41 protein-coding genes and 2 tRNA genes (1 of these 43 running past the window's edge) are annotated in these 57671 nt (G+C 46.7%); 31 read left to right on the top strand and 12 right to left on the bottom strand.

From position 1 onward, the window contains the following. From ADIS_RS06835 to ADIS_RS06780, 12 genes are all read left to right on the top strand, one after another. Window positions 1–399, top strand: the 3' portion of a protein-coding gene (locus ADIS_RS06835) for an RNA polymerase sigma-70 factor (protein WP_035805001.1). 189 nt of this gene lie to the left of the window's left edge; 399 of the gene's 588 nt are visible here — the last part of the coding sequence; its start codon lies beyond the left edge, outside the window; its stop codon occupies window positions 397–399. 118 nt (window positions 400–517) lie between these two features. Next, a complete protein-coding gene (locus ADIS_RS06830; RefSeq protein ID WP_010853652.1) occupies window positions 518–1522 on the top strand; it encodes a FecR family protein in 1005 nt (334 codons plus the stop codon). 102 nt (window positions 1523–1624) lie between these two features. Continuing rightward, window positions 1625–5086: a SusC/RagA family TonB-linked outer membrane protein gene (locus ADIS_RS06825; RefSeq protein WP_010853651.1), complete on the top strand. Its 3462-nt coding sequence runs from the start codon at window positions 1625–1627 to the stop codon at window positions 5084–5086. A 12-nt stretch (window positions 5087–5098) separates the two neighbouring features. Then, window positions 5099–6811, top strand: coding sequence for a RagB/SusD family nutrient uptake outer membrane protein (locus tag ADIS_RS06820; protein WP_010853650.1), 1713 nt, complete (start codon window positions 5099–5101; stop codon window positions 6809–6811). A 174-nt stretch (window positions 6812–6985) separates the two neighbouring features. Continuing rightward, the gene (locus tag ADIS_RS06815) at window positions 6986–9427 is read left to right on the top strand and encodes a hypothetical protein (protein ID WP_010853649.1); all 2442 of its coding nucleotides are present in this window, start codon (window positions 6986–6988) and stop codon (window positions 9425–9427) included. A gap of 44 nt (window positions 9428–9471) precedes the next feature. After that, window positions 9472–10458: a metallophosphoesterase family protein gene (locus ADIS_RS06810; RefSeq protein WP_155907222.1), complete on the top strand. Its 987-nt coding sequence runs from the start codon at window positions 9472–9474 to the stop codon at window positions 10456–10458. 1 nt (window position 10459) lies between these two features. After that, window positions 10460–12601 carry a glycoside hydrolase family 172 protein gene (locus tag ADIS_RS06805; RefSeq protein WP_081634880.1) on the top strand — a complete coding sequence of 714 codons (2142 nt, stop codon included), beginning with the start codon at window positions 10460–10462 and terminating at the stop codon, window positions 12599–12601. Between the two features lie 267 nt (window positions 12602–12868). After that, entirely contained in the window at window positions 12869–14287 is a 1419-nt protein-coding gene (locus ADIS_RS06800; RefSeq protein ID WP_010853646.1) for a Gfo/Idh/MocA family oxidoreductase, read from the top strand. Between the two features lie 174 nt (window positions 14288–14461). Further along, complete coding sequence (locus tag ADIS_RS06795) at window positions 14462–16204, top strand: FAD-dependent oxidoreductase (protein WP_010853645.1); 1743 nt, start codon at window positions 14462–14464, stop codon at window positions 16202–16204. Between the two features lie 63 nt (window positions 16205–16267). Continuing rightward, window positions 16268–17950 (top strand): FAD-dependent oxidoreductase, encoded by a 1683-nt coding sequence (locus tag ADIS_RS06790; protein WP_010853644.1) that lies wholly within the window; start codon window positions 16268–16270, stop codon window positions 17948–17950. Next, a complete protein-coding gene (locus ADIS_RS06785; protein WP_238325398.1) occupies window positions 17951–19747 on the top strand; it encodes an arylsulfatase in 1797 nt (598 codons plus the stop codon). Between the two features lie 180 nt (window positions 19748–19927). Continuing rightward, window positions 19928–21931: an FAD-dependent oxidoreductase gene (locus ADIS_RS06780; RefSeq protein WP_010853642.1), complete on the top strand. Its 2004-nt coding sequence runs from the start codon at window positions 19928–19930 to the stop codon at window positions 21929–21931. Between the two features lie 104 nt (window positions 21932–22035). On the opposite strand, the gene ADIS_RS06775 is transcribed toward ADIS_RS06780, so the two are convergent. The 5 genes from ADIS_RS06775 to ADIS_RS06755 form a co-directional block, all read right to left on the bottom strand. Next, the gene (locus tag ADIS_RS06775) at window positions 22036–22470 is read right to left on the bottom strand and encodes a hypothetical protein (RefSeq protein WP_010853641.1); all 435 of its coding nucleotides are present in this window, start codon (window positions 22468–22470) and stop codon (window positions 22036–22038) included. A 223-nt stretch (window positions 22471–22693) separates the two neighbouring features. After that, on the bottom strand, window positions 22694–23038 hold the full coding sequence (locus ADIS_RS06770) for a high-potential iron-sulfur protein (protein WP_010853640.1): 345 nt from the start codon (window positions 23036–23038) through the stop codon (window positions 22694–22696). A gap of 50 nt (window positions 23039–23088) precedes the next feature. Continuing rightward, window positions 23089–25146, bottom strand: coding sequence for a PVC-type heme-binding CxxCH protein (locus ADIS_RS06765; RefSeq protein WP_010853639.1), 2058 nt, complete (start codon window positions 25144–25146; stop codon window positions 23089–23091). A gap of 198 nt (window positions 25147–25344) precedes the next feature. Further along, on the bottom strand, window positions 25345–27741 hold the full coding sequence (locus ADIS_RS22240) for an alpha/beta hydrolase family protein (protein ID WP_155907220.1): 2397 nt from the start codon (window positions 27739–27741) through the stop codon (window positions 25345–25347). Window positions 27742–27744: 3 nt separating this feature from the next. Then, window positions 27745–30114 carry an alpha/beta fold hydrolase gene (locus ADIS_RS06755; protein WP_155907218.1) on the bottom strand — a complete coding sequence of 790 codons (2370 nt, stop codon included), beginning with the start codon at window positions 30112–30114 and terminating at the stop codon, window positions 27745–27747. A gap of 169 nt (window positions 30115–30283) precedes the next feature. On the opposite strand from ADIS_RS06755, the gene ADIS_RS06750 reads away from it, so the two are divergent. Both ADIS_RS06750 and ADIS_RS06745 read left to right on the top strand, forming a co-directional pair. Beyond that, on the top strand, window positions 30284–31693 hold the full coding sequence (locus ADIS_RS06750; RefSeq protein WP_010853636.1) for a sugar porter family MFS transporter: 1410 nt from the start codon (window positions 30284–30286) through the stop codon (window positions 31691–31693). Further along, complete coding sequence (locus tag ADIS_RS06745) at window positions 31694–32251, top strand: CPBP family intramembrane glutamic endopeptidase (protein ID WP_010853635.1); 558 nt, start codon at window positions 31694–31696, stop codon at window positions 32249–32251. It begins immediately after the preceding gene. Between the two features lie 65 nt (window positions 32252–32316). Here the strand turns inward: ADIS_RS06745 and ADIS_RS06740 are convergent, their stop codons facing one another. The 3 genes from ADIS_RS06740 to ADIS_RS06730 form a co-directional block, all read right to left on the bottom strand. Further along, entirely contained in the window at window positions 32317–34233 is a 1917-nt protein-coding gene (locus ADIS_RS06740) for a beta-N-acetylhexosaminidase (RefSeq protein ID WP_010853634.1), read from the bottom strand. Between the two features lie 105 nt (window positions 34234–34338). Next, window positions 34339–34956 (bottom strand): DUF4230 domain-containing protein, encoded by a 618-nt coding sequence (locus ADIS_RS06735; protein ID WP_010853633.1) that lies wholly within the window; start codon window positions 34954–34956, stop codon window positions 34339–34341. A gap of 49 nt (window positions 34957–35005) precedes the next feature. After that, entirely contained in the window at window positions 35006–36220 is a 1215-nt protein-coding gene (locus tag ADIS_RS06730; protein ID WP_010853632.1) for a hypothetical protein, read from the bottom strand. Window positions 36221–36428: 208 nt separating this feature from the next. Between ADIS_RS06730 and ADIS_RS06725 the strand changes: the two genes are divergently transcribed. After that, window positions 36429–38111 carry a long-chain-fatty-acid--CoA ligase gene (locus ADIS_RS06725; RefSeq protein ID WP_010853631.1) on the top strand — a complete coding sequence of 561 codons (1683 nt, stop codon included), beginning with the start codon at window positions 36429–36431 and terminating at the stop codon, window positions 38109–38111. 176 nt (window positions 38112–38287) lie between these two features. Here the strand turns inward: ADIS_RS06725 and ADIS_RS06720 are convergent, their stop codons facing one another. Further along, window positions 38288–38839: a DinB family protein gene (locus ADIS_RS06720; protein ID WP_010853630.1), complete on the bottom strand. Its 552-nt coding sequence runs from the start codon at window positions 38837–38839 to the stop codon at window positions 38288–38290. A gap of 129 nt (window positions 38840–38968) precedes the next feature. Between ADIS_RS06720 and ADIS_RS06715 the strand changes: the two genes are divergently transcribed. Genes ADIS_RS06715 through ADIS_RS06705 form a run of 3 tightly spaced genes read left to right on the top strand, consistent with a single transcriptional unit; the run spans window position 38969 to window position 42400 of the window. Beyond that, window positions 38969–40333 carry an exonuclease domain-containing protein gene (locus tag ADIS_RS06715; protein ID WP_010853629.1) on the top strand — a complete coding sequence of 455 codons (1365 nt, stop codon included), beginning with the start codon at window positions 38969–38971 and terminating at the stop codon, window positions 40331–40333. 58 nt (window positions 40334–40391) lie between these two features. Then, entirely contained in the window at window positions 40392–41411 is a 1020-nt protein-coding gene (mgrA, locus tag ADIS_RS06710; protein WP_010853628.1) for an L-glyceraldehyde 3-phosphate reductase, read from the top strand. Between the two features lie 20 nt (window positions 41412–41431). Next, window positions 41432–42400, top strand: a complete 969-nt coding sequence (locus ADIS_RS06705) for a zinc-dependent alcohol dehydrogenase family protein (protein WP_010853627.1) — start codon at window positions 41432–41434, stop codon at window positions 42398–42400. Between the two features lie 10 nt (window positions 42401–42410). Here ADIS_RS06705 and ADIS_RS06700 read toward each other — a convergent pair whose 3' ends face one another. Together ADIS_RS06700 and ADIS_RS06695 are read right to left on the bottom strand one after the other, a co-directional pair. Then, the gene (locus ADIS_RS06700; RefSeq protein ID WP_010853626.1) at window positions 42411–43169 is read right to left on the bottom strand and encodes a tryptophan-rich sensory protein; all 759 of its coding nucleotides are present in this window, start codon (window positions 43167–43169) and stop codon (window positions 42411–42413) included. A gap of 713 nt (window positions 43170–43882) precedes the next feature. After that, window positions 43883–43959: transfer RNA gene (locus ADIS_RS06695), tRNA-Met, on the bottom strand. Between the two features lie 403 nt (window positions 43960–44362). Between ADIS_RS06695 and ADIS_RS06690 the strand changes: the two genes are divergently transcribed. From ADIS_RS06690 to bshB1, 8 genes are all read left to right on the top strand, one after another. Continuing rightward, entirely contained in the window at window positions 44363–44764 is a 402-nt protein-coding gene (locus tag ADIS_RS06690) for an START-like domain-containing protein (RefSeq protein ID WP_010853625.1), read from the top strand. Between the two features lie 174 nt (window positions 44765–44938). Further along, a complete protein-coding gene (locus ADIS_RS06685) occupies window positions 44939–46723 on the top strand; it encodes an LptF/LptG family permease (protein ID WP_010853624.1) in 1785 nt (594 codons plus the stop codon). Between the two features lie 64 nt (window positions 46724–46787). Then, complete coding sequence (rpsO, locus tag ADIS_RS06680) at window positions 46788–47063, top strand: 30S ribosomal protein S15 (protein WP_010853623.1); 276 nt, start codon at window positions 46788–46790, stop codon at window positions 47061–47063. A 103-nt stretch (window positions 47064–47166) separates the two neighbouring features. Beyond that, on the top strand, window positions 47167–49317 hold the full coding sequence (gene pnp / locus ADIS_RS06675) for a polyribonucleotide nucleotidyltransferase (RefSeq protein WP_010853622.1): 2151 nt from the start codon (window positions 47167–47169) through the stop codon (window positions 49315–49317). An 85-nt stretch (window positions 49318–49402) separates the two neighbouring features. Next, window positions 49403–50266 (top strand): sigma-70 family RNA polymerase sigma factor, encoded by an 864-nt coding sequence (locus ADIS_RS06670; RefSeq protein ID WP_010853621.1) that lies wholly within the window; start codon window positions 49403–49405, stop codon window positions 50264–50266. A 162-nt stretch (window positions 50267–50428) separates the two neighbouring features. Next, window positions 50429–51373 (top strand): thioredoxin-disulfide reductase, encoded by a 945-nt coding sequence (gene trxB / locus ADIS_RS06665; protein WP_010853620.1) that lies wholly within the window; start codon window positions 50429–50431, stop codon window positions 51371–51373. Between the two features lie 50 nt (window positions 51374–51423). Further along, window positions 51424–52413, top strand: a complete 990-nt coding sequence (locus ADIS_RS06660) for a peptidoglycan DD-metalloendopeptidase family protein (protein ID WP_010853619.1) — start codon at window positions 51424–51426, stop codon at window positions 52411–52413. A 5-nt stretch (window positions 52414–52418) separates the two neighbouring features. Beyond that, complete coding sequence (bshB1, locus tag ADIS_RS06655; protein ID WP_035805042.1) at window positions 52419–53135, top strand: bacillithiol biosynthesis deacetylase BshB1; 717 nt, start codon at window positions 52419–52421, stop codon at window positions 53133–53135. 43 nt (window positions 53136–53178) lie between these two features. Here bshB1 and pdxH read toward each other — a convergent pair whose 3' ends face one another. Further along, window positions 53179–53811, bottom strand: a complete 633-nt coding sequence (pdxH, locus tag ADIS_RS06650) for a pyridoxamine 5'-phosphate oxidase (protein ID WP_010853617.1) — start codon at window positions 53809–53811, stop codon at window positions 53179–53181. A gap of 99 nt (window positions 53812–53910) precedes the next feature. On the opposite strand from pdxH, the gene ADIS_RS06645 reads away from it, so the two are divergent. The 5 genes from ADIS_RS06645 to ADIS_RS06625 all read left to right on the top strand — a co-directional run. Continuing rightward, a complete protein-coding gene (locus tag ADIS_RS06645) occupies window positions 53911–54480 on the top strand; it encodes a YqgE/AlgH family protein (protein ID WP_035804996.1) in 570 nt (189 codons plus the stop codon). Window positions 54481–54537: 57 nt separating this feature from the next. Continuing rightward, complete coding sequence (locus ADIS_RS06640; RefSeq protein WP_010853615.1) at window positions 54538–56394, top strand: DUF349 domain-containing protein; 1857 nt, start codon at window positions 54538–54540, stop codon at window positions 56392–56394. Window positions 56395–56554: 160 nt separating this feature from the next. Continuing rightward, window positions 56555–56627 (top strand) — tRNA-Thr (locus ADIS_RS06635). 227 nt (window positions 56628–56854) lie between these two features. Next, entirely contained in the window at window positions 56855–57214 is a 360-nt protein-coding gene (locus tag ADIS_RS06630) for a response regulator (protein WP_010853614.1), read from the top strand. Between the two features lie 203 nt (window positions 57215–57417). Beyond that, window positions 57418–57671: PDDEXK family nuclease (locus tag ADIS_RS06625; protein ID WP_035804994.1), on the top strand; the 254-nt coding region annotated here is incomplete at its 3' end.

Raw genomic sequence — 57671 nt, 5'->3', positions numbered from 1 at the left:
CGCAGGGAGTTGGATGAAAGTAAATCCTTTAAAAGTTACCTTTTTCAGGCTGTGAAGTTTTACATGTTCAATTTTATCCGGGATCGGAAAGGTGCCCTTTCCTTTGATGAGGTTTCTGAGGAGACTTTTCAGATGGGGAATTCAGTTGAAGAAGACTTGCATTACAAAGAGATGGAAGCTGCCGCAATGCAGTTGATAACCCGGCTGCCAACGGTTCAGCAACAAGTCTTTCGCATGAATAAACTGGAGGGGTTGACTATTCAGGAGATTGCGAGTAGGATGAACCTGTCGAAACGTACCATAGAGCACCATATTTACCTAGCCACAAAGACGGTAAAGTCAAAACTTCGGTACCACATGTCAGTCTCTGCCATGATCTTTTGGGGGCTGTTTTTTTAGGGTAGTAGGGGTATTGCCCTGCTCTGGTTTTATCATACTTTCTTTATCTTTCATTTTATTTGATGCTTGCTTAAGTAAAACATCTTTACAGTGTTTTATACAAGTAAAATAGATTATTTTGAGAGAGGAATTATTGATCAGATTTTTGCGTGGGGAATGCTCTAAAGTTGAAGAGCATCAAATTCACCAATGGCTGGATACGCCTGCTGGCAGAAATCAGTTGGAGGAACTGATGGAAAAGAAGTGGGAAGAGAAATCGGGTGATATTGGGGATGAGACGGATTATAACGGATTACTGAAAAAAATACATTCACGCGTACTTGTGCCTACAGGCAGCAAAAGACGCCGATTGGAGAAAAATATAGCATTGAAAAGTTTGAAGTTAGCGGCTTCGTTGTTTCTGGTGTTTTTTAGTGGTTATTTTTTGTCATTGAGTTGGGTAAAACGAGGTCATGAGCCACAGGACATGCTGGTAAGCACGCCGGTAAAGTATTTTGAAAGGGTAACAGGGGCTGGTGAAAAGTTGACTTTATCCATGCCTGATGGATCCCGGATTATCCTAAATTCAGAATCAGTCCTTTGGTTTGATTCTGAATATGGCCTTATTGACCGGACGATAAGGCTAAATGGAGAGGCCTTTTTTGAAGTAGTTTCTGATTCAAATAAGCCCTTTAAAGTTGATACCGATGGATTGACCACCTATGCGCTAGGTACATCCTTTAACATATCAACAAGGCATTCAAGCTATAAAGTTGCGTTAACCGAAGGTAAAGTAGCAGTGGTGGCTGATAAAGAAACTGTAAATCTTGATCCAGGGCAAATGGCTGTATGGAAGCCTGACCACCAGAGAAACGAAATCAAAATTTCCTATTTTGATGCCGAAAAAATAACCTCTTGGAAGGATGGCCGCTTGGCTTTCGACAAAAAGAAACTACACCTTATCTTTAAAGACTTGGAAACTTGGTATGGAGTAAGGATACTACTGGATCCTAATTTAAATGGCAACCAGCTAGTATCCGGTACTTTTGAAAACAAGAATTTAAAGGATATTCTCACTGGATTGGCATTTTCTATGTCATTTTCCTTTGAGTTAAATGGAAATCAAGTGATCATAAAAAAATAAATGCCTATGTAAAACAAAACAACAGGGTAAACTCTCCATCGCCAAATGAATCCATTTACCCTGAGATATTTTAAAGCTATAAACCTTAAAACAATCAAAGTTATGAAGAAAAAATTACTGTACCTAATTAGAATGGTATCTAGAAATGTATTGTATGGCCTGCTGATTCAATGTGTAATGATGTCCACCCTAATGGCACATGAAATCAAGGCGCAGATAAAGCCGATAGACCAAGCTGTTGTAAGATTGGCTAGATTGGAGTCCCAGCTTCCGGAGATCTTTAGGGACATAGAAGCCAGAACTGACTACAGGTTTGTATATCCGGCCGAAATCATGGAGGAAAAAATTCAAATTAGCCTAAAAAGCAAAAAACAAACGGTTAATGACATATTGGTGGAAGTAGGAACTGCGGCCCGATTAAGGTTCAAGCAAGTTGATAACACCATTTATGTGGCGAAGCCTGAGGACGCATCTGATGACGGAAGAGTGGAAATTTCAATTGATATGGTTGAGATAACCGGAAGAGTTACCGATGAAAAGGGCGAGCCTATTCCCGGTGCAACGGTTATTGTCGAAGGAACTTCGTTGGGCACAGTGACCAATATTGATGGAGGTTTTACCTTGGATGCTCAAGAGGGTGCTGTTTTATTGATTTCATTTATCGGCTATCAGTCGCAACGAGTCACGTTGGGTAGTCAGACCTCGCTAAACATCGTTCTGAGAGAGGACTTATCCTCATTACAGGAGGTTGTAGTAGTTGGATATGGTACGCAGGAGAAAGCGAAACTTACAGGTTCTGTTGCAAGTGTCAAAGCTGACGATATAGATTTTATCCCAACCTCCAATTTGTCCAATCTCCTAGCCGGAAGGGCACCTGGCGTTCAGATAGTTCAATCTTCTGGTTTTGCAGGGGCACCATCCAGTATTTCGATTAGGGGTAGTGCCGCAATTGCCGGATCTTCTCCCCTTTATGTTATAGATAATGTGATTAGATCAAGGGTTGATTTTGATGCGTTGGATCCAAATGAAGTAGAAAGCATAAGCTTTTTGAAAGATGCGGCCACGGCAGCAATCTACGGTGCTAGGGCTGCCAATGGAGTTGTATTGGTTACTACCCGTCAGGGGACAACGGGCAAGCCGGTTTTTAATTATAAGAGCTTCTTTACAACCTCAAGGCCAACGATGCCTTTGCCTCGTTACACAGCGACCCAGGAGTTGGAATACATCAATTCAGTTGCGGAGACTTTTGGGAATCCCCTTCCCATTTCAGAGGAGATATTCAGGTACTTCGAAGATAAAAACTATGAATTGAACGACTATATCTGGCGGAATCCATCCTCTCAGCAGCACAATCTCAGCGTCAATGGTGGAACAGAGAGTATTACCTATTATATGATGCTTGGAACGAATTCCGATAAAGGTTCTTTTACAAACACCGACTATTCAAGATATAATTTCCGAAGCAATGTTACGGCCCGAATCACAAAGGACTTACGTGTTAACTTGAATCTAAGCGGGAATAAGCGGGTTACAAACAGATTTTTTTGGCCTTATGACTGGGATGGGGGAGAAGGATTTGAGTTATCCGACTTTTACAGGACAACCTTTAATTGGTCAAGATTGTATCCATTCTTTGTAGACGCGGATGGGAATCCTACCTCGAATAGGGATACTGGTTTTCCCATAGGCCGTGGTGCCTGGAATCCTGTTCTTATGCTTGAAAATGGGAACTATAGAAAGATTGACAGAAATTCATTTAATGGAATAATTAAAATTGACTATGATTTACCATTTTTGGATGGATTGACTACCAGTGTGATGGCGAATTATTCATTCGATTCCCGAAACCAAAAAAACTTTGTTATCCACAACCGTTCCTATTTGTTCCAGCAAGGTTCTGCAACTAATCCCTATGTGCCAGGCCCAATAGATCCGAGTAAGTTAAATATACATAATTTATCCAGGTCTTTTGAGGGGATAGATGAAAGTGCTACGTTTGGAGACAGCTATCAATTCAACTGGTTTTTAGATTATAACAGGAGTTTTGGTGATCACTCAATTTCGGGAACGTTTATTTATGAACAAGCCGAATTTCAGGGAAAGACGTTCAGTGGTTCAGCTGATCAGTTGTTAACCAGTAGTGTTGACCAGATTTTTGCGGCGTCTACTGATACACAACGACGTTATTTTACCGGAAGTGAGTCTCAATTTGGCAGGGCTTCGTGGATTGGCAGGACTCGTTACGAGTTTTCTGCCAAGTATATTGCTGAATTTTCCTTCAGATACGATGGAAGTCACCGTTTTCCCAAAGAAACCAGATGGGGGTTTTTCCCATCCGGATCGGTGGCATGGAGAATTACCGAAGAGAATTTTTTGGACATCCCCGCGCTTAGCGAACTGAAATTTAGGGCTTCAATAGGAACCACAGGGGATGATAATGTTGCCCCATTCCAGTTTCAGAATAATTTTGTTCCAAGTGCCGGATATGTTTTTGGAAATACGCTTTATAATGGTATTCGCGCAGGAACTCCTCCAAACCCAACTATTACCTGGGCTAAAATGGTCGCATATAATTTTGGGTTTGATTTTGGATTATTTAATGACAAGTTGGTTGGGTCTTTTGATTACTTCCATAACCATAGGTATGATTTGTTGAGGCGGCGAATACGGGTTATTCCAGGAACCTACGGAGCTCCGCTGAGCGATGAGAACTATGCCGAAATTGATGTCAAAGGTGCCGAGTTTTCTCTTAATTACAGAAATAGTGTTGGCAGGGTAAATTATACCATTGGAGCAAATATCGGTTATGCCAAAGACAAAGTCCTAGTAATCGACGAACCTGTCGGCCTCGAAGATTGGAGGACGGCAATAGGACACCCGATAAACCGAATTTGGGGATATAGATCACGTGGAATAATCAGAGATCAGGCAACCCTTGAAGCATTACCGGAAGGATTCATGCAGTTTGGTAGAGAGCCGATGCTGGGGGTAATCCTTTACGAAGATATTCGAGGAGTTAATAGAACCGAAGGCTCGGACGGAATTGTTGACGAAAACGATCAAGACTGGTTATCTGATAATGCCATCCCAAGGATTAACTATGGTATAAATGGGGGTTTTTCCTGGCGAAATTTAAAAGTTGACTTCTTGCTGCAGGGAGTTGGAGCATTTGATAAAATTGTAAAGACACAAAACACGAGTACTGGAGGAGTGTTTCAGACCGGTGATAGACCCTATTTTGATCTTTGGACGAACCGTTGGACACCAAACCGTACAGATGCGCCCTACCCCAGAGCGGGCGGTTGGGGTATGCCGGAATTTGGATGGGGCCCATCGGATTTTTGGATACGAAGTGGTGCTTATCTGAGGTTGAAAAACCTAAATATTGCGTATGACATTCCCTCTAGATTTCTTACCGCCAATAACATTAATCTGCAATTTTTCTTTAATGGAACAAATCTCTTTGTATTATCCGCATTCACGGAATATGACCCTGAACAAGATAGGCTTGATTCCTATCCGCTCATGAAGTCTTATACAGGAGGAATAAATGTTAGGTTTTAATTTATTGAAGCAATGAAAAAAAATGTAAATCAAGTATATATCATAGCGGTCGCTTTATTGTTTATTGCGAGCTGTTCGGAAGATGTTTTGGATGTTAAAAATCTGTCGGTATATAATCCTGAAGACGTCTGGAATGACCCAACCCTTTCCAATGCATATTTAGTTGATCTGTATGCTTCAACTTTTACAGGATGGCCACTTAACGACGGAAACAACGCGGATGAATCGGTTGGCATTTTGGGGCAGGGATTTATACAAACTACGAATGGTTCATTTAAACATTGGCCTTTTACTAATATCAGAAAAGTCAATGTCTTGTTAAATGAAATTGATGGGGGAAATTTGCCGGAAAGTTCCAAAAGGACAATCAAAGCACAAGCCCACTTTATGCGTGCGTTTCATTACTTTAAAACGGTAGTTTTTCATGGAGGGGTTCCGATAATCAAAGTTCCGCAACTTTTGACTGATGATTTAATGGTTCCTCGCAATTCCACCTTGGAATGTTTCGAGTTTATATTGGAGGATTTAGATATCGCTATATCAGGGTTACCTGATCGATTTACAGGGGGTGACTTCGGGCGGGTTGATAAAGGTGCAGCCATGGCTTTCAAAGGGAGGGTACTATTGTATATGGCAAGCCCCCAGTTTAACCCGTCAAATCCTTACAACAATGCATTCTGGCAAACTGCCTACGAAGCCAACCGCGCTGCCTTGACCTTTTTGGAAGCCCAAGGCTATGGATTAATGCCGAATTATTCGGATATCTGGATGGAATCTGCCAATAAGGAGGTAGTTCTTGCTACCGTGTATAGAAATCCGGTGAAAGTTAACGGAAGACAAGAGCATTGTGTCCGCCCAATCTCCCAATCAAGGAACTGCACGGGAGGGGATCAACCGATATGGAAATTAGTAACGTCTTTTCCGATGAAGGACGGTGCCAAACCAGGTGAATCAAACAATTATACTTACGATGTGCAACGGTTTTGGGAGAATCGAGATCCAAGGTTTTATGAAATTGTCGTATATAATGGATCTCTTTACGAACTGGGTGGCGCAAAAGGGAGGCGGCAATATACAGATATACAACTAGGCGGCATTGACGACGGGTTTGGTCCAGGCTCGAATTTTGGCAGGTCTGGGTTTTATACAAAGAAAGGCATTCAAATAGATTTGCCAATTGAACAAGCAGAGCTCAATGATGTTGATTGGGTCGAGATCAGATTCGCAGAGGTTCTGTTCAACCTGGCCGAATCTGCAAACGAAACGGGTCGTTCGAACGAGGCTTTTCAGATTCTAAAGCAAATTCGCGAAAGAGCAGGTATTGACCCCGGAACTGACGCCAATTTTGGACTGAAAAGTGAAATGACACGGGACGAAATGAGAAAAGCCATTTACGACGAAAAGTTTATTGAGTTCGCTTTCGAGGGCAAACGATTCTGGGATCTTAGAAGAGCAAGACTGCTTCACACGCAAATTGATGGCATGCGAAAGTTTGGTCTCCAAGCGAAATTGAAGGAAGGATTGAACCCAATAAGTGGCCGGGAATTCATGCCCGAGGATTTTGATTATGAAGTAACGGAGTTGTTTAACACCGGTCAAACCGAAATGTATACGCCGGATACCTATTATTTTTTTCCTATTCATAGGGACGAAATCGAAAGAAATCCGAATTTGCTTCAAAATAAGGGCTGGGACGAAGGCACGTTTGACCCCACCATAAATTAGTAATTATCAAGTTCGATTCTAGGAGAATGGGACTTAATTGGTTCCATTCTCCACATTAAGTATAGTACCTTATTGCATATCGCCAAATGTACAGAGTAATCTATATAACGAAAATTTACTAGTGTTGGTCTTTGTTGTTAAGTTTTGATTATAATTACCCTTAAAAATAGAATAATGCGCTGGAGTTCCTTGTTTTTGCTTTTGATTGTATCGCTTTCTTTTTCTGGTTTGGCACAGACCATTGTCCTGGAAACGGACTTTATGATGTTTGAAATCAATACAAAAGGCCGGATAGTCGGCTTATCTGATAAGGGATCGGGGAAGCAATTTTTGCCATACAACCACGATACACCCCTTATCAGTATCAGGTCTGGTGGCGTTTTTTTGAAGCCAGAGGAAATGAGGGTCTTCGATGATCATTTGTCCATTAGTTTTGGAGAAGTTAATGCTACGTTGAATGTAAAGGTCAAGCAGCACGACAGGTACCTGTCTTTTGAGATTCTTTCCGTGGCTTCCGAGGTGGACATTGATCTGGTCGCCTGGGGTCCTTACCCTACCACAATAAGTGAGATAATCGGTGAGTCGGTAGGGGTTGTCAGAAACTCGGAATTTGCCCTCGGCATTCAGGCACTCAATGTGAAGACCCTCGGCGGGTTTCCGACCACGGAAGACGACGTGGAGCCCGCCTACGATATATTCGAGACGGGTAATTTGGCGGATGTGGAGGCAGATTGGAGGCAAAAGAAATTTTACCGGGGTCAGACCGCAAAGCCGATTGAGGGTGGTTCACTTTTACAGGCTTATACACGGGATAGGAGCAGGGAGCGGGTGATCGAAAACTGGGGACATACCCATTACGTTGCCCCGGCGTTTGACGATGGGGGAATCGTAGGCAGTAAGATAGCGCTTTTTGGCTGTCCGGCGGGGAACGCATTGGAGGTCATTGGACAAATTGAACTGGCCGAAGGGCTGCCACACCCAATGATTGACGGGGAATGGGCCAAGACTGCCCGATCGGCGACGGCATCCTACCTCATCGTTGGCTTTAGCGAGGATGACCTGGATGATGCGTTGGCCCTGACGAAAAAGGCCGGCTTAAAATACCTATACCATGGACACCCCTTCAAATCCTGGGGGCATTTTCCTCTTATAGAAAAATCATTCCCCGACAATTGGCAAAGTATGAAGCGCAGTGTTGACAGGGCAAAGGAGCAGGGGATTTCGCTGGGCGTTCATACGCTGAGCAATTTTATACAGACCAATGATCCGTATGTGACACCGATCCCTGATCAACGCTTGGCCAAGGTGGGGGAAAGTGTGTTAGCAGCTGATTTGGACGAAAACTCAGAAGAGGTTTTTATCGAGTCTCCGGTGTATTTTGATCAAATGAAAAACAATTCCCTAAAGTCTGTTCTAATTGGAAACGAGATTGTTCGTTACAATAAAGTATCGGATAGTCAACCTTGGCGTTTGGAGGGGTGCGTCAGAGGGGCATTTGGAACCACTCCATCCGCCCACAAACAGGGTGCTGTAATAGGGAAATTAATGGATCACGGTTACAAAGTTTTCCTAAGTGATGCACAGCTTTCCGAAGAAATTGCCATTACCCTGGCCAACCTGTTTAATGAGACGGGTCTTCTGCAGATTTCTTTTGACGGCCTCGAAGGAGTATGGTCTACCGGTATGGGACAGTATGCCCGCGCATTGTTTACGAAAACCTGGTACGACCATTTACATCCTTCCATCAAAGGAAGGGTGATAAACGATGCCAGTAACCCAAGTCATTTCAACTGGCATATAAATACCCGCTATAATTGGGGCGAGCCTTGGTATGCGGGCTTCAGGGAGAGCCAAACTCAGTATAGATTGATGAACCAGGATTTTTACAGGAGGAATCTTCTACCGGCCATGCTGGGGTGGTTTAGCATGAATTCACAGACCAGCATCGAAGATACCGAGTGGCTGCTGGCTAGAGCGGCTGGATTTGATGCCGGATTTGCATTCAATGTGAATTTAAACCACGTGGCGCAGAACAATGCGAGCGATGCGGTATTTGAGGCTATAAAAACCTGGGAAACAGCCCGAATGGCGGGCGCTTTTACGCAAGAGCAAAAGCTTCGCATGGAGGATATTGGAAACGAATTCCACCTGGAGCAAATTGGCGAAAACAGGTGGAATCTTTATCAGTATAAAATAGAGAGGTTCCTGTACGAGCAAAAGGTTCGTCAACCAGGGGAGCCGCTATATTCAGTCTTTGAATTTGAAAACCCCTATGAACAGCAGCCCCTTATGTTTTTGATTACGCTGAGTCCAGATAAGGACGAGCCCCAAACCGTTTTAGAGCGAATCAGTATTGAAATCAACGACTACCATACCTTGGATATCCCTGTTAATATGGCCCATTCCCACATTCTTAAACTCGATCAGACGGGGAGTATCGGGTTGTACGACAAAAACTGGAATCGGCTAGCCACGTATGATTTAGGCAAAAAACTGCCCTCTTTGGAAAAAGGAAGAAATAAAGTAACGGTAGATGCCGTCTTTTCGACCGATGGGCTTTCAATAGTCAATATAGAAATGAAATCGGTTAGTCAAGCCGAAACAGTAGGTTTGTAATGGATACACTACAGATGTTTTATTAATCAACCGAATATACTCACATGCGTATTAGGTCAATATCTCTCAAGAAGTATATGTATGCAACAGCGGTTTGTGTACTTTTATCACTGGGCTTTGGTTGCAATGAGCCCGAGAAGTATCGTACCGTTCGGTTCGGTGTTTTTACGGATGCCCATTTGTCATTGATGCATGATTCCGAATACAGGTTGGATACATTTATCGATGAAATGATTCAGGAAAAGCCGGACTTTATCATTGAGTTGGGTGATTTTTTTCCACCTGACGAAAAATTTGCCCATTTTTATGGTATTTGGAACAAATACGATGGTGAAAAATACCATGTGATTGGAAATCACGAAACCGATGGTGGTTTTTCGCTGGTAGATGTACTAAAAAGCCGAAAAATGGAGAATTCGTATTACTCCTTCCAAAAAAGCGGATTTCATTTCATCGTTTTGGATGGTAACGATCAGAAAAGCCCCGATACAAAACCTTATTTTCGGTATATTGGAAATGACCAAATCGAATGGCTGAAAGAAGATTTGAAAGAATCTTCGCTTCCGGTGGTTGTTTTTTCCCATCAGGAGTTGTTTTGCCCGGAGGGAGAGGAAGGTATGGGTGTAGAAAATTACCGGCAAATCCAGGAGATATTCGAAGCTCATAACGTAAGCCGACCTGATGGCCGAGTCATTGCTTGTTTTAATGGCCATACCCATTTTGATCATGTGGAAAACGTAAATGGGATATGGTACATCCAAATCAATTCGATGTCATATAACTGGCTTGGGGGCGAATTTACCTATAATCGCTTTACCGATGACATTGATAGCGAATTTCCGTTTGTCAAGTACACAGCACCGTTTAAAGATCCACTTTTTGCCACCGTTGAGATTTCCACTCAGGGCTACATCAAAATCGTAGGACGCCAATCTGAATGGATAGTGCCCGATCCCTGGGAGTTGGGCTATCCTGATAGATTCAAAAAGTACATGAGTCCGAAGATATCGGATCGCTACTTGGAGTTTTGATATGAAGAGACAATTCAATTATTGGATGATGTATACTACTTATTTTTGCCGCGTTACAAAACATACGCTGTTGTTTTCTTTGCTTGTTTGGCTGGTTTTGGGATCGTTGACCTCCTGCCAAGACAAGGAAGAGATAGACCTCAGTGGGCTGCTGCACGAAATGATAGACAGAGATAAGATAACCCGTTTTCCTAAAGTTGGTTATAAATCCCTACAAGCCAGTAGCTACAATAGAGAGTCGGTGTCTCCCGACCTGCCCGGATGGTTTGCCGATTCCGACGGAATTGGTTTTATAAGAACGGAGGAAGTCAACGGCAGCACTGAGTGGGTCATCATGGAGGATGATGGGCCGGGTGTTATTTCAAAAATTTGGGCTGTATGCTTTTATTATTCCTTGGAAGACACGACGGGAGGAAATATTAAGATTTATCTGGATGGGGATGAGCAACCCGTTATTAATACAAATTTTTTTTCCTTGGTTAAGGGACAGGATTTTATAAAGCCACCATTTGCGGAGGAGAGTACCCGTGCGGGTAATTTGTATTTCCCAATTCCCTATGCGAAGAGTTGCAAAATTACCACGGATAAGCCATCGTTTTACAACATTATAAATTACCGTAAATACCCGGAAGGCACACCTGTGAAAACCTTTACCATCGAAGAGTTTGAAAGAGTATTACCAATTTCGGAGAAGGTTGCTTCTGTTTTGTCAAATCCGCCCAATCAACGGGGACCTGAAATTGTACAGCGATCGGTGCTGAAAAATGGGGAAGTACTACATGTGGATCTTCCCACCGGCTCATTCGCCGTAAGTCATCTGGAAATTAACATTCATTCAGCCGATAATTTGCCCCAGGCACTCAGGTCCACCGTACTTACCGGCATCTTTGACGGCGATACCACGGTTTGGTGCCCAGTGGGGGATTTCTTTAACAATGTAGGGAAAGTCACTCCCTATACAATGTGGGAACGATCGGTGGAACAGGACGGCACCATGGTAAACAGATGGATGATGCCCTATATGGAAAGTGGGGCGATAAGCCTGACGAATCTGTATGATTTACCAGTTGATATTTCCGTAAAGGTTGTCGCTGAAAACTACCGCTGGGATGAGGCAAGTATGCATTTTTATGCCACTTGGCGCATGGATCCGCCGACACCTACCTTTCCCCTTTTTGATTGGAATTTTCTTTCGGCTGAGGGAAAAGGTGTGGTAGTGGGAGACCAATGGACCGTACTCAATCCCGCCGAAGGTTGGTGGGGTGAAGGGGACGAGAAGATCTATGTGGACGATGACTTTGAGGCTAATTTTCCATCCCATTTTGGAACTGGCACAGAGGATTATTACGGTTGGGCCGGCGGCTTGGTACCCACTCCGGAAGACCAATTCTCCAAACCATTTCTTGGCAACATAATTGTCGGAGAACCCCGCTCGCAGGGTTACAATGTTTGTACGCGAACGAGGGTTCTTGATGCCATTCCATTTCAAAATCGACTAAAGTTTGATTTTGAGTCCTCCTGCGGTATCAGGCAAAGCTGGTTCTATTTGCAGTATTCACAGACGACTTTTTGGTACGGACGACCGGGAGTAGCCCACAATAGGCAGTCCGACCCTAAGATGGCATCGGCAACACTTCCTACCGTCGAGGACCTTCAACGGAAGATAGACCTAGCCAAAAAGGAACGTTTTGTAGTCGATAATGCCATAGAAGCCGAATATTTAATCCCTTCAAATATGTCGGACTCGGTAGTCGAAAATTTTTCAGAAATCGGAGTCTGGGGCGAAACCAGCAACGAGGATATGAAAAATCTTTGGTTTACGGGAATGGGGGATTTTGTGGAGTTTTCACTTACAGAGCAATTTGAGAAATCCAATGTGCGAATTGCCTTGGCGGTAGGGGAATACAGTGGTATTTTTGACATTTATGTGAATGATACGTTTATACTTTCTCAAGATCTCTACTCAAATCACCCGGGAATTACCACCCCCTACATAAATCTAGGCCTGGTCAATCCGGTAAGTAATTCTTTCAAAATCAAGTTTGTATTAAAAGGGATAAACCAAGCGGCCAAGAGGAAGGAGCAGAAATCAGCGCTTGGGATTGACTTTTTCCTAGTGGAAAATGATTTTTTGAAGAGGTGAGTAAGTAAAAGGAATATTGGAGTGGCTTTTATCATTTTAGGTTTTTTTGTCTTACATTCGTGACAGATGGGTTTTTTAGAAAAAACATCGGTAAATGGTAGAAGATAGCGTGAAAGAGATATCCGGATCGGGCTATATCCATACATTGTATATGTGCTGGGAAAGATCGCTTATTTTATAGGCAGGATGCTACCAAAGAAAGGGGTTGCCCGTAGGTAGCCTCGGTGCGGGACAAATCATGACTATTGAAGGACAAACTATACACGAATGAAGACCAATCGAAGAGATTTCCTAAAGTTGTCCGGTGTCGCAGGTACCGGACTTGCAGGCGCAGGCCTTGCTGGATTCACCCAGCGGGATACCGATATGCAGCCATTCCAACCGCCCAAATGGGAGCGGTTCAATATGTCAGGCTATGCAGCTCCCAAGATGGACGTAGTCCGTATTGGCGTAATTGGAATAGGAAATCGGGGTTCCGGTGCGCTTCGCAGGTTGGTGCGAATCGAGGGAGTGGAGATCACCGCTATATCCGACTTGGATCCTGCCCGAGCCAAAAAAGGCAGCGAGACTGTTGGTGAATGGGGACACAAGCCCGTGCTATATTCCGGAGGTGCGGAGGATTGGAAAAAGCTTTGCGAACGCCAGGATGTCGATCTGGTTTATATTTGCACGCCATGGGCCCTGCACGCACCACAGGCCATATTTGCCATGGAACATGGAAAACATGCGGTTACGGAACTACCCTCGGCGCAGACCCTGGAGGATTGCTGGAAACTGGTAGAAACTTCCGAGAAGACCAAAAGGCATTGCATGCTCCTCGAAAATGTGTGTTATGATTTCTTCGAAATGATGACTTTGAACATGGCCAGGCAGGGCTTTTTTGGGGAAATCATGCATGGCGAGGGTGCCTACATACACGATCTGTTGATGGCTAACTTTAGCAAAACAGGCTATTCAAATATGTGGAGACTGGAAGAGAATGCCAGCCGAAACGGAAACCTCTATCCCATGCATGGTTTGGGATCCATCGCACAGATCATGGATATCAACTACGGGGATAAAATGGATTTTCTTGTTTCCGTTTCCACAGATGACTTTATGATGGGAAAAAAGGCGGAGGAATTGGCGCAGGCGGATGACTTTTGGAAGCCTTACGTAGGAAGGCCGTATAGGGGGAATCTGAATACAAGCATCATAAGAACCAGTAGAGGAAAAACCATTATGCTGCAACATGACGTGACCTCGCCCAGACCCTATTCCAGAATCCATTTGCTAAGTGGTACCAAGGGGGCGGCGATGAAGTATCCCGAACCCGGGCGAATAGCCACGAGTCACGAGGGATGGCTTTCTGAGGGTGAAATGAAGGCCATTGAAGAAAAGTATACACCGGAGATTACAAAGCGGGTGGGTGAAATGGCCAAGCAAGTTGGCGGCCATGGAGGCATGGACACCCTGATGGATTGGAGACTTATAGATTGTCTGCGAAATGGGCTGCCGCTCGATATCAATGTGTACGACGCCGCGGTTTGGAGTTCCATCGTGCCGCTTTCCGGGGCTTCAGTTGCCAATCGTTCCATGCCGGTAGAAGTTCCTGACTTCACAGGAGGACTTTGGCGAAGCAACAAGCCTTTGATGGATATTAACTTGGTACATGGAGGGAATACCCGGCTCAAGATGAGTAAATAAATGATATAGAGGTTTTTTGTTGACTTCTATACGGTCAGCATAGGTGAAGTAGGCTGATATCTTCATTCGGTTCTCGTGTTACCTAGGCAAAATCGGGTATTTTCGCAGAAAGCCAAACAGGTTTTTCCGTTTGTTATAGTTAGTTTAAAAAAGCTCAATCACTTCCAGATTGCCATGACTACACCAAAATCAGTAAATCATTCTATCTTCAAATCCTTTGCGTACCTAGTAGTTTCACTTTTTGTTTTTAACATTCACTCAGCCCATTCCCAGTCGCCATCCTATGATCTTGTTATCTATGGGGGAACCTCCGCGGGTGTGGCGGCAGCGATACAGGCTGCGCGCATGGGTAAGTCCGCCATTCTGATAGAGCCGTCCAATCATGTAGGTGGTTTGACCACAGGTGGCTTGGGTGCTACCGATATCGGAAACAAACAGGCAATAGGGGGGATTTCGCGGGAGTTTTATCAGCGTATAAAAGACTATTATGATAAACCCGAAAACTGGAAATGGCAAGATCGTTCGGATTATTTTACCCGCCCAAACGAAGGCAGATCCCGTGAGGGCGAAGATGCCATGTGGACTTTTGAGCCAAGTGCTGCCAAAATTGTGTACGATGAGATGTTGCGTGAGGCTGACATCAAATTAATTACCAATCAGCGTCTAAATCGTAGCAGCGGTGTAAAGGTTCAAGGCAGCCGAATACAATCCATTACCATGGAAAGTGGTGAGACGTACAATGGGAAAATGTTTATGGACGCAACGTATGAGGGTGACCTTATGGCCGCCGCCGGGGTATCCTATACGTATGGCAGAGAGGCAAACAGCGCGTATGGGGAGACCCTAAACGGTGTGCAGGCAAACTACTTTGGTATTACGCTGCGGGGAGAGGTCTCACGTAATGCCGTTCACCATAATTTTATTCCCGGTGTGGATCCTTACATCAAGAAGGGAGACCCTTCCAGTGGGTTGTTGCCTTTTATTATCCAAGGCGGCCCTGGCATCGATGGATCTGCCGACAAAGGTATTCAGGCTTACTGCTTCAGAATGACGCTAACCGACCATCCGGACAACCGGATACCTTTTGCCAAACCGGCCAATTACCGGGAGCTTGATTACGAATTGCTCTTCCGAAACTACGAGGCGGCGACCGGTCCCATCGAAAAGATGTACCACTATGGAGACCCGTTGGTTCCCTGGATCAATACCCCCATGCCAAACCGCAAAACAGATACCAACAACCAAAAAGGTTTTTCCACCGATTTTATTGGTCAAAACCACGATTATCCGGAGGCTTCGTACGAGGAGCGTGAGGCCATGGCAAAGCAGCACTTGGAATACCAACAAGGCCTGATGTGGACCTTGGCCTACCATCCCCGAATCCCGAAGCAGGTACGGGATGTGGTCTCCAAATGGGGAATGGCCAAGGATGAATTTACCGAGCACGAAGGATGGACGCCGCAGCTCTATGTGCGGGAAGCACGCCGGATGATCAGTGATTACGTGGTCACCCAAAAGGATTGTGAAAGTCTCGTGCCCGAGGTGGAGGATGCGGTAGGCTTGGCTGCCTATGGCATGGATTCCCACATGGTGCAGCGGTATGTGGATCATAATGGCTATGTGCAGAACGAGGGCAATTTTGAGGCCCATGTAAGGGCTCCCTATCCGATTCCTTACCGCGCCATCGTCCCCAAGAAAGGCGAGACCGAAAACCTGTTTGTGCCTGTATGCGTGAGCTCGACTCATGTGGCCTTTGGTTCCATCCGAATGGAGCCGGTATTTATGGTGTTGGGGCAGTCAGCCGCTACCGCCGCCGTGTTGGCCATTGATAACGATCAGGCCGTACAAGATGTCGACTATGCGGTGCTCCGTGCCCGATTGTTGCAGGACAAGCAAGTGTTAAGCTCTAAGCCCTAAAAGCTACTGTTCCGTTACTGGTCCCTTAGGAAATATCCATTGAATCAATAAACCGAAATAACCATGATTAGAAAAAAATTGAACCTGTTTCTTGTGTCCCTATGGTCGGTATGGATGTTACAGTCATGTGGAAATCCGCCCTTGGTCGATTCAACTGACTTGGTAATTTACGGAGGTACCTCGGCAGCTATCACGGCGGCGGTGCAGGCCAAAAAAATGGGCAAGTCCGTAATCATCGTGTCACCCGATAAGCACCTAGGAGGGTTGACTTCCGGAGGGCTTGGATGGTCTGATACGGGCAAAAAAGAAGTTATCGGAGGCCTCTCCCGGGAGTTTTACCAACGGGTATACGACAAATACCAACAGGAGAATGCGTGGAAATGGGAGGCCAAGTCTGATTTTGGCAACAAGGGGCAGGGAACCCCCGCCTTGGATGGCGAGTTTAAGACCATGTGGATTTTCGAACCCCATGTGGCCGAAGAGGTATACGAAGAGTGGATTGCCGAATTGGGAATAGAGGTGCTGCGTGACGAGTGGTTGGACAGGGAAACGGGCGTTACGGTTGAGAACGGGAAGATTACCGCGATACGGACTCTAAGCGGTAAGGAATTCAAAGGCAAGATGTTTATGGATGCGACCTACGAAGGGGACTTGATGGCTGCCGCTGGGGTCAGTTATCACGTGGGTAGAGAGGCAAATTCAGTATACAGCGAGGAGTGGAATGGTGTCCAAACGGGCGTTTACCACCATAGGCACCACTTTCAGGTTTTGGACCAGCCCATTGATCCCTATTGGATTCCGGGTGATCCTTCCTCGGGGTTGTTGCCAAGAATCAGCGCAGAGCACCCTGGCATAAAGGGAGAAGGAGACGACAAGGTGCAGGCTTATTGCTTCCGCATGTGCATGTCCAACCACCCGGACAACCGTATCCCTTTTCCACGACCGGCCAACTACGATTCCACCCAGTACGAGTTGTTGGTTAGGATTTTTGATGCAGGTTGGGATGAATGGTTTGATAAATTTGACTTAATCCCCAATCGAAAAACCGATACCAATAATCATGGCCCTTTCAGCTCGGACAACATAGGGATGAACTACGACTATCCTGAAGCTAGCTACGAGCGGCGTAAGGAGATTATTCAGGAGCACAGGGATTATCAAAGCGGGCTGTTGTATTTTGTGCAAAATGACCCCCGAATTCCGGAGAAAACCCAGATAGCTTTCAAGGAATGGGGTCTTGCCAAGGACGAATTTGTGGACAATGATCATTGGCCCCATCAGATATACGTAAGGGAAGCTAGGCGTATGATAGGAACCTACGTGATGACGGAAAACGAGTTGCTCCAAAAGTGGCCAACCCCCCAATCTGTCGGGATGGGTTCATATACGATAGACTCCCACAACATACAGCGCTATGTAGATGAAAATGGCCACGTGCAAAACGAGGGAGATATCGGTGTGCCGCTTCCAGGCCCCTATGAGATTGCCTATGGATCGTTGATCCCCAAGAAAGAGGAATGCAGCAACCTGGTCGTGCCAGTTGCCGTTTCTGCCAGTCATATCGCCTTTGGATCCATTCGGATGGAGCCGGTTTTTATGATTTTGGGGCAGTCGGCGACTACTGCGGCGATGATGGCCCTGGATCAGGGAATTGCCGTCCAGGATCTGTCCTATACGTCCTTGAGGGAACGTCTTTTGGCAGATGGGCAGGTGTTGACAATGGAGGATCGGATCATCGCCAAGTAGGTGAAAGGAATAGCACCCATAGCGATAGTGATGGCATGCTGTTTTGGGCAGCTAGCATGCACTGAATCCACGAAGAAAGACCTCCTGGCACCTACGCATCCCAATGTGGTTATCATCCTTGCTGATGACCAAGGATGGGGCGACTTAAGCCACAGTGGAAACAGGAACCTTTCCACCCCTCACATTGACCAGTTGGCGATACAGGGGGTAAGTTTTGACCGATTTTATGTGCAGCCTGTATGTTCACCTACCCGGGCAGAGCTGCTTACGGGTAGGTATCACTTGCGCTCTGGAGTTTATGGAACCTCGCAGGGCCAGGAACGTTTGGATTTGGATGAAGTGACATTGGCCGATGTTTTTCGGGCGGCTGGTTATGCTACGGCGGCATTTGGGAAATGGCACAACGGCACGCAATATCCCTACCACCCAAACGGACGAGGCTTCGATGAGTTTTACGGCTTTTGTTCTGGACATTGGGGGAACTATTTTAGTCCTGTGCTGGAGCACAATGGGGAGTTGGTACGGGGTAGCGGCTACCTGGCCGATGACCTTACCGAGCGGGCTATGGATTTTCTGGAGGAAAACAAAGACCGGCCCTTTTTACTGTACCTCCCGCTGAATACGCCACACTCTCCGATGCAAGTACCTGACAGGTGGTGGGATGAATTCAAGGGTAAGTCATTGCCAATGAGCCTTTCCTCAGAGCTGGCAGAGGATCTTGATTACACCAAGGCAGCCCTGGCCATGTGTGAAAACATCGATTGGAATGTCGGAAGACTGATGGGGAAGCTGGAATCCCTTGGATTGGATGAAAACACCATCGTAATCTATTTTAGTGACAATGGGCCGAACAGCACCCGCTGGAATGGCGGAATGAAAGGCCGAAAAGGCTCCACGGATGAGGGAGGTGTACGTACGCCTTTTTTTATTCAGTGGAAATCGACACTTGCTGCCGGTCAGGTTGTACCACAGATAGCGGGAGCAATAGATGTACTCCCCACATTGGTTGATCTGGCGGGAATTCCACTGTCGCCTACCAAACCACTCGACGGGAAAAGCCTGCTTCCCTTATTGCTTGACGCGCAGCAGGAGGATTGGGCAGATCGCACTATTTTCAATCATTGGAATGGACATACCAGCTTGCGAACCCAAGAGTTCCGTTTGGACAAAGATGGGAACCTCTTTCAGATGGTGTCGGATCCTTCGCAATCATCCCCCGTCAACGGGCTGTATCCGGAGATAGTGACGCAGCTTTCGAAAGCCAAAGAGGACTGGGAGAGGGAAATGTACAGGGAACGGGATGAATCCCAACGCCCCTTTACATTGGCACATCCAGACGCCCAAATTACACAGCTCCCCGCGCGTGATGGCATCCCACATGGAAATATTGTACGATCCAACCGATTTCCAAACGACGCCTTTTTTACCAACTGGGTAAGTACATCAGATAGCATCTCTTGGGATATAGAGGTTTTGGGCCGGGGGGATTTTCTGGTAGAAGCATTCTACACCTGTTCGGAAGAAAACGTGGGATCTAAGGTAGGTATGTACATTGGATCCTCAAGTCTGGAGTTTCAGGTGGGCGAACCGCATGATCCGCCACTTACAGGAATGGAGCACGACCGAGTGGAGCGCATGGAATCCTATGTCAAAGATTTCAAGCCAATGAGATTGGGGATTGTCCATCTCAGACCTGGAAAAGCCTCGCTTAGATTGAAGGCGCATGAAATCCCCGGTACTCAGGTCATGGATCTGCGGTCGTTGCTATTCACCAGAATCCACGAAACCATGGAATGATGCTATCAGAGAAAAATGAATAGTCCGCTACGAAAGATACCAAATTGTAGACACATGAAATCGAGCATGACGTAGCCGTCACACACTGGGATGCCCCGATAGCTATCCGGGGCTGCCATGCGAGATTCCATCCCGATAAACCGGGACAAGTTCTGACCATTAAAAAACAATTATAGACAGATGAAATTATTGAATGGTTTAATAGTATCGGCGTTTTTGGCCCTGTCGTGCAGCCAAAAGGTTGATATGCCAAGTTATGACGTTGTCGTTTATGGGGCAAACTCTGCCGGGATCATAGCGGCATACACGGCCAAAAAAATGGGCAAATCAGTGATCTTAATAGAACCCTCCAATCATCTGGGAGGATTGACCACGGGCGGTCTTGGATATACAGATATTGGAAACAAATTCGCCGTGACGGGTCTATCCAGGGATTTCTACCGAAGGTTGGGTGACCATTATGGGAAGTTTGAGCAATGGATTTTTGAGCCAAGTATAGCGAAAAAGACCTTTCAGAAGTACCTTGACCAGGCGGGTATTGAGGTTCAGTACGACTGGCAGCTGACCAATGTCGCGCTTACCGACGGCACCATTCAGCGTATATCCCTGCAACGCGCCAAAGGTATAGGGACTGAAACACGAGAGGTTAGCGGAAGGATGTTTATAGACGCTACCTATGAAGGAGATTTAATGGCAAAAGCGGGAGTGTCATATGCCATAGGCCGCGAACCCAATTCCCAATATGGCGAAACCTACAACGGAGTGCAATTAATGACCGGGCATCAGTTTCCGGATGGCGTGGATCCCTTTGTCGTTCGAGGGGATCCTTCCAGTGGACTGCTTTGGGGGATCAGTGACGACGACCTGGCACCTGATGGGACCGGCGACGATAAAATCCAAGCCTACAACTACCGTATTTGCCTTACCAATGATCCGGCTAACCGCGTGGAGATTACAGAGCCTGAAGGCTATGATCCGTCCCTGTTTGAGCTGCTGGTCAGACTGTTTGAAGCCCAGCCGCACCATAAGAGCCTTAACAACTACTTTATCTGGAGCCACATGCCCAATAGCAAAACGGATATAAACAACCGTGGAGGCTTTTCTACCGATATGATCGGGATGAATCACGAATATCCGGAAGCAGACTATGCACGACGACGGGAAATCATCGATGCACATACCCATTATACCAAATCCTTGCTTTATTTCTACAAAACGGATCCTCGGGTACCGCGGGAAATTCAAGAGCAGATCCAGGCGTGGGGGTACCCCAAAGACGAATACGTGGAAAATGGCAATTGGACACCGCAGCTATACGTCCGCGAAGTACGGAGGATGGTTGGGGAGTATGTGATGACCGAGGCTAACTGTGTGGGCAAGGAAGTCGTCAGTGATGGCGTGGGAATGGCGGCCTATACCATGGATTCCCATAACATACAGCGTATTGTCATAGAGAAAGACGGTGTAAAAATGGTAAAAAATGAAGGCAATGTGGAGATTGGCGGTTTTGGACCTTATCCCATATCCTACCGGTCGCTGATTCCCAAACGGACAGAAGCGACCAATTTGTTCGTTCCTGCGGCACTCTCGGCAAGTCATATAGCTTTTGGCTCCATTCGAATGGAACCCGTTTTTATGGTCTTGGGGCAATCCTCGGCAGTAGCCGCCTGTCATGCAATCGACCGTGGGGTTGCGGTGCAGGACGTGGATGTCCTGGACCTGCAAAAAGAACTCGAAGAAAACCCGCTTGCTGATGGCAGTATTCCGGAAATATTGGTGGACAATGACAGCGACCGCGTGATAATACAAGGAGATTGGGAGCGGGTTGCCAGAGGTGGGTACGGTTCCAGCTTTTTGCGGGATTCATCCAAAGGGCAACAAGCCAAATCGGTTCGCTTTTCGCCGAAAATTCTTCATGAGGGGGAATACGATGTGTACGTCTACTTTTCCAGAACTGCCGACGCAACAGCGCACACGACGGTTATTTCATCAGACGGAACAAAGGAAAAGGAGCAGGTAATAAAGGAATCAGATATCAGAGTAGAGGGGCAAACATCGGGCGAGTGGGTAGCCATCGGTAAGCAGCGACTGTCACCCGGGTCGGCTGCACACGTTACCATCTCAAACGCCGGAGCGGATGGAGCGGTCGTCGCAGATGCGGTATTGTGGGTGCCTATTCGGTAGAAAACTTCACAAAGCGACAGCATGGAGGGGAGTGACTTATGCTCTTGCCCCGCCGTTTTTTGAATCAAACGGCTCCAGCATCTACGTCCTACTAAAAGCTGTAGTTATTCCTTCCGCAGGAAATACCTTACCCCAATACTTCCCCGAAGGTGTACGGAGCTATAGGCGACAAAGGGTGTTGCTTCGAGTACTAAAGACAGGTTGGTGTTTGCCTGCAATGGTTTGATGGAAAAGAAGGCGGGAATTCCGACCATCCCTTCGTTGAATTCATGGTAGCCGACCATCAGTCCAGCTGAAAAATTATACCATTCGGTCTGTGAGAAATTTCGCTGGCCTAAAACCTCGGCCCCAAAATAATTGTTCAGCCAGTCTCCGGCAAAGAGCCGTACTTCTCCGAAATACTTTTTTTCGGGATCGGTACCCACACCCAAGTGAGTGAAAACACTGCTCTTGTACACACCTACACTTACCTGAGCTTTGGCCGTAAGCCCTATTCCCATGGTTAAAAAACAGAAAAAGATAATGTGCTTGGTAGTCATCTTTAGTTGGTTAGTTTACTGCAAATGTAAGTAGGAAAAATTCAGTTATGGTTTTTTTTTTGTAAAAATATAAAAAATAAATGAATCAGGTTTTTTGCTACCTTGCTCTAGCATAGTATGGATGAAGCTGTTTCCAATTTATAGAAACTGGACCCACGTTGCCGAGGATCCCGTTGTAATATGGTTTGTTCCAAATAATAAGGCTGGGTTTTTGCCTTCCAAATTAGCCCTGGTCTACCCGGGGAGCCCAATAGGTACAGTATGCTTCCGTTTTGACGGGGCCTTTGAAGAGCTGACAGCCCCCGCATTTTCGGGTTTCGGTAGGAGGTAGGTAGAGCTGGCAGTTGTAGCAAATATTGTCTGAAATAGGGGTCTTTTCCACATAGCCCAGCTGATTTCGTTTGCTGATTTCCGAATCAGGCAATCCGTCAAGGTCTGAGCAGTCGGTTATATCTGCTAAGTCGTAGGCTTTGGAGGATCCTCCCGAGCATGCTGCAAGAAGCCCAGGGAGAACCGTCCATGCACCGCCTGTCTGAATCAACTTCTTGATGGCTTTTCTTCTATGCATGGTTTTGGAGTTTACAGGTTGTTGGTAATCAGTTTAAACAAAACGACAGGTTATTCGCTGTTTTCTGCTAATGCGTCCAGAAATGCTTTCAGTTCGGGCCTGGTTTCTTCGTGCTTTTTCAGCCCTTTGGAAAGGCCGTCTAGACCTGCTTTTTGCCAGGTATCGCCAGACTGGGCCAAATACTGTGCAAAGGTTTCCAACGCTTTTTTCTCTCCATTGGATCCCAGTATATGGGCAGTTTCCCTGATCACCTCTTCTTTCCATGACTCCTGCGAGTTTTTGAAGCCGGATTTGTCAAAAAGAGCGGTAATAAAAGCATTTTCGGTAACCCCGGCAGCACTGAGGATAGCCGTTCGATACCATCGGTTTTCTCCCCTTTTTGCCAAATGAAGGGCTAAATTCTCCAAGGTTTCTTTGTCCGTATAGTTCCCTAAACTCAACAGTGCTTGAAGAGAAACGGTCGCATTCTCATGGGAAGCGAGCGTTTGAATTACAGTATTCAATTCAGGGAAGCGTTCGGCCAGTTGCAGGCCATGTCGTTTTACTTCAGCATGGGGGTGGTTCAAAAGGGCTTTTACATGGGAGGAATTCAGCAGTCCCCACGCTTCCAACACGTAAGCTGCATGCAAACGCGCCTGAGGAGATTCATGTGAGTTTACAAATGCTTCCAAGCTGGTTTGGTTTTCCGGAGCTCCTTTTTCCAGGAGCAGTCGCTGGGCGTTGGTCCGATACCAGCCACTGGGGTGGGCTAGCAGTTCGATTAGCTGTGAGGTAGTGGCCTTGCTTAGGTCTACGGCAATTGGTCTTCGCTCAGTATCATTTTTGGGACGAATACGGTAAATCCGTCCGTGCTTTTCGCCATACATAAAGTCCATCTCTTCTTTCAGGTCATCCGGTATGGAAACAGGTGTTTCGATATGTTGCCGATAGAAGTCCAGCACATAAAGGTATCCGTCTGGGCCAATGGTAAAGCTGGTAGGCCTGAACCAAGGGTCGGTGGAGGCCAAAAATTCCCTTGCTTTTTCCTCGTCTGCCCGTTGGGCGGTAAAAACTGGATCCGTTTGGCTTTTTACAAGTATATCGCGGTGGATAAGGTTGCCTGCCACGTCGCCCGTAAAAATATTTCCTCTGAACGATTCTGGAAATGCGTCTCCATTGTAGACCGTTCCCCCTGAGGCACCCGTAAAGTATTTGTCGGCATGCTCTACACGATCCAAATTCTGTTCTTGGTATTGGATGTTTCGCCTTATGGTACGCTCAGCACGCCAGTAGGGAGGAGGGGTCAATTGGAACATTTCAAAATCGTGATCCGAGATATTTAGGTTTACGTTTAGTGAGGAAAGATGCCCATGGCGTTCCAAGTACCGTCTTGGGATGACAGCCTGCTGAATGTGCAGCGTATTCTGGGTAAAAAACTTATTGTTCCAGTCATCCAGTGTATGACCAAATTGAGCCGTTCCGCTTTCAAGTTCGAATTCATCTGTATCCAGTCGAAACCGAAAATCCGCACCCCGCATACTTAGTTGGCCCGCTTCTGGTTTGCGAAGATAGGATACCTCCCCGGGTTGGCCGTTGTTGGCGGCATAGATCCAGTTGTCCAAACCAAACCGAAGGTTTGTGATCTGTGCTTCCGAATTGTTTTCGAAAAAGCCTTCAAACAGGATTTCCTTTACGTCTGCCTGTTCATCCCCATTGGTGTCTTTGAGATAATAGATATGCGGAGCCGAGGTTACGATAAGCCCTCCCTTCCACGGAAGCATGGACGTAGCATCGGGAAGTCCTTCTGCGAAGATAACTGATTCATCTACTACCCCGTCTCCATTGGTGTCTTTAAGAAGACGGATACGCCCGCGCCCTTTTCCTTCCTCTGGCTTGTAGGGGTAGTCGGGCATTTCCACTACATAGGCTTGACCCTTTTCATCAAAAACCATCTCTACGGGATCCCAAACGTGAGGTTCGGCAGCAAATAGTTCGATCATGAAGTCTTCGTGTAGATCAAAGGTGGCCATGGAGGCCTCAGGACTCAACGCATCTGCGTATTTTGGTTCTTTGCAGGATGCAAGCAGGAAAGTGGCAAGGGCTGCTATTACAAGGATTTTAGTATTCATAGGTCAATAATTATTTTTTCAATGGTTAGAACTTGTCCGGATAAACCGGGAAGCCTCTAAGAAGAGGCCAATCGGACGAGGAGTTCCATCCCGGATCTTGATGGCATGGTCGCATGTTCGACGCCAATTGTGTGAAGCGTCATGCAAGCGGGATTTTTTCTATTTCATCCTTCACTGTATTTTTGTTTATAACTAATTCTAGGGAATTATGTCCTTGTTCTTGGGTTTAAAGTTGAGGTGATGATCCATAAACATGTAGGCCGCCACTCGGGTGTCTGCCGGAAAATCATGCCCTGCATCGGGAAAGTGAACCTCCAGATTTCCTGGGATGTCCAAAAACTCAAATAGAGGCTTCACTTCCTGAATTCCCTGTTTTACTCCCTCCACACTAAAATTCGCATCTCCCATAGGAGAGTTTGAAAAGAAAGCCCGGGGAACTAAAGTGGCGAGGATATCGGGAAAATCAAAGGGTAGTTTTCCCGTTGGTAGGTATTCACGGATTCTGGGCATATACCTGTCCTGCGCCCAAGGACCCAGCCGGCCGCCGTAGCGCTTCGATGCTTCCTCGCCGATGTCGTAATAATCGAATGGGGTCCATCCGCAGCTACTCACGATTACCTGTATCCGCTCGTCAAAAGCTCCGACGAAAATGGCGTTGTGTCCGCCCAACGAATGGCCGATAACACCGATCCGGGTTGCGTCGACCTCAGGAAGTTCCTGCAAGAGGTCTACGCCCCGCATGTGATTCCAGATAGCCAACATGGTAGCAGACTCAAATCCATCGGTAGAAAAATCGTGGTCGCTAAGATCCCCAAAGCTTGGATAATCGGGAGCAAGAACCACATACCCTCGGGTAGCCAGTTCTCGTGCTACAGCGCGGTTTTCCATGGGCGTTTGCCCGTCCACAATCTTTTTTCCGGGGTCTCCCGTGCTGTGCAATGCGAGGATAGCTGGTATTCCGAGAGGTTTCGTGTTTGTTGGGATGTATAAAAATGCAGGTACCCTGAATCCTGGATGTGCCTCGTAGGCGATGGTATATCGGATAAATCCCTCTGTCGCGAGCGTATCCAGGTAGTCTACAGAGGGAGGTGCCAAGGCTTCTCTTGATGGGAGAGGGCCCATGATTTTTTCCATGTTTTTCAATACCTCCTCACGTTTTTCCTGCCATTGGATCAGATTTGATACGTCGTGCGTTTCAGCTTTAAGTGACCTATTTGAGGCTGTACGAGGAATTAGGTTCGGTTGATGATCCAACAGACTACTTATAGCAGACCGTATGATGGGTTCCGCTTCTGCGGTGGTAGGGCTGGTTATTGCTTCGTAGCCACCCTCATCGTAGGATTTTGTGGTACCGATATAGAATGGGCCATAGTCTGCGTAGGCTGCCATATGTACCTTTAAATGGGGGTTATGTGCTTTTGCGGCCAATTGGTACTCTACAAACAGCTCCCCGGGTAGGTTCAGTACCCGTGTATTTCCAAGGTATAGACAGGATATTGGGTTAGAGAATCCAGCCTCCATGCGTTCTTTCCATGCCAGCTTTTGCACATAGTTGGTGCGCCAGCGCATATCCTTTGATTTCATTTCATCCGCGATCTGCGCCACCGATGCAGCGATGGGCAGGTCCACGTTCACCACTTGCCAGGAGACTTCTTCTGCGGAAATAGGTGTCTTAACCGTGTGGTCCCAAGCCTGTTTCATGCCTGCTGCCAGCCGTTGCGCCAAGATCAACCGGTTTTCTTTTGCACCATCATTGTATTTCCCAGCCGTCACGTTGGCACCGGCCCCATTGAAATGAACGTGTAGTGCATCAGGCACCTCAAGTTGGCGAAGGTACCTGGCCAAGCCGGGAAAGTCAGGGTTGGCGACCTTGGTCAGATAATAGCTTTGGGGATGCACGGCGTAGTAGCTCAGCACAGCCAAGGGTGTTTCTTCGTTCCAAAAGCTTAAAAGGGAAACCACCGGGTCAATAAGTCCCTCGGGATAGGCTCTGATCGAAGCATCTCTTGTAGCAGAGGTACGGGAATGCAGTGCCTTTCCATCCGGGCCGATTATCCGTCGGTTTGACGCCACGTCACGAACCAATGCTTCGCCATTTCCAATATGGGTTACGGGCAGCATATGGTAGAAGGCATTTCGTACCACCTGTCCCAGCTTGATGCCAAATTCACGTTGGAAGCTGCCTTCGTAGGAAAGCGGTTCAAGGCCGTCGGCAAGCAGCAGACGCTCCGCCGTGAAGTCGCTTATGGGTGCGTCATGTTGGTGCACGGTGTGTACGCTAACCCGGGAAGGAATGGTACCCGCTGCACTGGCAAGTACCGACTTGAAATAATCTTGGCTTTCATTGGCAATACCAATCCAGTCGATGGCACACAGCACGATGGGAAGACCGGCGCCCTGTAGGATGATTCCCCTGGCCCGTAGGCCAAGTTCGCCTGCTTTTTCCATTTGGTCATAGGCCAGATAGGATCCCACGGGAGGTGTGGCATCCATATCAAACGTTCCCAGTCGAAGCGGTGGCGCTTGAGCAAGGACAGTCACCGAGCAGGTGTAGTAAAACAAACACAGGAAAAGGATGAATTTTGGTTGAGTCATAGGCTAGGGGGCAAGTTGGTTGGCTACCCAGTTTACCAAATACTGTTGTTGTATCGAAGTAAACTGACCGAATGTGTTGGGAATCTCGTGATGGATGCGGTTTGGGCCATAGAGTCTGTGCACTTGATTCGCCAATCTCACTGCTTGGGAAATAGCCGTTAAATCAGCATGGCGATCCATTTCCGGAGTTATAAAAAGTAGGGGCCTGGGGGCGATACTGGCAATAATCTCCGGAAAATCAATAGGTATACGCTGCTCATTTCCCAAAAAATAGCCTAACTTGGGCATAAGTCCATATAGGTGGGAAAAGGCTCTTATCCCCTCATAGGATTGGCCGATATTGGCATTTCGCCAAGGTGTAAAGCCCGATGCGGTGGCAACTCCTGCTACCCGGTCATCCAAGGCAGCGGTGAGCAAACTAATAGTACCCCCTAGGCTATATCCACCGAGGAATATATGGGATGGATCGATCAGCGGGATTTGCTGAAGCGCATCAATGGCAGCTTGGGTGTCGGTGATCATTTTGCCCATCTTAGACCATTCAGGGTATCGATCGTAAAATTCGGTTCCCTCCTCAATCCGGCTTCCATATCCCAGCTGGTCAAAGACCAACACCGCGATGCCCTTCTCCAAAAAGGCGGTAATCAATGGATTCAAAAGGCGATCAAAACCCGTATTGATGTATTTATGTGACCAGACGATCACGGGAAAGCGTTCCTCGCCCATCATTCGTAGATCGCCATTTTCGTCTGCGGGAAGATACAGGGCTGCGTATTGGTAGTCCCCCATAGCTCGGTAAGGGGCCAGGTTCTTTCGGATACCGTTTTTAGGGTTTGGACGTTGGATTAGCTCATCCATATAGTCTACCCGGTCGCTCAAATCGGTGGTGGGCGCCGCGCTGACTCCAGGTGGTGTAGACCCTAAAAGCCACTGTAGGCGTTGCCTTACCTCGGGTTTACGACGCTCCCAGTCGCTCTTATCGGATAGGGAGCCCAACAGAGGCGGGTAGGATGGTGCGATCACAGGGAAGTCCATCGGGTCTACCTGCTTGGTTTGGTTGGCGGCCCACAAATCGAAGGAGAAGGGATAGTACAGGTTATTCTGCCAGGTTTTTTGGGACCTGCCAAACTGAATATCCAGCCAGTCTACGTATGATTCGAGATCCCGCGCTGCAACGCCGTGACCTCCATCTCTAAAGCGTAGCCCAATCCGGTCGGGGACACCCAAAAAGCAGTAGACGGTCTTTACGGAAAGGTAATTTTGTTCGATGGCCCATGGGTCTCCTCCCCCTGCTTCCCGGATGGAGGAGCTCAGCAACAGCGCATTGGGGGCTATCAGTGCCATAAGTGAGTTTTGATCTATGGGCAGTTTGTGCTCTCTTCCATTGTAGAATCGAAGCCTAGGATGAAACCATTGTGGACGGATGGAGTTCAAATAATCCAGAGATTCGTTTTCGTGTCTTTCGTCGGTGTATCGATAAGGGATTTCCCCTCCGGTGCCGGCACTGCTGCTGATGATGGCCGCAAACCGCGGATCAAAGGCTCCTGCCAAAAGGGAAAGTTTTCCATTCCTGGAATGTCCGGTGAGTGCGATTTTTGATCTGTCAACTTCCGGGAGCGTATAGAGGTAATCCACCACCCTCGAAGCACCCCAAGCCCTGGTCATCAACGCAGTCCAATCATAGTCAGGGTAGATCTCCTGATACAAAACTGTATCGTCCCATTCATCTGCCCCCGCATAGATTACCCCCATGTAGCCTCGCCTTACGGCTATCTGAACCCAACCACGGTGGTTCCACTGGCTCATGAATACAGGAAAGGGTCCCTCACCCGTGGGTGTAAACACTTCAATATTCAGTTTTGCGTCTTTATGGTTTCCAAATCGGAGTTCTATCCGTTGCACACGTATGGAGCTTTCCATCCGCTCTTCCAGCACGGTGGAAGTGATTCTGACCGGAGGATCAGGGAAGGTTCCTGAAAACAACGTTTTGACATTTTCTTTGATCCATTCCCGTTGACTATGCCACTGCGAAAGGTTGGTGATCGGGATGTTCTGCTCCCCCTCTTTCCAGACCAATGGGTTTGGCAACAGAGGGATAGAGGGCATTCGGTCAAAATTTGGAGGCAGCTCGCCGGTTCTGGCCTGCCAAGCCTCCCAAGTACTGTCCTTTGCACTTAGCCGGACGAAGGAGGCAAACACATCTCGTGGGCGTTGAGCAGGAGTAGGGTGTGGGCGGTTTTGTTGGATCAGTTGGTCCAGGTAGCTTCTGCGCTGCTGCAAGTCACCCTCCTGCCCCAAAGCGGGCAACGCCAGAAAAGCACCAAACATCCAAAGGAAGGATGCGCTCACGGCTCTAATGACAGAAAAGTGCATATGTTTAAAACAGCTTGAAGGGTTCCAATTGGGTTAAAGTTAATTCAAAAAATGCGTATCCCCGTCTCGTACGCCTATTTTTATGATGAAAGGAGAAATTTAGCGTGTAGGTACACGGTATCGAAGCAACTTTTGTGTATTTTGCCGTAACATCCAACCAAGCCGTCCTTTGAAAACACCACCTTCCTCGTTGATTTACCTCGTTTTTCTGTCCCTTATAGCCGCTTTGGGAGGCTTTCTCTTTGGCTACGATACAGCTGTCATTTCGGGGACCATCACCCAAGTTTCCAAACAGTTTGAGTTGGACGTGCTGCAACAGGGATGGTATGTCGGGTGTGCGTTGGTAGGTTCGATTCTCGGTGTAGCCGTGGCCGGGTGGCTTAGTGACCGGTTTGGTAGGAAAAAGGTCATGTTCCTTTCAGCTCTGCTCTTTACCTCCTCGGCTTTTGGATGTGCGGTTGCCGCAGGGTTTGGGCAGCTGGTGTTTTTCAGGATAATCGGAGGTGCAGGAATCGGCATGGTGTCCATCATTTCTCCCATGTACATTTCTGAAATGGCTATTTCTTCCTATCGGGGAAGTTTGGTGTCCCTTTACCAGCTGGCCATTACCGTGGGCTTTTTGGGAGCCTACCTGATCAATTTCCAACTGCAGCTCGTTGCTGGCGGGATTGGTGACCAATCTCCCGAATGGATCCTATGGATATTTCGGGATGAAGTATGGAGGGGAATGCTTGGGATGGAGTTTATCCCTGCCATGGCGTTTTTCGTGCTGATTTTCTTTATTCCGGAGAGCCCCCGTTGGTTGCTTGTCAATAAGCAGGAGGCTGCGGCGAGGGTGGTTTTTGCCAGGCTCTATCGGGATACGACCCAAATCCAGTGGAAGGTGGAAGAAGTGTATGCAACGATTGCCCGCTCCTCGGATAAGGGTTGGGAAACACTTTTGAGACCGGAATGGAGACGACCGATGCTCATCGGTGTGGCGATTGCCATCCTGGGGCAGTTTATGGGGGTGAATGCCGTACTGTATTACGGACCTACTATCTTTGAGCAGAGTGGCCTGACCTCGGGTGATGCACTTTTTTACCAGGTTTGGGTCGGTCTGGTAAACGTATTGACCACCGTAATCGCACTTGTCATCATCGATCGTGTCGGAAGGAAAAAGCTGGTGTATTTTGGGGTGACAGGCATGATTTTAACCCTATTGGCCATCGGGATCTACTTTTGGAATGGGGAGATGTTGGGTATTGGTGTAATCTGGCTGTTGGTACTCTTTCTTGCCTATATCTTTTTTACGGCTATTTCCATTTCCGCAGTAATTTTTGTTCTCTTATCAGAGATGTATCCCAATCGGGTTAGGGGTCTTGCCATGTCGATTGCCGGGCTATCCCTTTGGGTGGGCACTTATTTGATCGGTCAGCTTACCCCTTGGTTTTTGGAAAATCTAACTCCCTCGGGAACCTTCTTTTTGTTTGCCCTGATGTGTCTGCCGTATCTGTATATCATCTGGAAAATGATCCCGGAGACGGCCGGAAAGTCCCTCGAAGATATTGAACAATACTGGCTTCAAAGGAAACCGTAGATGAGGCGCAGCTTATTCTGGTTGGGTGTTTCAACGGTGCTGGGTTTTGGGCTGCCGGGCATTTTGTTGATTTTTTTCTTCCAAGAGACTACCATTTGGGAAGTTTTTACCGGCGGAAAATCCCTGTCGGTTCAGTTAGTTTGGGGTGGAGCAGTAGGAATTGCCTCTTCGATGATGGCTTTAATGGTTATATCTGCTCCTTTTTTCGCCCGAGAGCGGCATTTCTACCAGAACTTGGTCAGGGCATTTGACTGGACACCGCTTTCGATTTTACTGGTGTCTGCCTGTGCGGGGCTTGGTGAGGAGGTGTTTTTTCGGGCTGGCCTACAGCCATTGCTGGGGATTGGATGGACGTCCTTACTGTTTGTCGCCCTGCATGGCTACCTGAACCCTTGGAACTGGCGTATTTCCATCTATGGTTCTTTCATGGTGGGAGTAATCTATGGCTTTGGCTACCTCTTCGAGGAGGTCGGCTTATGGGCGGCGGTAATGGCTCACGCTGTATTTGATCTGGTAGTGATCTGCCGGCTTGTATATGGGCGAAGTTCTTTCGTCTAGCAAAAAAAACCGGTAGAGACAGTTCTCTACCGGGGAAAAGTTGCATTTGAACACCGCCTATGGCCCTAGGGTAGCGTGATTTCGTTTTTGAATTCGTTACTGCTCCGGCCGCCTGGTGTCACGATTGTGTAGCGTAGTGTCATCGAACCTTGTCCCTCACCAGGGATGGGAGCCAAGAAAGGCCCGGTGTATCGGGTGGCAGTTTGGTCGGCCTTGTGGCCATCTACTGTATAGAACACCTCTGAATTTGCCACAAAAGGTACAATCTGTACGAGATGCCTTCCGGATGCCAAATCACGGGATATACGCACCTCCGCCTCTGGAATCCTAAAAAACACCTTTTGTTGTTCCAGTTCAGCCAAACGTTTCGGTAGGCGGTGCTGCGTAAAGGCCGCATAGTTCTTCTCATCCTTGCTCTTCCAGGCTACTTCTGCCAATGCCAATGCTCTGGGGAAGAGGAAATATTCCATTTTGTTGTTGGTGGGTATATACTCTGTCCAAAGGTTGGCCTGCACTCCCAAGACGTGTTTCTGCTCATCGGCTGTGAGGGATTCGGGGATAGGGGTATAGCTATATACTTTTTCCAAAGGAAGGAAGCCTCCAATGGCCAATGGCTCGGTTGATTTATCGGCGGCCTGGTAATGGTCAAAGTACAGGTGGCTGTTTGGGGTCATGATGACGTCGTGACCCATTTTAGCGGCTTCGATGCCTCCTTTTTCCCCTCGCCAACTCATAACCGTGGCATTGGGTGCCAAGCCGCCTTCCAGTATTTCATCCCAGCCAATTAATTTTCTGCCATTTTTGTTGAGGAACTTCTCAATTCTTCGGATGAAAAAGCTCTGCAGTTCGTGTTCATCGGCCAGTTTTTCTTTTTTGATCACCTTTTGGGCAATGTCAGAGGTAATCCAATGGTCTTTGGGCACTTCGTCGCCTCCGATGTGTATGTACTCACTCGGGAAAATGTCCATTACTTCGGTAAGCACGTCTTCGAGGAAGCGGAAGGCCTTTTCGGTAGGCCCATAGATGTTATAATGAACCCCCCAGTACCCCGGTACATCTGTACTAAGGTCGTTGTCATAGGGTTCTCCTTTATCGTTTTTGGCAGCAATGGATCCGGGCAGCGCCTTGCCGTCTTTTACTTCGAAACTTCCCAGTTCAGGATAAGCAGCCAGAACAGCCGAGCTATGGCCTGGCAACTCGATTTCGGGTATCACGGTGATATGTCTCTCTGCGGCATAGCGCACTATCTCTCGTGCTTCATCTTGGGTGTAGTATCCTCCATGAGGCTTGCCATCGTAGATGAAGGGTTTGAAATCATAGTACTGGCCAATAATAGTGGAATCACGCCATGCACTTACCTGGGTAAGCTTTGGGTATTTTTTGATTTCCAGCCTCCAGCCCTGATCTTCCGTAAGATGCCAATGCATCCGGTTGAACTTGAAATAGGCCATCAGATCCAGGATCTTTTTGATTTGGTCTGTACTGAAGAAATGGCGGGAGACATCCAGCATCAGGCCCCGGTAGCCAAACGCTGGGGCATCCTTAATCAGGGCTGAAGGGACGACAACCTGTCCGTCCCGGTTTTCCATCAGTTGTAGCAGGGTCTGCAAACCATAAAAGATTCCGGCCTGTTTTCCGTCGATACGAATCTGATCCGTGGAAATGTCCAATAGATAGCTCTCATCACCGGAAGACTGATCATCTTCCTCAAGCAGTATGCTTTTACCAGGCACGGGCATTTGTCGTATGGGAAGGGTGAAGCCCTGTTGGGAAAATAGGAATTGATTAAACAGTTCGGCGGATTTTCGGGCACCGGCGGTCGTTGCCACGATAGGGGTGCCAGGGGCCAATTGAAAATGTCCTGACTGCAGGGTTACTTCTTTCGGGTAGGGAATGATGCTGAGTTGCTCGGCTGACTGGGCGAGTGAACTTCCCGTTAAGCCTACCATCATCATCAATCCGGCAAGTAGGGATTTCTTCATAAGGGTATCGATTGGTTTTATGACTAATGTAAGTTGGAAAGAAAATGCAGTCCAAGGATTGCAGGTTTTTTCAACCAAAGGTTTGGGCGAATAAACCCAACGGTATTATTTCAAATCCAGCCGCTCCAGCATGTTCAGGTCGGAGACTACCGTTTCTTCAAAAGCCAGTGTCCATCCCATCGAATTGGTTAGTATATAGATTTTGGATAATTCGCTCAACAAACGCTGTTTGGCGTCTGACTTTAAGTTCGACTGGGCTACCTTTTCCTCCATCATCTTGTGTACCGAATCCTTGATCTTGTTGTAGTCTGCGGCTCCAAATTTATTAAAATAATCTTGGGTGACATCATAGTAGGAGAGATCCGGATAGATGTTGATTTCAGGGGGGGGAATGTTTGTTATTCGGACCGTCTTTGTTTCCTCGTCTATAAGAGTCTGTAATTGACGCAAATCGTAGCCCACTGTCACTTTGGCATTGATGATGACGAGGGCTTTTTTATTGGAAGAAAAAATGTCAAAATAATTTTTTCGGGTATTGCTATAGCTCATCACCTGCGAAAAATTACCCTCCGTGACGATCAGCTTTCCTACTTGGCTGATTTGTTGTTGGATAAGGGCCGAATTAAATTGGATTTCCTGTTTTTCCTCTTTCTTGGATACAAAGTACCAGGCAGTCATCACTAGTAAAAGGGTTACGATGACTCCTGCTAGAAAACGGTACATAGGCTGTTGGGAAATATCCCTCCGACAGGAGGTCGGAGGGATGGGGGATTTAGTAAACTTTATACATCTTGTTGGCCGAGTTGATATAGTCCAACGGGCTGAACGTCTTGTCAAATGAGTTTTTCATGTTAAGCAGCTTGGCCTCAAGGTCGATTATTTTTGTGCCAAGGTACTGGCTCTTTTTGTATTTGGCGGTCAGATCGTTGTACTTTCCAATATTTTCGCTGATGCGGAAGGTGATCGTACCAAATCGCACCTTGAGCGATTGGATTTCACTCATCTCGTAGAAAAAGGTGTTTTTCCAGTTTTTTGGGTTTTGGTTTTTCTCCTCTGCCACTTTCTTAGAAATGATATCAGTGAGTTCGTTCAAATACTGGTACCGTTTGTTGGCATCGTTTTCATTGGTGTATCTGCGGTCAAATTCAGTACGCTTGATGCCAAGAATTTCCAGGTTTTTTTCCAGATTGGACTCGTACAACTTCTTGAGTTCTTCCAACTCCACGTTGATGGCGTCCCATTCCGTTTCCACGAGGTCTTTGTCACTGGTAAATTGGCCGATCTCGGTGACCAACTCAAACATTTTTTGGCTTCTATCCCGCAGGTCTTGCGTTTTTTTATTGGATCCGAGTTGGTCTACATAAGTGGACATACCCATAAACAGGGTCTGACTAAAGGTTCCAAAAATAGGTGTGCCTGCAGATAGGTTTCCGGTCAGGTTCATCAGGTTAGAGACCACCCCGAGCGTGGAACTGCTTTCCTTGTTTTCGTTCACATAGGATTGGAAGCCTTTAAACCAATCGTTAAAACCGGGGTATTGGGTTGGGTTTCCAATGTTGTTAAGTGTGTTAAAAAACTCCCGGGTTGAATTGAACAACAAAAGAGGTTTCAATTCCCGCTCCATCGACACCAAATTGATGATGGCGGATTGGTAGTTGCCCTTGTAAATATTAAGTTCGGACTCCTTTTCGGCTTGTTGAAAGTCCTCGATGAGCTTCACCCTCTCAATAAGTTTGTCCACAAGCTGCCTTTCATTGGTAGTGATCTCCAGCGACTGATCCAACATTTGGATCCGCCGGTCCAGATCAGAGAGCTTGGTGCCCAAGTCGTTGTTTAGCGAGTCAGTTTTGAGTTCGATGCTTTTGAGCAAACTTTGCTTGAGGGAATTCTCCAGAGAAACTGCCAAAGAGTCCACTTGTTGCGCCCGTGCACCGAAGGCAAAGACACTAAGGACCAGAAGAATGGATATGATTCGGTGTAAATGCATGGGATTTTTTTCTTTTTATAACGCTTAGCCAAATGTATGCCATTTTTGGGCATAGTTCAAAGCCTAAGTTTCTTAAACGGTAGCACCCGTAAAACCGTTAAACAAAAAAAACAAATCCTTCCGTTTTGTTTCGATGGATTGTTTGATAACTTAGTGTGCTTTGCATACAAAATCACCAGATTTCTAAACTCAAAAATAACGAAAAGACATGCAAAATTTCCCATGGTTTGCCTATTATCCGAAAGAGGTTCCACACCAAGTCGATGTCACCGCTTACAGCAGTGTGGTGGATTTATTTGAAGAGAGTATCAAGTCCTTTGGCGATGCCATTGCCTACGAATGTATGGGCAAGACCATGTCATTCAATGAACTTGACAAGCTTTCCCGAAATTTCGCAGCCTTTCTCCAGCACGATCTAGGCTTGAAAAAGGGAGATAGGATTGCGATTCAGATGCCTAACCTGCTTCAATATCCGGTTGTGATGTTTGGTGCCTTGCGGGCGGGACTGGTAGTGGTAAATACCAACCCATTGTATACTCCGAAGGAAATGAAGCACCAGTTTGTAGACGCCGGTGTGTCGGCCGTTGTCATTCTAGCCAATTTTGCGGCGAACCTTCAAAAAATACGTGCCGATATTCCAGCCAAACATATAGTGGTTACGGAGATTGGTGATTTGCTGGGAGGATTGAAAGGAACCATCGTCAATCTGGTGGTTAAACACATCAAAAAGATGGTACCCGCGTATTCCCTTCCCGGAGCTATTTCGATAAAAAAGGCCCTCTCTTCGGGAGCATCCAAATCGTATAAGAGGGAAGAAATGCAGCAGGCAGATCTGGCCTACCTCCAGTACACCGGAGGTACCACCGGTGTTTCCAAAGGTGCCGAACTTACCCATGGGAATATCGTCGCCAATATGCAGCAGATATCTGCTTGGATGAAGCCTAAACTTAAAGAAAGGGAGGAAACGGTTATTACTGCTTTACCGCTCTATCATATATTTGCTCTGACGGTCAATTGCTTGGCCATGTTGAAGATTGGTGCGCATAATGTGCTGATTACCAATCCTCGGGATATGCCGGCATTCTGCAAGGAGTTGGGAAAACATAAGTTTAGTGTCTTCACCGGTGTAAATACGCTTTTCAACGGGCTCTTGAACCAAGAGGCTTTCCGCAACTTGGATTTCAGCTCGCTAAAGGTAGCGGTAGGCGGAGGCATGGCGGTGCAACGTGCTGTAGCAGAACGATGGCAAAAAGTCACCGGCGTCCCATTGGCGGAGGGATATGGCCTCACAGAAACCTCTCCTGTGGCTACTTGTAATCCCATCGATGGATCCGAACGCATAGGTACTATCGGTATGCCGCTGCCAAACACGGAAGTAAAAATCGTTGATGACGAAGGTAATGAGTTGCCGGTTGGAGAGAAGGGAGAACTCTGTATCAAAGGCCCCCAAGTAATGCGCGGCTATTGGCAAAGGCCCGAGGAAAGTGAAAAGGTTTTCCTTGGTGAATGGCTTAAAACCGGGGATATCGCTACGATTGACGACAATGGTTTTTTGCGTATCGTAGACCGCAAGAAGGAGATGATATTGGTTTCTGGGTTTAACGTTTACCCCAATGAGGTAGAGGACGCCATAGCTGCCCACGAAAAGGTGAACGAAGTGGGTGTCATCGGAGTGCCCGATGAGAAGTCTACTGAGAAAGTGGTTGCCTACGTGGTTGCCAATGATAGAGGACTAAGTGCCGATGAGGTGATCGCCTTTGCCCGTGAAAATCTGACCAGCTACAAGGTGCCTAAGGAGGTTTATTTTGTTGACGAGCTGCCGAAGTCCAACGTAGGAAAGATCCTGCGCAGAATTATCAAGGAAAATCACGAAAAGAAATCCCTTGGTTAATATAGTCCTATCGTAGAAGCTACGATCAAAGACGCTCGGAGAAAAGCCCATGGAACGTCTCCGTTTGGTAGATTGATAGAACCTCGGTCTGGAAGAAGCACCTAATCCAGGCCGGGGTTTTTGCTTGGTTGCCCTCGGTCAAGTCCGGTGTTTTTTGGTGATTTACCGGTGGTATATTATGTGTCGCCGGATAGCTGTGCCAGGTGATTTTGGATTTGTGCGAGATGGCGTTGCTCGTGGGCGAGAATGATATGCACTGCGGTGTCGAGGGGATACACGATCCATCGGTTGATCGGCGAGCTTATCATAAGGTTTTGTTCAAAATGGAGATCTAGCCGCTGAATGTAAGCTGAAAGCTCATGTTGGAGTGCGTAGAATTCCCGCACAATACTTCCATCAAGCAGGCGTTTTTGAGGTTCCCACGGTTCAAAGGTCTTAACTTTATCAGGCTTGCGCAATGATTTGAGGATTAACTCGCCCGTTTTTTTACCGATTGGAGGAATATAGGCAAGCAATGGCTTTGGGTAGGTTCCGGCTAGGATTGCGTCAAATATGGGGAAGTAGCTGCGATTTACCCGGATAAGGTGGTCTACGATTTCGGCCACGCTCCAAGCCCCCGCCGAGGGCTTCCGGTTAAATTTGGTCGATGGCAAATCCTCCAATAGTTGTTCAAAACCCCATGTGAGTTCGGTGATCCGCATCTGCCATTGGTCCGCTATTTCTTTCATAAACGATTGGGTACGATTTTCTTTTTTGGCTCCACCATTGGTCTCCTCCCGAGAAGGTGCTATTTTTAGGTGGTGGGAAGTTACAAATTATACTGTAATTATTCCCGATTCACACGGATTAGCTTCAATATGTATGCCATTGTAGATATAGAAACCACAGGAGGGTTTTCTGCTGCCAACCGGATTATCGAGATAGCTGTGGTCGTACACGATGGTTATGGAATTATCTCCGAATACCAAACACTGATCAATCCCCATCGCATGCTTCCCGGTTTTATCACTGGGCTTACCGGAATCACGGCGGAGATGCTTGAGGGTGCACCCTCATTTTCAGAAATTGCCAAGGATCTTTTTGATCTCCTTAAGGATAAGGTATTTGTTGCCCACAACGTGAATTTCGACCACAGTTTTGTAAAGAGTGCGTTTGCGAGGGAGGGCTTGGCTTTTAATGTTCCGCAGTTGTGTACCGTACGGTTGAGCCGAAAGCTGTTTCCCGGCTTTCGGTCGTATTCGCTGGGATCCTTGTGCGATCAGCGAGGGATTCGCATAGAAAACAGACACCGGGCAATGGGAGACGCCTACGCGACCGCTCTTTTGTTCGAACAATTATTGAGGGAAGATAAAGAAGGCACCATCCCGCGTACGTTAAAGGCTCGATCAAAAGCTGCCACCCTACCGCCTCATATAAGTCCCGAAAAATTTGCAGGCCTTCCAGAGGCTACCGGCGTCTATTATTTTCATGATCAACAGGGACGGATCATTTATGTGGGCAAAGCGGTAAACATCAAGAGTCGTTTTAAGGGACATTTTTCGGGAAATGCGAAGCTGGATTTAAAAGCGGAAGTCCACGATGTCAGTTATGAACTCACAGGTAGTGAGTTTCTTGCACTGTTGGTCGAGACGCTTGAGATAAAGAAATACTGGCCTAAATACAATCGGGCGATTAAAGCTCCCAGTAGCCGTTGGGGGATATTTACCTATTTAGATCAGTTGGGCTATATCCGGTTTGGTGTCGGAAAAGTGGGGGGAATCCAAGATGCGGTGTGTAGCTTTAATACCCATGCGGATGCATGGCATTACTTGATCAGGGAGCTTAAAATCGATCGTCTCTGCCCGAAGCTTTGCGGTATCCATAAAGTCCCTGGAGCCTGTTATGAATATCACGCGGGAGACTGCCTGGGAGCCTGTCAGCAAAAAGAGGGTTCCCATTCCTATAATGAGCGCGCAAACGCCATGCTGGACCGTTTACGGCTGGATGAAAAAACCATACTGATAAGAGAAAGGGGTAGGGGAGATGACGAAGAAGCGGCCTTGTTGTTCGAAAAGGGATTGTTGGCAGCCTTTGGTTTTATATCCAAAGAGGAGGCGATTTCCCATCCGGAGGAAATGCTTGAGCGATTGAAGCCCGTAAAGCCTGTTCCGGAAACCTCGTATTTGTTGCGCTCCTACCTGGAGCGGGGAGGAAACAAAAATATTTATTACCTTCGAACCTGAATCCCGAGGCAGGAATCTTTTTAAGCAACCTACCTTTAACCCGCCAAACCGCATGACCATGAAAATCAATGACCATAATGCACTTACTCCATACACGGCTGCAATCAATCGCTACGATGAAATGCTATACCGCCGTTGTGGGAGAAGCGGGATCGATCTTCCCCTTATTTCACTGGGATTATGGCACAACTTTGGGCATCCCGATGATTTTAAAAACCAACGAAAGCTCCTGCGCAAGGCATTTGACCTAGGAATCACTCATTTTGACCTGGCCAATAACTATGGGCCGCCATTTGGTGCCGCTGAGGAAAATTTTGGAAGAATTCTAAAGAAAGATTTCCATTCCTACCGCGATGAACTGATCGTTTCATCGAAGGCGGGCTGGGATATGTGGCCTGGCCCTTACGGGAATTTCGGGTCTAGAAAATACCTTATAGCCAGCCTGGACCAGAGTCTCAAACGCATGGGGCTGGAATATGTGGATGTGTTTTACCATCACCGGCCAGATCCCAAAACGCCTATGGAGGAAACCATGGGTGCTCTCGATCATTTGGTTCGGCAGGGCAAGGCCCTTTATGTCGGTATATCCCAATATTCTGCCGATGAAACGCGGAAAGCCGCCAGGCTTTTAAAAGAATTGGGCACTCCCTGCTTTATTCATCAGCCAAGGTACAGTATGTTGGATCGCTGGGTAGAAGATGGGCTGTTGGATGTACTTGAGGAAGAAGGCATCGGTGCTATTCCGTTTTCTCCCCTTGAGCAAGGCGTACTGACCAACAAATACCTCCACGGACTGCCGGAAGATTCAAGGGCCATTCGAGATGGGCGCTATCTGAACGCTGATTCGATAACGCCCGCATTGTTGGCGAAGGTTCGCGCATTGAATGAGATAGCAGCAAGGCGTGGGCAAACGTTGGCCCAACTGGCCATTGCCTGGCTGCTGAAGGATCCCAGGGTCACCACGGTACTTGTGGGGGCAAGCCGGGTGGAGCAATTGGAAGACAATGTAGCCAGTATCCGGAATCTGTCCTTTTCCGAAGAGGAGTTGAAGCAGATTGAAGCAGTGCTTCGTTCTTGATACAAATATTTATTTCAACCATGAAGAAAGTTTTTTTTTACGAGACAGGTATGCCCAATGACGTGTTGCGCGTGGAGGAGGTAGCAGTCCCTGTTCCCAAGGAAGGGGAGGTGTTGATACGAGTCACTGCCCGTAACATCAATCCGGCCGATATCATGTTTATTCGCGGAATGTACGGGATTCAACCGGTACTCCCGTCTCCCGCCGGATTTGAGGCTGCGGGAGTGATCGAGGATGCCCGAGACTGCGCAAAGTTCAAGTCGGGCGACCGTGTACTTTTCAGTATGGTGGGAGCTTGGGCCGAATTGGTATGTCTTCCTGCTCATTTTTTGATTCCTGTTCCCCCAGGTATGTCCGATGAAGTTGCCTGCCAGGCATTTATTAACCCCCTGACCGCTTATGGAATGCTGGACAGGGCAGGATTAAAAGCGGGAGACTGGCTGCTCTTGACTGCCGGCGCATCAGCTTTTTCTAAGTTGGTGATACAATTGGCCAAGCTTAGAGGGGTTCGGGTCATCTGCACCGTTCGGAGGGAGGAGCAGGTTGCCCCTCTGCTTCGCTTGGGAGCGGCGGCCGTCGTAAATACAGAGCGGGAAAAGCTACAGCTTCGCGTGCAGGAAATAACCGATAAATCGGGGGTATCGGTAGTCTTTGATGCGGTTGGAGGGACCCTGGGCGCCCGGGCACTGACATGCCTGCGTCCAAAAGGGAGAATGCTTGTCTATGGCTTATTGAGTCTGGAAAGTATTCCGTTGAACAGCGGGCTGTTGATTTTCCGTGATTTAAAAGTGGAGGGTTTTTGGCTCACTTCCTACTTGGAGGAGTTGGACAGAGGTGCCAGGGAGACTGCTTTTGGCGAGGTTTTGAGCCTTTTGCAACGTGGCGATGTAGCGGTAGATGTAGAGCAAACGTTCCCACTTGAGCAGGTTCATTTGGCATTGGAGGCCTTTGAAAAACCTGGACGCAGCGGGAAAATTTTGTTGGTTTAAATCCTGATTATCAACCGATCGAATCTGCCTGTTTCTTCAATGCCAATACAGCCAAGAGGATGCCGCAAACCAGAGAAAGCCAGGCCACATATTCCTGTTCACCCCATTGGCGGTAGGCAATGGCCAAAAATCCCCAAGTACCCACTAAGCTCGGTTCCTTTCGGTTGTGTTGGTAGAGCAAAAAAAGGTAGACCGCAATCGCTGCAAAGTAAACAGGTAGTACCCATTGTGTAGGTGAGCTTGAAGGCAAAAAAATGCCGGCCGCTCGGATCCAAATGCTTATGTTAAGGGTAGTGGCAAGGACTATCCATCCCAAATAGGTGCCGATGGGAAGGTGAACAAAAATGCGGTTTCTCCATGAGCTGCTTGCGGTATAACTTTCCTGTTCTATCAACATCGCTGTCAAGGACACCAAAAGGCCAATAATGGCAACTACCGACCAACCAATGGCGAAATTTACCCAAAGGAATATCCAGGCTACGTTGAATAGATTGGAGAGCATAAACCATATACCGGTAGGTTGGAGGGAAATGTTTTCCTTGCCATTGAAGTAGGTAATCCACTGATAGACCAAAAAGCCGACAAGAAGCAGATAGATCAGTCCCCAAATAGCAAAGGCATATCCTGCCGGAGTGATAAGCGTCGGAAACAAGGCACTTACTTCGCCGACCGTACGTAGCCTGGCAGCCCCGCTTCCATAATAGTAGTTGACCACCAATACGGCTATAAAGGTGAGTGTGTTTGCCAGCAACAAAGGTAGACCTCGCATGTAGATTCGTTTTGATAAAAATACGATTTGTATGGCGTTTTTCCCAAGGAATCGAACCGTACCACACGTAATACATCGATTGGCGTCCAAATCTGCGTCTAAATCGAAATCGTTTAAACGCCTCACTATCCAATGGGTAAACCAGAAACAGAAATCGGGTTGAAGCATTGAAAATTTTCCAAAATAGTTGCGAAATAACGGCTTATAATTATGAAATAATTATAAATATATCTTTTTTATTAAAAATAATGTAAAATAATAATTTATTCCTTGCGAAATTTGCAAAATACGTTTCGTCGTTCTACCTTTGAAACATCAAACAGAGGATAAAAGAATCTCAGACGTTTGTTGACATACTGTAGGATGATGAAACTGGCAGACATGCCCTCCGGTCTCGGGGGTGGGGAGCTAAGGACAAAGCAAACATGGAGCTCGTGTTTTGCCTAACTGCCCCGTGGAGGTTCGACTCCTTCTCCTACAGCAGGTTATTTTGGGTTTATTGTTAATTGACTAAAGCTATGGGACACTGTTTCATAGCTTTTTTTATTGGCAGCACCTTGATTAGGTTTCCGAGTTGTCTCTTAAATACATTGGGCTTGATAGAGTGACCGTTAATCTAAGCCAAGTTAGGATTCATAAAGGCCTGATGGGTGCTTTTAGTTTGTAGAAAGAGAAATGTAAAAAAAAGCCCCAAACAAGGGGCTTGTGCCAATTGGTAGCGAGGACGGGAGTTGAACCCGTGACCTCAGGGTTATGAATCCTGCGCTCTAACCGACTGAGCTACCTCGCCATATTACCAATACACTTTTATAAATAACTACTTCCGGGAGTTGAACCGGTGTCCGCCTGGGCGGATATGAATCCTTCGCTCTAACCGACTGAGCTACTTGGCTATTAGATACATCCCAAACACTGATATCGAGCCACTTGCCTAGAAACAGTACATTTCGCTGCTTGGTAAATCTCCAAAACTACGTAAGGTAGTTCGGCATTTGTTCAAATTGTTTGTACCTTACAAACCAATGAAGGAACATTCTTATTTGATACCACAGCTTCTCTGAAGAAACAAAACCTTTCACGAAGCGAAGGCACGCCCCTCGTTTGGGAATGCAAATATGTGGGTATAAATATTGAATTGCAAGCGGGATTCCTAAAAAAAATGGTTACTTTTTCTGAATCAAATGTTATCTGCCATGGCGAAAAATAAATTCGTATCTGACTATCAGATCAATACTTCCAAGAAGGTTATCTATCCGTACCTGAGCACTGCCAGTGGACTTTCGCAATGGTTCGCCGATGATGTGATTATCAACGAAGACAAAGCCTACAATTTCATATACGACGGGGAGGATCATTTTGCAAGGCCGACCATCATGCGTATCAACCATCATGTCAAATTTGAATTTTTTGACCCGAGTGATGAGGAAGGCGGAGACGACGATCCCTCTTACATCGAGTTTCGACTCGATGAAAATGAGCTCACGCAGACCTTTTATCTCCGGGTTATTGATTATGGAGATACCTACGATCAGCAGGAACAGCAGGATATTTGGGAGGGATTGATCAGCAGTCTAAAAGAAATAATAGGGGGGTAATCGTTCGGTATTTTGTAACTTTGGCATTCGAAAGATGATTTGGTACATACATTGATATCCGTTGGATTCGTTAGCTCAATGCGCATATACCTAATTGGGATACGGATGCCCAAATCGCCAACCTCGGGTCAGCCGATTTGGGGGTGGTTCAAGCCGATGACTATACATACCTAGGTGAAAAAACTGGATAAACTTATACTGGGGTCTTTTATTGGGCCTTTTTTACTGACTTTTGTGGTGGTCGATTTCATCCTTCTGACAGTAAATATGCTCAAGTATTTCGATGAGATATTCGGTAAGGATCTCCCGTTTGCTGTGTACATGGAGCTTATAGGGTATTTTGTGATCAGTATATCACCCATGGCACTTCCCCTTGCCGTGTTACTTTCATCCCTGATGACCTTTGGTAACCTTGGTGAGCATTTTGAGCTCACAGCCATAAAAAGCAGCGGCATTTCCCTTTTACGGGCGTTACTTCCGATTGGGGTATTTGTAGCTATTCTTACCGTTTTTGCCTACCTGTCGAACAATTACCTTGTACCCCGTGTAAACCTTAAAACATTCAGCCTTCTGTATGATATCCGAATGAAATCTCCTGCCCTAGATATTAAGGAAGGCGTATTTTACAATGGGATTCCCAACTATAGCATCAAGGTAAACCAAAAGCTGGATGAGGTACGGCTCCGTGATGTGCTGATATACGATCATACTTCGGGTCAGGGCAATATCCACGTGATTACCGCAGATTCCGGCAGAATGGAACCTTTTTTTAATGACAGATACATGATGTTGACGCTGTATAACGGTAATAGCTACCAAGAGGGACAAACCCAGCGAGGCATCAACGAAAAGCCACCTACGTTTAACCGTACCAAGTTCAGTACCAATCAGATGGTCTTTGATCTAGAGGCATTTGAGATGAACCGGACTCCGGAAAACCTTTGGTCAAACAACCGTTCCATCAAAAATATTCAGGAAATACGGATTGATTTGGATTCAATGGATCGCGAAATTGCCCAAAAATTATATTTCAATTACGCGTCCACCGAGGTGTCGTATGCCTATTTTGGTAGGGAGAGGAAGCTCATCCCTCCCCCGGATTTAGTGAAGAAAAAACTGGCAGCAGATTCTATCCGAAACCTTAAATACCAGGAAGAGTATGAGTTGACCCATGGGGTGAGATTGGAGGGGTCTGAGCTTAGTGAAAAGAGTGAAGCTGCCCGTATTCTGTCGGAGGAGCAGACAGATATTGGTGACGCGGCGGCAGTCGCTGCCGGTTCCGATGGAGCCGAGGTGCAGCCTTTGGCCGACCCCGACTCGGTAGAACTGGATTCGCTAGCTGCTGTGGATACCCTTTCGAGTCCATTACCGACCACAATGCCGGCACCTCCTGTCGTTCCGGAGAAAGAGCCCCTGATTGTGCTTACAGAAGCACAACGGGCCAGGTTGGATTCCTTGCAGAATACGCAGCGACATAGGATATCTGCGGCGGCGGGAGCGCTTACAAGCGCCCGGAATCTCAAAAACAATTTTACGACCAGCAAAAACCAGGTAGACGCACTGGAGCGTGAGTTCCGTCGATTCGAGATATCTTGGTTTCAGAAGTATACCCAAGCCATCGCCTGTTTTGTCATGTTTATGATAGGGGCTCCCCTGGGTGCCATCATAAAAAAGGGGGGATTGGGCATGCCGGTGTTGGTTTCGATTATCTTTTTTATACTCTATTATATGTTGACCATTACAGGAGAAAAGTGGGCGAAGGAAGCGGTCACCGGAACCTTGTTCGGAACCTCCTTTTCGATCCTGGCCTTGATTCCGTTTGGTTTGTTTTTTCTTCGACAGGCCCGGAAGGACGCAAGGATTTTTGAAGCGGACTTCTACTACGGTTTTTTCCAAAAGGTAAAACGGATGGTTCCCAAGCTGCGGAAACAGCAAAAGTTGAGGGAGGAATTTTTATAATACAAAAAATGATCATACCTTTGTGACTGTTTTTATTAACATAGCCGTATTAACTTGACTAAGCATGTATTTAAGTAAAGAAAAAAAATCAGAGTTGTTTAAGAATCATGGTCGGTTGAAGTCTGAAAAGGATACGGGTTCTCCAGAAGCGCAAATTGCGTTGTTTTCTTATAGAATCCAACACTTGACAGAACACCTCAAGGTAAACAAAAAAGACCACTCTTCCCGATTGGGCCTGTTGAAGCTGGTAGGAAAGAGAAGAAGTCTTTTGAATTATCTCGTCAAAAACGATATCGAAAGGTACCGATCGATCATATCCGAATTGGGTATCCGTAAATAACTTTATAGTAAGGTTCTTCCAAGGAAGGACCTTACTTTTTTTGTTTTCGCTGTAGTAAACCTTACTTTTAAAACTATTCACCTTATAGAATCATTACAATTTTATGTTACCAAACGTTGTTAGTAAGACTATCGTCCTTGAGGACGGTAGGGAAATCACCATTGAAACCGGAGCCTTGGCGAAGCAAGCCGATGGCTCGGTAGTTGTAAAAATGGGAAAAGCCATGTTATTGGCTACCATTGTGACCAAGAATGAAGCTGGGGAAGGAGTGGACTTTCTCCCGTTATCAGTCGATTACCAAGAGAAATTTGCGGCATCCGGCAAGATACCCGGAGGTTTTTTGAAGCGTGAGGGAAGGTTGTCTGACTACGAAGTGCTGATCAGCCGATTGGTCGATCGTGCGGTACGTCCTTTATTTCCGGATGATTACCATGCTGATACCAATATCAGTATTACCTTGATGTCCTCAGACGAGGAAGTGTTGCCCGACGCCCTCGCTGGACTGGCAGCATCCGCCGCCATTGCCGTATCGGATATCCCCTTTAACGGGCCTATTTCCGAGGTTCGTGTGGCCAAAGTGGATGGTCGTTTGATTATCAACCCCAAGCCCCAAGAATTGAAGCTTGCTACGCTTGAGTTTATGGTCGCCGGTTCGGAGGAATTTATCCTAATGGTAGAGGGAGAGGCAGACGAAATCACCGAGGACGAGATGGTGGAAGCCCTTGAGTTTGCCCACCAGGAGGTTAAGCGTCACTGTGCAATCCAGAAGGAACTGACTTTGGCCGTAGGCAAAGGACAGAAGAGGAGCTATACCCACGAAACCCACGACGAAGGTTTACTAGCACGCATGAAGCAGGAGCTCTATGGCCCCTGTTATGAGGTGGTAAGCCGGCAGATTGCCAACAAAAATGAGCGCTCGGAACTGATAAAGGCCATCAAACAAGGGTTTGTTGAAAGCCTCGGAGAGGATCACGGATTTGATAAATTTTTGATCGACAAGTATTTTGGCAAAATCCACAAAGAAGCCGCGCGTAATTTTACGCTGAACGAGAAAAAGCGCCTTGACGGCAGAAATCCCAACGAGATCCGCCCTATCTGGTCGGTGGTCGATTACCTTCCTTCTGCCCATGGGTCAGCGGTATTTACCAGGGGAGAGACCCAATCGGTTACTACTTGTACGTTAGGAACTAAGCTTGATGAGCAGATGATAGACGGAGCGGTGCATTCCGGATATAACAAATTTTATCTGCACTATAATTTCCCGGGATTTTCTACCGGTGAGGTGAAGCCAAATCGTGGACCAGGGCGAAGAGAAATCGGACACGGTAATTTGGCAATGAGAGCATTGAGAAGGGTTCTTCCCCCGGATGCTGAAAACCCCTACACCATCCGGGTAGTCTCTGACATCCTAGAGTCCAACGGTTCCTCATCTATGGCAACCGTTTGTGCGGGATCCCTCGCTTTGATGGATGCAGGTGTTCCCATAAAGGCTCCTGTTACTGGAATCGCCATGGGAATGATATCCGATTCAACGACCGGAAATTACACCATTTTGTCTGATATTCTGGGTGATGAAGACCACCTGGGAGATATGGATTTTAAGGTTACTGGGACAGAAAAGGGCATCACTGCCTGCCAGATGGATTTGAAAGTGGAAGGACTGGATTATGCTGTTCTTAAAGAAGCACTCTATCAGGCCAAAGATGGTAGACTACATATTCTTGATGAAATAAGGAAGACGTTGTCGGCACCAAGGGCTGAGTATAAGCCTCATGCCCCTAGATCACAGAACATGGAAATTCCTAAGGAATTGATCGGTGCGGTTATCGGTCCCGGAGGAAAGGTAATTCAGGAGATCCAGAAAGACACCGGTGCCACCATCATCATTGAAGAGGTGGATAATATGGGCAAAATCAATATTTTTGCCAATAACCAGACTTCCATGGATGGAGCAATCAAACGAATCAAAGCAATCGTAGCCCAGCCAGAGATCGGTGAAGTATATACAGGGAAGGTTAAGAACATTATGCCTTTTGGTGCTTTTGTGGAGTTTATGCCCGGTAAGGATGGCCTTCTGCACATTTCTGAGATTAAGTGGGAGCGATTGGAGTCCATGGACGGCGTACTGGAGTCGGGTGAAGAGATCACTGTGAAGCTGATTGATGTGGATAAGAAAACCGGTAAGTTTAAGCTTTCCAGAAAGGTTTTGTTGCCCAAGCCGGAAAAATCTGATAAACCAGGCCAGAAATCCTAAGTTCCGTTTAAACAATAAACATAGATTGAACTTATTTTAAGGATAGTTCTGTTATATAAGGCGTTTTAAAAAATCAGATACTTGAATGAGGCAGCTTAAAATCAGCAAACAGATTACCAACAGAGAAAGCCAGTCTCTGGACAAATACCTACAGGAAATAGGCAAGGTGGACTTACTTACCGCAGATGAGGAAGTGGTTCTGGCGAAGCGAATCAGGGAGGGAGACCAACTTGCGCTCGAAAAGCTTACCAAAGCCAACCTGAGATTTGTGGTTTCTGTTGCCAAGCAGTATCAAAATCAGGGTTTGTCATTGGGAGACCTGATCAACGAAGGTAATCTCGGTCTTATCAAGGCAGCCCAACGTTTTGACGAAACCCGTGGGTTTAAGTTTATCTCCTATGCGGTTTGGTGGATCCGTCAGTCCATTCTTCAGGCCTTGGCGGAGCAGTCCCGTATTGTTAGGCTTCCGCTTAACAGGGTTGGGTCTCTTAATAAGATAAGCAAGACGTTTTCGGAACTGGAGCAAAAGTTTGAACGCGAACCTTCTCCTGAGGAGCTGGCCGAAGTATTGGAAGTGACCGCCGGTGAGGTGGTGGATACCATGAAAATATCGGGACGCCATGTATCCATGGACGCGCCTTTCGTTCAGGGAGAGGAAAACAGCCTGCTTGACGTGTTGGAAAACGATGGAGAGACCAAGCCGGATGATGGGCTGATGAACGATTCGCTCCGTAAGGAGGTGCAACGGGCACTTTCTACGCTAACCCAGCGTGAGGCCGATGTTATTACCCTTTATTTTGGATTGAATGGCGAACATGCGATGACACTCGAGGAAATAGGCGAGAAGTTCAATCTCACCAGGGAGCGGGTACGTCAGATAAAGGAAAAGGCGATTCGCAGATTAAGGCATACTTCCAGAAGTAAAACCCTAAAGCCCTACTTGGGCTAGGTTTTTACGGATAGAGGAAAAAAGTGCAGAGGGGTTTTCAGCCCCTCTTTTTTTGGCCTTTATGTGTTAATTTAGGTTAAAAAGCACCTCCTTCTGTGTCTTTGTTCCTTTGTTTATTAGGCAAAATTGGCAAAATTTGCCGTTTCATAAGATTATGCATCGATGCAAAAAGAAATAGAACACGTAAAAGTACTCATAATAGGTTCAGGTCCGGCGGGCTATACCGCTGCAATATACGCAGCAAGGGCGGGTTTAAACCCGGTGTTGTATACCGGTGTACAGCCGGGAGGGCAGCTTACCATCACTACGGACGTGGAGAATTACCCCGGATATCCTGAGGGTGTGATGGGCCCCGAAATGATGGAGGACTTCCGGAAGCAGGCAGAGCGGTTTGGGACGGACGTAAGGTATGGTATCATTACCAACGTTGATTTTAGTGGATATCCACATCGAGTGACTGTCGATGAATCGAACGAGCTATTGGCCGATGCTGTGATTATCTCTACCGGTGCGTCAGCCAAGTGGTTGGGATTGGAAAGCGAAACCAGATTGAATGGTAGGGGAGTATCTGCCTGTGCGGTTTGCGATGGTTTCTTCTTCCGTGGCCAGGAAGTGGCGATCGTTGGGGGTGGGGATACGGCCTGCGAGGAGGCATCCTACCTCTCCAATATTTGTAAGAAGGTATATATGATCGTGCGCAGGGATGAGTTGCGAGCCTCGCAGATCATGCAGAAGCGGGTGCTGAGCAACCCAAAGATTGAAGTACTGTGGAATCATCAGACTGTGGAGGTGCTTGGAGAGGAAGAAGTTACCGGGGTTTCGCTGAAAAACTCAGTAACCGGAGCACTGCGAGAGTTGCCGGTATCGGCTTTTTTTGTGGCAATCGGCCATCAGCCAAACACCGGTGTTTTTTCCGGATTTATTGATATGGATGAAAGTGGCTACATACAGACCGTTCCAGGATCTACCAAAACAAACATTCCGGGGGTATTCGCTTGTGGGGACGCCCAGGATAACGTATATAGACAAGCTGTGACGGCGGCAGGCACCGGATGTATGGCCGCGCTGGATGCGGAGCGGTTTTTGGCTGAACATGAACTAGCCTAGCCCTGTCTATGGCAAAATCCCCGATTTGCTGTTTGTTTGGAATACTATGCATGCTGTGTTCCCTGGTTGCGGAAGCGCAGGTAAACAACCGGCTGATAAAAAAGTCACCTGCAAGGGACTCCATGGTGCCGGACCAAAAGAAGTTGCAGCCGTTTGATGTTCAGGAATACCTGAGCAATCTGCAACGTGGAACCGATTCACTGATTTTCAGTGGTGGCATAGATCTAAAGAAGCGCCTATCTATAGTTAATGAGGACACGCTTTCGATCGTATGGGCACCTACCAATCAATTAGTACAGGTGTCCGAAAAGGTGCTGATCGATAGTATTTGGGTAACAGCTTACGAGTATTTTTCCTCCTGGGATAGCAAGAAAATCGATATTTACGATTTTAACCCGAAGGATTTTAAGGATACCATCCCTGTTCGATTGTATGATCCTGCCTACGGATCTCTCTGGAGTATGCCCTTGAAGGACAGTAGGGTTAGTTCGGAGTTTGGATTTAGGCGGTACCGATGGCATCATGGAATCGACCTCCGATTGAACGTGGGTGACACGGTGTTCGCTGCATTTGATGGGATCGTTCGGATGGCCAGCTACGACAGGTATGGCTATGGTTATTTCGTGGTGGTAAGACACCGAAATGGACTGGAGACCTTGTATGGTCATATGTCCAAGATTAGGGTAGAAGTAGGCGAGGAGGTGCGGGCAGGGGATATGCTTGGCAACGGTGGTAATACCGGAAGAAGTACGGGCCCCCACCTGCATTTTGAAGTGCGATTCAAGGGACTCTCGATTAATCCCCAGCACGTTTATGACTTTGAAAACCATCGGATCAGGCAATCGCTGTACACCATTACCGCAGCGAGTTTTGACCATGTGATCAAGATGCAGGAAGCAGTCATACACCGGGTGCGAAGTGGAGAAAACCTTTCCGTAATCGCCCGGAAATACGGTGTCACGGTTTCGCATATAACACGAATGAACAATATCTCAACCAGTACCGTGCTACGTGTAGGTATGAGGTTGAAAATACGCTGATCATGATAAAACTGGATATCTTGGCTATAGCTGCCCACCCCGATGATGCAGAGCTTTCCTGCTCCGGAACAATAGCCTCCCATGTTGCTAAGGGCTACAAGGTGGGTATTTTAGACCTGACGGAAGGTGAGATGGGAACCAGAGGTACTCCCGCCATCCGGATGGAGGAGTCGGCTACAGCTGCTGAAATCCTTGGTCTATCGGTCAGAGAGAACCTGGGGTTTGAGGATGTTTTTTTCACCGAGGAGAAGAAATACCAAGTAGCAATCGCCCGGATACTTCGCAAGTATCGCCCCGAAATTGTGCTGGCAAACGCCGTTGAGGATAGACATCCAGATCATGGGAAAGGTGGCAGCTTGGTAACCAAAGCTTGTTTTTTGAGCGGTCTGCGGCGATTGGAAACCGAGTTGGACGGTGTTTTGCAGCAGCCATGGCGGCCCAAAGCTGTCTATCACTACATCCAAAACAATTATATTGAGCCGGATTTGGTAGTGGACATTTCAGCTTACTGGGATATCAAAAAAGAAAGCATTCTGGCATTTAAGTCCCAGTTTTTTGACCCGGAGAGCAAGGAGCCCGAAAGCTTTATTTCCCGACCGGGCTTCTTGGATTTCATCGAAGCAAGGGCGAGAGAGATGGGACATAAGATCTCCGTTACCTACGGAGAGGGCTTTACCGTTGAGCGTGTGCCCGGAGTTGAGGACTTAATGGTGCTTGTTTAGGAATTTGATGCCAGTTGGCTCCAAAATCATTTGACACGGTTGTTCAGGGGGCTAAGCGTACGATTTTCCACGCGTTTGCTTCAAGTTCGTATTTGATCCTGTCATGCAGTCGGCCGGGCCGTCCCTGCCAAAATTCCAGCCGGTCTGCTATTAGCCGAAATCCACCCCAGTGGGCTGGACGGTGAAGTGCTTCCCTGCTGAATTTTTCCTCATAGGATTTTCTTTTTTCTTCGAGATAAAGGCGATCGGGTATTTCCTGACTTTGGGGGGACGTCCAGGCGCCGATCTGGCTTTCTAGGGGTCGCGAAAGAAAATATTCGTCTGACTCCTGTTCACTCACCCGCTCCGTTTTCCCCTCAATGCGCACCTGCCTCTCCATTTCCGGCCAGAAAAAATTAAGCGAGGCAAATGAGTTTTCGGTCAACTCACGCCCTTTTTTACTGGTGTAATTGGTGAAAAACACAAAACCGTGGTCAATACCCTTGAGAAGAACGATACGAGAAGTGGGTCTTCCATCCAGTCCGATCGTAGCTAGATTCATTGCGTTTGGCTCCATTACTTTGGCACTCAGCGCTTCCTCCATCCAGCGTTTGAATTGTTCTAAAGGACTTTTTTCGACCTTGTTTATTTCTAATATTTTGGAAGAATACTCCTTTCTTATATCAGCTATTTTCATTTTATAAATTTTTGGGGAAATCTAAATTAACACGACAAACATGGTTGGATTTAATTTTTTTTGCTATATATTGACGCTTCCAACTCAAAACTATTTTTGATGGAACTGGACACCACCATACCGCCACACGCCGGATGCCTGCTCATCTCCGAACCATTTCTACAAGACGAAAACTTCGTCAGATCGGTGATTCTACTCTGCGAAAATAACGAGAAAGGGTCCTTTGGCCTTGTTTTGAACAAACTTTCTTTGTTCAAATTGGGGGATTTGTTGGATATGCTATCCGAGGTAGAAAGTGATGTGTACGTGGGAGGCCCCGTGGAGCAAAACACCCTGCATTTTATCTATTTCGGACCAAAGCAACTGGAAGACAGCGTACCCCTACAAGGAGACCTTTGGTGGGGCGGCGATTTTAATGAACTGACGAGAAAGTTCAACGACGGCACCCTTGATATACATACGTTTCGGTTTTTTATAGGTTATTCCGGATGGTCGGGTGGGCAACTTGACGCGGAGCTGGAGGAAAAGACCTGGATCGTTTGCAGAAACGAGTTTACAGACCAGATTTTTTTTTCAGATCCGGATGAACTTTGGCGGGTAATCCTTAAAAACATGGGTGGGATGTATCAGGTTCTCGCAAATTATCCCATAGACCCAAGATTAAATTAAACCAAATTGATTACTTTTGTTTAGACACATTTGCGTAGTTTTTACGCGTAGCATATTATGGAGAATGACAAAGAAATGTCCCAAGAAGACAATAAGGTGACCCAACAGGTAAATGAACAGGTAGAAGCTGGTAGTAAGGTGGGAGCTCATGAAGTAAATGCCGAATCCGAGGAGGAACAGGTTGAAGAGAACCACGAGGAGGAGGCAATCGATTACAGTGGGTATTCAAAACTGAAGTTGCTACAGGCACTGAAGGATATTTTGAACGAAAACGAGTACATCAAAAAGGACGCTCTGGTAAACGATATCAAGAGCCATTTCGATGAAATATATCATAAAGAGAAAGATTCCGCATTGGAACAGTTTCTGTCCAACGGGGGTGAGGCTGACGATTTTGCTTACCGGGATGCGGATGAAGACAAGTTGTTTTTTGTAGCCTATCATGAGTTTAAATCCCGACGGTCCAAACAGATAAAGGAAAACGAGCGGGTAAAGGAGCAAAATGCGTTGGCGAAAAATGCGGTACTTGATAAACTTAGGGAGTTGGTAGATAGTGAGGAGACTACCTCCAGCATCAATGCGATTAAAGCTATCCAGCAGGAGTGGAAGAGTATCGGTCCGGTTCCGGCCAACCAAAATAAGAACCTGTGGGCTTCGTATAACGCATTGATGGATCGTTTCTACGATAATCAAAGCATCTATTTCGAGCTCAAGGAACTTGATCGAAAAAAGAACCTGGAGAACAAATCCGAGATTTGTGAAAGGGCCGAGGGGCTGGCAGCTATTGATGATTTAAAAGAAGCCATTAAGGTTCTCAATGAACTTCACGAGGAGTTCAAGCATATTGGTCCGGTACCCAGAGAGGAACAAGAGCGGGTGTGGCAGCGCTTTAAGGCTGCTTCTGATGCCGTTTATGCTAGGCGCAAAGATTACTATGAGGCACAGAAATCTGTGTTCAAAGGCAATTTGGATTTGAAGCTGAAGCTAATTGAGAAGTTGCAGCCTTTCAAGGATTTTCAGGCAGATCGGATAAAGGAATGGAATCTGAAAACAAAAGAAATGCTTTCGATCCAAAAGGATTGGGAGGCCATAGGTCCGGTTCCAAAGGAAAATGGAAAGGATGTAAACAAGGCGTTTTGGGGGTTGTTTAAACAGTTTTTCAGCCATAAAAACCAGTTTTTTAAAGAGCTTGATGATATCCGGAAAAAAAATAAGGAAAAGGCGGAGCAATTGATCGCAGAGGCGGAAAAATTCCAGGAAAGTACGGATTGGAAGCACGCCGCCGATGAGTTGATTCGCCTGCAAAAGGAATGGAAAGGGCTTGGGCCTATGCCCGAAAAAATACGTGATGAGTTGTACAACCGGTTTAAGACGGCCTGTGACACCTTTTTCCAGAGTCGTAGAAATTCAAACAAGGAGGCAAACAAGGAATATGAAGACAATCTGGCCAAAAAGGCGGAGTTATGCCGTCGGATTGTGGAAGAGGCCAAAACGGGTTCGGGATTGAGTGAGGAGCAATTGGAGCACTACATCCATGAGTTCAATGCAATCGGATTTGTACCAAGAAAAAACATGAAGGAAATTTCGGCTTCCTTTTCGGATGCCGTAGATGCCTACATCGGCCGGTTGGGAGTTGAGGGCGCTGATAAGGAGGAATTTTTGTTCCGGCTTAACCTCAATAAAATCCAGGCAGATCCGAACAGCGCAAGGGTTCTGAACAAAAAGGAGCATGGAATCCGCAAGCAGATTACCGACTTGGAGAACAGTATTACGCTTTGGAAAAATAACCTTGAATTTTTTGCGGCATCCAAAACCGCAGATAAACTCAAAGATCAGTTTGAGGTAAAAATTGACAAAGCGGAACAGGAGGTGGATCGTCTCAAAAAGAAACTTTCGATCATCCGGGAATTTTAATTTACTCATTCTAAGGGTGGTTTCCTTTTTGTTGGAAAATTCCACCTAAATTGTTTGATCAATATCGGATCAACTTCTATATTTGCACTCGCAATGACCGAAAAGGTAGCTGAGTTTTTTCTTCAAACTCTTGTTGTACTTATTCAAGTTGTCGTTTTTCGCCTCCTTAGCTCAGCTGGTAGAGCAACTGACTTGTAATCAGTAGGTCGCTGGTTCGATCCCGGCAGGGGGCTCTTTAAAGGTAGCACATGAGTGCTGCCTTTTTTTTTGCCATTTTCGCAAAGCTGCCCCCGGTGTTTTAATGTGTGTGTATTTGAAGACGGTGGGTCTAGCGGGACGGTGAATGGTTTCACAGCCGAGAAAATAATTGAAATTTTCCGCTAAAATTTGCATTGTCGAGAATCTTTTTTACATTTGTAATACTTGAAAATGCTTTTTAAAACCAATAAACTGTAGTTCGATGATAGATATAGTGTTGATCGATGATGATGTGGTAAGCAGTTTTGTTACAGAGAAGTTTTTGCAAAAACACATCAAGCAACCTTTTAGGGTTTTTAAGTTTTCCAATGCTACGGATGCTCTAAAAGAGATTTATTCCATAAAGCCAAATTACCTTTTTGTCGACCTTTTGATGCCCCAAATGACTGGATGGGATTTTATCGAAAACTTGGATCCGACGGCTCTTCAGTCCAAGATTTACATATTAAGTGGTTCGGTTGACGAACGGGATATTGAGCGGGTCGACGAATCCGGCAAGGTAGTTGGTTTTCTTCCGAAACAACATGTTCAGAAATCTATACAGGAGATTTTTTCCTGTTAGCCAGTCGAATCCTCGTTACTTTTTTCAATTTAGTTTGCGGACGTTGCTTGATTGGGTAAGGGATTATCCACAGTTGTTTAATTGGTAGGTTATCGTTTTTTTGATCGGAGGGAAGTCTCGAAAGTTGAAGATAGTTGGGCGTGGTTTTAGAAACGACTCCGATAGACAAAAATCACTATATTTAACATATCAAGAAAAGCATAATGGATAACATACAGAGAAAACTGATTATTGAAAACGCAAAAACATTTTTCAGAAATGAAATTGTTAAAAACCATATTGACGGGGCCTGCAAAAGAGCCAGTAAATTATCAGAATACAACGTAAACCCCTTTTTATTTAAGTATTTAGCAAATTTTTTAACAGGAAATGATGATGCTGAAAGTATAGCAAGAGCCTTGGTGCTTCCGAGAAGTATAATACTCCCCATTTGTTGGACCAAAAGTTACAGGTACTA

This window comes from Lunatimonas lonarensis (assembly GCF_000390185.1).
Classification (GTDB): Bacteria; Bacteroidota; Bacteroidia; order Cytophagales; family Cyclobacteriaceae; genus Lunatimonas; species Lunatimonas lonarensis.
This window is presented reverse-complemented; position numbering and strand designations above follow the sequence as displayed.

Bases quoted from the DNA above. Each gene is read 5' to 3' on its own strand.
- ADIS_RS06825 (WP_010853651.1), top strand. From the start codon at position 1,625: ATGAAGAAAAAATTACTGTACCTAATTAGAATGGTATCTAGAAATGTA.
- ADIS_RS06820 (WP_010853650.1), top strand. From the start codon at position 5,099: ATGAAAAAAAATGTAAATCAAGTATATATCATAGCGGTCGCTTTATTG.
- ADIS_RS06815 (WP_010853649.1), top strand. From the start codon at position 6,986: ATGCGCTGGAGTTCCTTGTTTTTGCTTTTGATTGTATCGCTTTCTTTT.
- ADIS_RS06810 (WP_155907222.1), top strand. From the start codon at position 9,472: ATGCGTATTAGGTCAATATCTCTCAAGAAGTATATGTATGCAACAGCG.
- ADIS_RS06805 (WP_081634880.1), top strand. From the start codon at position 10,460: ATGAAGAGACAATTCAATTATTGGATGATGTATACTACTTATTTTTGC.
- ADIS_RS06800 (WP_010853646.1), top strand. From the start codon at position 12,869: ATGAAGACCAATCGAAGAGATTTCCTAAAGTTGTCCGGTGTCGCAGGT.
- ADIS_RS06795 (WP_010853645.1), top strand. From the start codon at position 14,462: ATGACTACACCAAAATCAGTAAATCATTCTATCTTCAAATCCTTTGCG.
- ADIS_RS06790 (WP_010853644.1), top strand. From the start codon at position 16,268: ATGATTAGAAAAAAATTGAACCTGTTTCTTGTGTCCCTATGGTCGGTA.
- ADIS_RS06780 (WP_010853642.1), top strand. From the start codon at position 19,928: ATGAAATTATTGAATGGTTTAATAGTATCGGCGTTTTTGGCCCTGTCG.
- ADIS_RS06775 (WP_010853641.1), bottom strand. From the start codon at position 22,470: ATGACTACCAAGCACATTATCTTTTTCTGTTTTTTAACCATGGGAATA.
- ADIS_RS06770 (WP_010853640.1), bottom strand. From the start codon at position 23,038: ATGCATAGAAGAAAAGCCATCAAGAAGTTGATTCAGACAGGCGGTGCA.
- ADIS_RS06765 (WP_010853639.1), bottom strand. From the start codon at position 25,146: ATGAATACTAAAATCCTTGTAATAGCAGCCCTTGCCACTTTCCTGCTT.
- ADIS_RS22240 (WP_155907220.1), bottom strand. From the start codon at position 27,741: ATGACTCAACCAAAATTCATCCTTTTCCTGTGTTTGTTTTACTACACC.
- ADIS_RS06755 (WP_155907218.1), bottom strand. From the start codon at position 30,114: ATGCACTTTTCTGTCATTAGAGCCGTGAGCGCATCCTTCCTTTGGATG.
- ADIS_RS06745 (WP_010853635.1), top strand. From the start codon at position 31,694: ATGAGGCGCAGCTTATTCTGGTTGGGTGTTTCAACGGTGCTGGGTTTT.
- ADIS_RS06740 (WP_010853634.1), bottom strand. From the start codon at position 34,233: ATGAAGAAATCCCTACTTGCCGGATTGATGATGATGGTAGGCTTAACG.
- ADIS_RS06735 (WP_010853633.1), bottom strand. From the start codon at position 34,956: ATGTACCGTTTTCTAGCAGGAGTCATCGTAACCCTTTTACTAGTGATG.
- ADIS_RS06730 (WP_010853632.1), bottom strand. From the start codon at position 36,220: ATGCATTTACACCGAATCATATCCATTCTTCTGGTCCTTAGTGTCTTT.
- ADIS_RS06725 (WP_010853631.1), top strand. From the start codon at position 36,429: ATGCAAAATTTCCCATGGTTTGCCTATTATCCGAAAGAGGTTCCACAC.
- ADIS_RS06720 (WP_010853630.1), bottom strand. From the start codon at position 38,839: ATGAAAGAAATAGCGGACCAATGGCAGATGCGGATCACCGAACTCACA.
- ADIS_RS06715 (WP_010853629.1), top strand. From the start codon at position 38,969: ATGTATGCCATTGTAGATATAGAAACCACAGGAGGGTTTTCTGCTGCC.
- mgrA (WP_010853628.1), top strand. From the start codon at position 40,392: ATGAAAATCAATGACCATAATGCACTTACTCCATACACGGCTGCAATC.
- ADIS_RS06705 (WP_010853627.1), top strand. From the start codon at position 41,432: ATGAAGAAAGTTTTTTTTTACGAGACAGGTATGCCCAATGACGTGTTG.
- ADIS_RS06700 (WP_010853626.1), bottom strand. From the start codon at position 43,169: ATGCGAGGTCTACCTTTGTTGCTGGCAAACACACTCACCTTTATAGCC.
- ADIS_RS06690 (WP_010853625.1), top strand. From the start codon at position 44,363: ATGGCGAAAAATAAATTCGTATCTGACTATCAGATCAATACTTCCAAG.
- rpsO (WP_010853623.1), top strand. From the start codon at position 46,788: ATGTATTTAAGTAAAGAAAAAAAATCAGAGTTGTTTAAGAATCATGGT.
- pnp (WP_010853622.1), top strand. From the start codon at position 47,167: ATGTTACCAAACGTTGTTAGTAAGACTATCGTCCTTGAGGACGGTAGG.
- ADIS_RS06670 (WP_010853621.1), top strand. From the start codon at position 49,403: ATGAGGCAGCTTAAAATCAGCAAACAGATTACCAACAGAGAAAGCCAG.
- trxB (WP_010853620.1), top strand. From the start codon at position 50,429: ATGCAAAAAGAAATAGAACACGTAAAAGTACTCATAATAGGTTCAGGT.
- ADIS_RS06660 (WP_010853619.1), top strand. From the start codon at position 51,424: ATGCTGTGTTCCCTGGTTGCGGAAGCGCAGGTAAACAACCGGCTGATA.
- pdxH (WP_010853617.1), bottom strand. From the start codon at position 53,811: ATGAAAATAGCTGATATAAGAAAGGAGTATTCTTCCAAAATATTAGAA.
- ADIS_RS06645 (WP_035804996.1), top strand. From the start codon at position 53,911: ATGGAACTGGACACCACCATACCGCCACACGCCGGATGCCTGCTCATC.
- ADIS_RS06640 (WP_010853615.1), top strand. From the start codon at position 54,538: ATGGAGAATGACAAAGAAATGTCCCAAGAAGACAATAAGGTGACCCAA.
- ADIS_RS06630 (WP_010853614.1), top strand. From the start codon at position 56,855: ATGATAGATATAGTGTTGATCGATGATGATGTGGTAAGCAGTTTTGTT.